The 56,470-nt window shown below is 71.3% G+C and carries 50 protein-coding genes and 1 pseudogene (2 of these 51 cut by a window edge); 24 read left to right on the forward strand and 27 right to left on the reverse strand.

Translation table 11 applies throughout. From position 1 onward, the window contains the following. The 7 genes and pseudogenes from ACFZDJ_RS38510 to ACFZDJ_RS38540 form a co-directional block, all read right to left on the reverse strand. On the reverse strand, positions 1-118 hold the 5' portion of the coding sequence (locus ACFZDJ_RS38510) for an AAA family ATPase (RefSeq protein WP_391066077.1). The gene continues 1,121 nt to the left of window position 1, outside the view; 118 of the gene's 1,239 nt are visible here — the first part of the coding sequence; it begins with the start codon at positions 116-118; the stop codon falls past the left edge of the window. Further along, positions 115-5,016 carry a hypothetical protein gene (locus ACFZDJ_RS38515; protein WP_391066080.1) on the reverse strand — a complete coding sequence of 1,634 codons (4,902 nt, stop codon included), beginning with the start codon at positions 5,014-5,016 and terminating at the stop codon, positions 115-117. Before ACFZDJ_RS38515 ends, ACFZDJ_RS38510 begins: the two co-directional genes overlap by 4 nt. Then, positions 5,013-5,894 (reverse strand): DUF4132 domain-containing protein, encoded by an 882-nt coding sequence (locus tag ACFZDJ_RS38520; RefSeq protein WP_391066083.1) that lies wholly within the window; start codon positions 5,892-5,894, stop codon positions 5,013-5,015. The genes ACFZDJ_RS38515 and ACFZDJ_RS38520 overlap by 4 nt, the downstream gene beginning before the upstream one ends. Before the next feature lie 106 nt (positions 5,895-6,000). Continuing rightward, entirely contained in the window at positions 6,001-8,028 is a 2,028-nt protein-coding gene (locus ACFZDJ_RS38525; RefSeq protein WP_391066086.1) for a HEAT repeat domain-containing protein, read from the reverse strand. 167 nt (positions 8,029-8,195) lie between these two features. After that, positions 8,196-8,771 (reverse strand): TerD family protein, encoded by a 576-nt coding sequence (locus ACFZDJ_RS38530; protein ID WP_075025505.1) that lies wholly within the window; start codon positions 8,769-8,771, stop codon positions 8,196-8,198. Positions 8,772-8,893: 122 nt separating this feature from the next. Next, positions 8,894-9,574, reverse strand: a complete 681-nt coding sequence (locus ACFZDJ_RS38535) for a response regulator (protein ID WP_391066089.1) — start codon at positions 9,572-9,574, stop codon at positions 8,894-8,896. After that, a pseudogene (locus tag ACFZDJ_RS38540) lies at positions 9,574-10,215 on the reverse strand (sensor histidine kinase); the annotation flags it as partial. The pseudogene ACFZDJ_RS38540 and the gene ACFZDJ_RS38535, both read right to left, overlap by 1 nt. A gap of 1 nt (position 10,216) precedes the next feature. On the opposite strand from ACFZDJ_RS38540, the gene ACFZDJ_RS38545 reads away from it, so the two are divergent. Both ACFZDJ_RS38545 and tatA read left to right on the forward strand, forming a co-directional pair. Then, positions 10,217-10,747 carry an FtsX-like permease family protein gene (locus ACFZDJ_RS38545; RefSeq protein WP_391066092.1) on the forward strand — a complete coding sequence of 177 codons (531 nt, stop codon included), beginning with the start codon at positions 10,217-10,219 and terminating at the stop codon, positions 10,745-10,747. Between the two features lie 188 nt (positions 10,748-10,935). Next, positions 10,936-11,214 (forward strand): Sec-independent protein translocase subunit TatA, encoded by a 279-nt coding sequence (gene tatA / locus ACFZDJ_RS38550; RefSeq protein ID WP_168489669.1) that lies wholly within the window; start codon positions 10,936-10,938, stop codon positions 11,212-11,214. A 63-nt stretch (positions 11,215-11,277) separates the two neighbouring features. Here the strand turns inward: tatA and ACFZDJ_RS38555 are convergent, their stop codons facing one another. The 3 genes from ACFZDJ_RS38555 to ACFZDJ_RS38565 all read right to left on the reverse strand — a co-directional run bounded on the left by ACFZDJ_RS38555 (position 11,278) and on the right by ACFZDJ_RS38565 (position 15,821). Then, a complete protein-coding gene (locus tag ACFZDJ_RS38555) occupies positions 11,278-12,312 on the reverse strand; it encodes a sporulation protein (protein WP_391066096.1) in 1,035 nt (344 codons plus the stop codon). A gap of 128 nt (positions 12,313-12,440) precedes the next feature. Next, entirely contained in the window at positions 12,441-13,799 is a 1,359-nt protein-coding gene (locus ACFZDJ_RS38560; RefSeq protein ID WP_391066099.1) for a histidine-type phosphatase, read from the reverse strand. Between the two features lie 138 nt (positions 13,800-13,937). After that, positions 13,938-15,821: a phosphatidylglycerol lysyltransferase domain-containing protein gene (locus ACFZDJ_RS38565; protein WP_391066102.1), complete on the reverse strand. Its 1,884-nt coding sequence runs from the start codon at positions 15,819-15,821 to the stop codon at positions 13,938-13,940. 568 nt (positions 15,822-16,389) lie between these two features. Between ACFZDJ_RS38565 and efeU the strand changes: the two genes are divergently transcribed. After that, a complete protein-coding gene (gene efeU / locus ACFZDJ_RS38570; protein WP_391066105.1) occupies positions 16,390-18,765 on the forward strand; it encodes an iron uptake transporter permease EfeU in 2,376 nt (791 codons plus the stop codon). Positions 18,766-18,925: 160 nt separating this feature from the next. Beyond that, the gene (gene efeB, locus ACFZDJ_RS38575; RefSeq protein ID WP_390931428.1) at positions 18,926-20,209 is read left to right on the forward strand and encodes an iron uptake transporter deferrochelatase/peroxidase subunit; all 1,284 of its coding nucleotides are present in this window, start codon (positions 18,926-18,928) and stop codon (positions 20,207-20,209) included. Here efeB and ACFZDJ_RS38580 read toward each other — a convergent pair. Next, positions 20,140-20,847, reverse strand: coding sequence for a hypothetical protein (locus tag ACFZDJ_RS38580; protein WP_390931430.1), 708 nt, complete (start codon positions 20,845-20,847; stop codon positions 20,140-20,142). The two genes, efeB and ACFZDJ_RS38580, sit on opposite strands and share 70 nt — an antisense overlap. 154 nt (positions 20,848-21,001) lie before the next feature. Continuing rightward, the gene (locus ACFZDJ_RS38585; protein WP_391066108.1) at positions 21,002-21,568 is read right to left on the reverse strand and encodes a methyltransferase domain-containing protein; all 567 of its coding nucleotides are present in this window, start codon (positions 21,566-21,568) and stop codon (positions 21,002-21,004) included. 132 nt (positions 21,569-21,700) lie between these two features. On the opposite strand from ACFZDJ_RS38585, the gene ACFZDJ_RS38590 reads away from it, so the two are divergent. From ACFZDJ_RS38590 to ACFZDJ_RS38605, 4 genes are all read left to right on the forward strand, one after another. Beyond that, a complete protein-coding gene (locus ACFZDJ_RS38590) occupies positions 21,701-23,026 on the forward strand; it encodes a histidine kinase (RefSeq protein WP_391066110.1) in 1,326 nt (441 codons plus the stop codon). After that, on the forward strand, positions 23,023-23,727 hold the full coding sequence (locus tag ACFZDJ_RS38595) for a response regulator (protein WP_384919553.1): 705 nt from the start codon (positions 23,023-23,025) through the stop codon (positions 23,725-23,727). Before ACFZDJ_RS38590 ends, ACFZDJ_RS38595 begins: the two co-directional genes overlap by 4 nt. Positions 23,728-23,904: 177 nt before the next feature. After that, entirely contained in the window at positions 23,905-24,909 is a 1,005-nt protein-coding gene (locus ACFZDJ_RS38600; RefSeq protein WP_391066114.1) for an alpha/beta hydrolase fold domain-containing protein, read from the forward strand. 108 nt (positions 24,910-25,017) lie between these two features. Continuing rightward, positions 25,018-26,073, forward strand: coding sequence for a helix-turn-helix domain-containing protein (locus tag ACFZDJ_RS38605; protein ID WP_390931440.1), 1,056 nt, complete (start codon positions 25,018-25,020; stop codon positions 26,071-26,073). Between the two features lie 21 nt (positions 26,074-26,094). On the opposite strand, the gene ACFZDJ_RS38610 is transcribed toward ACFZDJ_RS38605, so the two are convergent. Continuing rightward, entirely contained in the window at positions 26,095-27,180 is a 1,086-nt protein-coding gene (locus tag ACFZDJ_RS38610) for a tRNA-dihydrouridine synthase (RefSeq protein ID WP_391066117.1), read from the reverse strand. Positions 27,181-27,329: 149 nt separating this feature from the next. Between ACFZDJ_RS38610 and ACFZDJ_RS38615 the strand changes: the two genes are divergently transcribed. Further along, positions 27,330-27,698 carry a helix-turn-helix domain-containing protein gene (locus ACFZDJ_RS38615; protein ID WP_391066120.1) on the forward strand — a complete coding sequence of 123 codons (369 nt, stop codon included), beginning with the start codon at positions 27,330-27,332 and terminating at the stop codon, positions 27,696-27,698. Positions 27,699-27,792: 94 nt separating this feature from the next. Here the strand turns inward: ACFZDJ_RS38615 and ACFZDJ_RS38620 are convergent, their stop codons facing one another. The 3 genes from ACFZDJ_RS38620 to ACFZDJ_RS38630 all read right to left on the reverse strand — a co-directional run bounded on the left by ACFZDJ_RS38620 (position 27,793) and on the right by ACFZDJ_RS38630 (position 31,535). Further along, a complete protein-coding gene (locus ACFZDJ_RS38620; protein ID WP_391066123.1) occupies positions 27,793-29,151 on the reverse strand; it encodes a solute carrier family 23 protein in 1,359 nt (452 codons plus the stop codon). A gap of 162 nt (positions 29,152-29,313) precedes the next feature. Next, the gene (locus ACFZDJ_RS38625; protein WP_391066126.1) at positions 29,314-30,672 is read right to left on the reverse strand and encodes an FAD-dependent oxidoreductase; all 1,359 of its coding nucleotides are present in this window, start codon (positions 30,670-30,672) and stop codon (positions 29,314-29,316) included. A gap of 197 nt (positions 30,673-30,869) precedes the next feature. After that, the gene (locus ACFZDJ_RS38630; protein ID WP_391066465.1) at positions 30,870-31,535 is read right to left on the reverse strand and encodes a DUF305 domain-containing protein; all 666 of its coding nucleotides are present in this window, start codon (positions 31,533-31,535) and stop codon (positions 30,870-30,872) included. A 194-nt stretch (positions 31,536-31,729) separates the two neighbouring features. Here ACFZDJ_RS38630 and ACFZDJ_RS38635 point away from each other — a divergent pair, with 194 nt between their 5' ends. After that, positions 31,730-33,232, forward strand: coding sequence for an LVIVD repeat-containing protein (locus tag ACFZDJ_RS38635; RefSeq protein ID WP_391066129.1), 1,503 nt, complete (start codon positions 31,730-31,732; stop codon positions 33,230-33,232). Here ACFZDJ_RS38635 and ACFZDJ_RS38640 read toward each other — a convergent pair. Continuing rightward, complete coding sequence (locus ACFZDJ_RS38640; protein ID WP_385377988.1) at positions 33,220-33,924, reverse strand: TetR/AcrR family transcriptional regulator; 705 nt, start codon at positions 33,922-33,924, stop codon at positions 33,220-33,222. The genes ACFZDJ_RS38635 and ACFZDJ_RS38640 overlap by 13 nt on opposite strands. A gap of 233 nt (positions 33,925-34,157) precedes the next feature. Here ACFZDJ_RS38640 and ACFZDJ_RS38645 point away from each other — a divergent pair, with 233 nt between their 5' ends. Further along, entirely contained in the window at positions 34,158-34,403 is a 246-nt protein-coding gene (locus tag ACFZDJ_RS38645; RefSeq protein ID WP_391066132.1) for a DUF2630 family protein, read from the forward strand. 70 nt (positions 34,404-34,473) lie between these two features. On the opposite strand, the gene ACFZDJ_RS38650 is transcribed toward ACFZDJ_RS38645, so the two are convergent. The 4 genes from ACFZDJ_RS38650 to ACFZDJ_RS38665 all read right to left on the reverse strand — a co-directional run bounded on the left by ACFZDJ_RS38650 (position 34,474) and on the right by ACFZDJ_RS38665 (position 37,576). Continuing rightward, on the reverse strand, positions 34,474-35,169 hold the full coding sequence (locus ACFZDJ_RS38650; protein ID WP_391066135.1) for an HAD-IA family hydrolase: 696 nt from the start codon (positions 35,167-35,169) through the stop codon (positions 34,474-34,476). A 52-nt stretch (positions 35,170-35,221) separates the two neighbouring features. Continuing rightward, a complete protein-coding gene (locus ACFZDJ_RS38655; RefSeq protein WP_390931449.1) occupies positions 35,222-35,905 on the reverse strand; it encodes a phosphatase PAP2 family protein in 684 nt (227 codons plus the stop codon). Between the two features lie 67 nt (positions 35,906-35,972). Beyond that, positions 35,973-36,908, reverse strand: a complete 936-nt coding sequence (locus ACFZDJ_RS38660; RefSeq protein WP_384919527.1) for a M56 family metallopeptidase — start codon at positions 36,906-36,908, stop codon at positions 35,973-35,975. Positions 36,909-37,006: 98 nt separating this feature from the next. Next, positions 37,007-37,576, reverse strand: a complete 570-nt coding sequence (locus ACFZDJ_RS38665) for a DUF5134 domain-containing protein (protein ID WP_390931451.1) — start codon at positions 37,574-37,576, stop codon at positions 37,007-37,009. 218 nt (positions 37,577-37,794) lie between these two features. Between ACFZDJ_RS38665 and ACFZDJ_RS38670 the strand changes: the two genes are divergently transcribed. From ACFZDJ_RS38670 to ACFZDJ_RS38680, 3 genes are all read left to right on the forward strand, one after another. After that, positions 37,795-39,465, forward strand: a complete 1,671-nt coding sequence (locus ACFZDJ_RS38670; protein WP_391066137.1) for an FUSC family protein — start codon at positions 37,795-37,797, stop codon at positions 39,463-39,465. Between the two features lie 413 nt (positions 39,466-39,878). Further along, positions 39,879-40,370, forward strand: coding sequence for a MarR family winged helix-turn-helix transcriptional regulator (locus ACFZDJ_RS38675; RefSeq protein WP_168506439.1), 492 nt, complete (start codon positions 39,879-39,881; stop codon positions 40,368-40,370). 107 nt (positions 40,371-40,477) lie between these two features. Continuing rightward, positions 40,478-43,075 (forward strand): cellulosome protein, encoded by a 2,598-nt coding sequence (locus tag ACFZDJ_RS38680; protein WP_391066140.1) that lies wholly within the window; start codon positions 40,478-40,480, stop codon positions 43,073-43,075. Positions 43,076-43,101: 26 nt separating this feature from the next. Here the strand turns inward: ACFZDJ_RS38680 and ACFZDJ_RS38685 are convergent, their stop codons facing one another. Together ACFZDJ_RS38685 and ACFZDJ_RS38690 are read right to left on the reverse strand one after the other, a co-directional pair. Next, positions 43,102-43,866: a VOC family protein gene (locus tag ACFZDJ_RS38685; protein WP_385378013.1), complete on the reverse strand. Its 765-nt coding sequence runs from the start codon at positions 43,864-43,866 to the stop codon at positions 43,102-43,104. 89 nt (positions 43,867-43,955) lie between these two features. Then, on the reverse strand, positions 43,956-44,348 hold the full coding sequence (locus tag ACFZDJ_RS38690; RefSeq protein ID WP_390931456.1) for a VOC family protein: 393 nt from the start codon (positions 44,346-44,348) through the stop codon (positions 43,956-43,958). Positions 44,349-44,535: 187 nt separating this feature from the next. Here ACFZDJ_RS38690 and ACFZDJ_RS38695 point away from each other — a divergent pair, with 187 nt between their 5' ends. Continuing rightward, positions 44,536-45,087, forward strand: a complete 552-nt coding sequence (locus tag ACFZDJ_RS38695) for a GNAT family N-acetyltransferase (protein WP_390931457.1) — start codon at positions 44,536-44,538, stop codon at positions 45,085-45,087. A 3-nt stretch (positions 45,088-45,090) separates the two neighbouring features. On the opposite strand, the gene ACFZDJ_RS38700 is transcribed toward ACFZDJ_RS38695, so the two are convergent. After that, entirely contained in the window at positions 45,091-45,774 is a 684-nt protein-coding gene (locus ACFZDJ_RS38700) for a glycerophosphodiester phosphodiesterase family protein (RefSeq protein ID WP_190169282.1), read from the reverse strand. Positions 45,775-46,200: 426 nt separating this feature from the next. Here ACFZDJ_RS38700 and ACFZDJ_RS38705 point away from each other — a divergent pair, with 426 nt between their 5' ends. From ACFZDJ_RS38705 to ACFZDJ_RS38720, 4 genes are all read left to right on the forward strand, one after another. Beyond that, on the forward strand, positions 46,201-47,598 hold the full coding sequence (locus tag ACFZDJ_RS38705) for a DUF6421 family protein (protein WP_168506429.1): 1,398 nt from the start codon (positions 46,201-46,203) through the stop codon (positions 47,596-47,598). Positions 47,599-47,633: 35 nt separating this feature from the next. Continuing rightward, positions 47,634-48,392, forward strand: a complete 759-nt coding sequence (locus tag ACFZDJ_RS38710; protein WP_101407563.1) for an SDR family NAD(P)-dependent oxidoreductase — start codon at positions 47,634-47,636, stop codon at positions 48,390-48,392. Then, positions 48,389-49,462 (forward strand): threonine aldolase family protein, encoded by a 1,074-nt coding sequence (locus ACFZDJ_RS38715; RefSeq protein WP_384919497.1) that lies wholly within the window; start codon positions 48,389-48,391, stop codon positions 49,460-49,462. Before ACFZDJ_RS38710 ends, ACFZDJ_RS38715 begins: the two co-directional genes overlap by 4 nt. An 84-nt stretch (positions 49,463-49,546) precedes the next feature. Further along, on the forward strand, positions 49,547-50,119 hold the full coding sequence (locus ACFZDJ_RS38720) for a transglutaminase domain-containing protein (protein ID WP_391066143.1): 573 nt from the start codon (positions 49,547-49,549) through the stop codon (positions 50,117-50,119). A 123-nt stretch (positions 50,120-50,242) separates the two neighbouring features. Here the strand turns inward: ACFZDJ_RS38720 and ACFZDJ_RS38725 are convergent, their stop codons facing one another. Then, the gene (locus ACFZDJ_RS38725; protein ID WP_075025534.1) at positions 50,243-50,971 is read right to left on the reverse strand and encodes a 1-acyl-sn-glycerol-3-phosphate acyltransferase; all 729 of its coding nucleotides are present in this window, start codon (positions 50,969-50,971) and stop codon (positions 50,243-50,245) included. Positions 50,972-51,156: 185 nt separating this feature from the next. Next, the gene (locus tag ACFZDJ_RS38730) at positions 51,157-51,573 is read right to left on the reverse strand and encodes a DUF4395 family protein (RefSeq protein WP_390931463.1); all 417 of its coding nucleotides are present in this window, start codon (positions 51,571-51,573) and stop codon (positions 51,157-51,159) included. A gap of 75 nt (positions 51,574-51,648) precedes the next feature. Here ACFZDJ_RS38730 and ACFZDJ_RS38735 point away from each other — a divergent pair, with 75 nt between their 5' ends. The 4 genes from ACFZDJ_RS38735 (at position 51,649) to ACFZDJ_RS38750 (ending at position 54,891) form a co-directional block, all read left to right on the forward strand. Next, positions 51,649-52,062 carry a thioredoxin domain-containing protein gene (locus ACFZDJ_RS38735; protein WP_391066468.1) on the forward strand — a complete coding sequence of 138 codons (414 nt, stop codon included), beginning with the start codon at positions 51,649-51,651 and terminating at the stop codon, positions 52,060-52,062. A 242-nt stretch (positions 52,063-52,304) separates the two neighbouring features. After that, on the forward strand, positions 52,305-52,835 hold the full coding sequence (locus ACFZDJ_RS38740) for a flavin reductase family protein (protein WP_384919491.1): 531 nt from the start codon (positions 52,305-52,307) through the stop codon (positions 52,833-52,835). Between the two features lie 219 nt (positions 52,836-53,054). Beyond that, a complete protein-coding gene (locus tag ACFZDJ_RS38745; RefSeq protein ID WP_054228809.1) occupies positions 53,055-53,840 on the forward strand; it encodes an electron transfer flavoprotein subunit beta/FixA family protein in 786 nt (261 codons plus the stop codon). Positions 53,841-53,916: 76 nt separating this feature from the next. After that, the gene (locus tag ACFZDJ_RS38750) at positions 53,917-54,891 is read left to right on the forward strand and encodes an electron transfer flavoprotein subunit alpha/FixB family protein (RefSeq protein ID WP_168506416.1); all 975 of its coding nucleotides are present in this window, start codon (positions 53,917-53,919) and stop codon (positions 54,889-54,891) included. A gap of 62 nt (positions 54,892-54,953) precedes the next feature. Here ACFZDJ_RS38750 and ACFZDJ_RS38755 read toward each other — a convergent pair whose 3' ends face one another. Then, complete coding sequence (locus ACFZDJ_RS38755; protein WP_391066146.1) at positions 54,954-55,844, reverse strand: endonuclease/exonuclease/phosphatase family protein; 891 nt, start codon at positions 55,842-55,844, stop codon at positions 54,954-54,956. Positions 55,845-56,026: 182 nt separating this feature from the next. On the opposite strand from ACFZDJ_RS38755, the gene ACFZDJ_RS38760 reads away from it, so the two are divergent. Continuing rightward, positions 56,027-56,470, forward strand: partial view of a DUF6986 family protein gene (locus tag ACFZDJ_RS38760; RefSeq protein ID WP_391066149.1) — the 5' end (the start) only. It continues 861 nt past the right edge of the window; the window shows 444 of its 1,305 coding nt (coding positions 1-444); the start codon lies at positions 56,027-56,029; the stop codon falls past the right edge of the window.

Consider the following 56,470-nt stretch of genomic DNA (forward strand, 5'->3'; position numbering starts at 1 on the left):
CGCCCGTCCCGCTCGACACGCCCGTTACACCGGTTACGCCCACCGCTTCTGTCACGTCCGTCCTGCTCGTCGCACCCGCTGCCGTCACCCCACTCGCCGTGGTCTGTCCGTCGCTCATGCCCTGCCTCCGCTCCGGCCGCCCCGGCCACCTCTGCCGCCCCGGCCACCGCGCCCGGCGAACTCCTCGAACCCGGGCGCGTCACCCTCGACGACCCTCCGCCAGGCCCGCGCGAACAACTCCGGCACCGGGCGGTCCGGCACCACGAAACCGTGGGTCGTCTCCGGCAGCAGCGGGGTCTTCCAGCTCTCGACGGGCAACCGCGGCGCCTTGTGTTCCAGCCAGCCGCCGGGCAGGAACTGCGCTCGACCGGCCCGGGACCGCTTCGCCTCCACCACCAGCCCGGCGGCGGCCAGTTCGGCTCGGGCCCGCTTCAGCCGCGCGGGCTTCCAGCCGGTCCAGGCCGCCTGGTTGCGGTCCGTAGGGTCCGGGAGCGCGAGCAGCATCAGATAGAGCCCGGCCGCGTCTTCGGAGAGTCCGCACCTCTGCGCCGCCTCGGCCACCAGCTCCGGCACGCTGTGGGCCGGGTGCTGTGCGGCTCCGGGAGGGCCGTCCGCCGTGATCAGGGCGGTGAACTCCTCGCTCAACAGCGCGCGCAGCGACTGCAGTTGCCCGCTGTCCCGGCTCAGCCCCGCGAGCAGTTTCAGGGCCGGGTGATCGGGTCCGCCCTCTTCGCCCGCCTGCGCCAGCACGGCCGACGGCCGCAGCCATACGGTGTCCCACTCCGAGCGGTGCCGCATCGGCGCCAGCACGATCGCCGGGCCCGCCCGCAGCAGGCCATCCTCGTCCCCGCCCCCCTGGGCGGGCAGCCCGAACGTCTCCCGTACCCGGGTCGACACCGTGTAGCCGTCATGCCCCCAGGTCACCCCGAGGTCGAGCAGCAGCCCGGGGTCGGTGAGGCGCTCACGGAGCATGCGCAGGGTCTCGGGCAGCGTCGCGCGCAGCGGATCGCCGTACGGCAGCCGATAGGCGAGCCAGCGCAGCATGCTGACGTACGCGGCAAGGGTGGATCCGGTGAACAGGGCCCCAGCGTCCAGCGGTTCGAGTCCGTTGCCCCGCATCCGCTGCTCGGTGCGACCGGTCAGCTCGGGGCGCGCCTGGGGGTTCAGGACGGCGTCGAGCATCCGGCCCGGACCGATCTCGCTCACCATCCGCGCGATCAGCTCGGGCGGCGCCGCTCGCCGCTGCCCCCGCCGCTCGATCCAGATCCGTACGACGGGCTCCAGGTCGAAGCCGTCGGTCCACAGCCGCTCCATGTGTCCGGGATCCGTGGGGAGCAGCGCGGCGGTGAACAACTGCCGTTCCTGGACGGAGAGTTCACCGAGGGCGCTCCGGGCGGCCTGTGCCTCCGAGCTCTTCGCGCCCAGCGGCTGAAGCTGCTCCGCGGGCAGGAGCCCGTCCTTGCCGTACGAGTTGAGCCCGGGCAGCCCGAGGAGCAGCAGCGCTCCGGCCACCGCGCTCACCCCCACCCGCTCGGCGAACTCCTTTGCCTGCTCCGGCCGGTAGGGCAGCGGTCCCCGCTCCCTCACGAGTGCCACCAACCGCCGTACGGCGGGCGCCAGGGCCTCGTCTTCGGACGTGCCCCGGATCTCGGACTCGACGAGGGCGAAGCCCTCCCAGGGGCCGAACTCGCCCGCAGGGTCGTACTCGACGGCGTTCCAGTACGCGTCGTCCGCGTCGACCTCCTGACAGGACAGGATCAGCAGCCGCCGGTCGCCCGAGGCCAGTACTTCCCCGACGCGCTCCGGCCGCTCCGACCGGGAGGCCTTGAGCTGTACGACCCGCAGTCGTCCGCGGGGATCGACGAGCACGCCGTCGCCGACCGACAGGACGACGTCGAGGAATTCCAGCAGCCCGGCGCGCTGCTCATCCGGCGTGGTGGGCGCGGCGGCGCGCAGGGCGGCCGCCGCCGTGCCGGGACCGGTCAGCGAGAGCCACGCGACTCCGGTGCCGACGAACGGGAACTTCGCGGGCGCTGTGTCCGGGGTCAACAGCTCGCGCAGCGCGGTGAGTTGGTCGACGGCGGTAGTGGCGTGCTGTTCGTTGCCGTAGTAACCGTAGAAGTGTCCGGGAGCGGTGAGCTCCCGCAGCGCCTCGCGCAGGACGTGGTCGTACGCGTGCCGGACTTCCTCCTCCTTGTCCTGGGGCGCGGCGACCGGCCGCTCGGCCCGTTCGGCGAGCGTGGCGATCCGCTTGGCACAGCGGGCCGTCTCCTCGACCAATCCGGCCACCCCGAGCGCGAGCCGCTCGTCGGTGACGGCGGGCAGCAGCCGGGCCACGGCCTCCCGCGGGCTCTCGCCGTTCCGGACGGCGGCCAGCAGGGCGGTGGCGTCCGCGTCGGTCACGGCCCGCAGCGCGGCCGAGCCGTGCTCGTCGCGTGGGCGCAGGGCGTGCCAGTACCACAGCGGCGGCAGGAAGCGGGTGCCCGCCGCGTGTGAGCTGCCGCGGTCGCCCAGTTGGACGCGGGCCACCGACAGACCGTCCCTGTCGCACAGATCGACGATCGTAGGGTTCCAGCCCGCCTGCACGGGGTGCAGAGCGGCTCCGCCCGGCAGGCGCAGGGGCGGGGCCGGAACGCCCTCGGTGGTCGCCGGACTACGGCTTCCGTCGACCGAACAGGCCGTCCAGGCACCGGAGTTCTGGTCGCGCGTCACCCACCAACCGAGGAGCCCGTCCTTGCTGCCGAACGGTGAGCCCTCCAGACCCGGCTGGACCGGCAGCAGCCGGCAGTCCGACTGTGCGAGGACGACGCCCGGGCGGGCGCCGGCGAGCGCCGAGTCGAAGAACGCAGGCACCGACGCCCGGCCGCGCTTGGCGGTGGCGGGGTCGTACTCGTGCCAGTGGTTCTCGTGCAGCACCCAGTACGAGATGCCGTCCGAGGCGATCTCGCGGCGCTGCTCGGCGAACGCGGTGTCCCCGGCGTGCACAGGCCGGCCGCCGAAGCAGCGGCCGCCGTCGGGCAGCGCGAGCGATACCGAGTGGTCGCCGTACCAGCCGCCCGGCAAGCCCGTCGGTTTGAACACGTCGGCGGGGCGTCCGGACCAGACGGCCCGCTGCTCGTTCCCGTACCCGGACGCGATGAGCCACTGGCCGTCCACATGACGCACCGTCGGCTCGCCGTACTGGCGTCCCTGGGACGGCAGGGTGAGCGTGCGCGTGTCGAGCAGGGCGTCGGGGCCGGCCAGTGCGACCTGGGTCCCGACACGGACGATCAGCGCGGGCCAGGCGTCCGCGTACTGGTACGACCCGCCGTGCTGGTGCGGCCACGGGTGTTGTCCGCTCGTCGGCGGGGCGACCTTGCCGAGGGTGTCCAGGGCCTCTTCCAGGGCGGGCCAGCCCAGTTCGTCGAAGAGGCCCGTGCGCAGGGTGCGGCCCAGGACCGGTGCGGGATCGAAGCCGACGATCCGCCGGACGGCCTCCGGTGCCGTCGCCAGTGCGGCGGGTGCCGAGAAGCGGGAGACCTTGGTCAGCAGCTCTTTGAGCCCCGGCAGGCCGACCGGCTCGGCCAGTTCGTCGGCACGGTCCCGGAGCCAGCCCGCCACGGCCGTGCGCAGCGTCGGATGGTCCGCGAGCCGCCGCACACGTGGCGAAGGCCCGGACCCCGGTCCGTCCCCGATCGACAGGCTCTCCACCGCCCTGCGCAACAGGGGAGCGAAGCGCGGGTCGGTGGTGACCGCGGCCAGGTCCCGGCGGCCCGGGCGCTCGTCGTCCGTCCAGTAGCGCAGTTCCAGGCCTTCGGTCCCCGGTGAGGGGTCGGCGACCGGCACACCCGCCGCCAGGGCGGTGTCCAGCAGGTCGAGATCCACATAGGAGTTCCAGCCCCGCTCGCGCAGCAGCCGCACCGGCTTGCCGTCGGCGATCAGCCGGGGCGCCAGTCGCTCCACCAGGGCGAGTTCCTCGACGAGCCGCTTGCGCTGCCGCCAGCCACGCTGACGGTGCCGGTCCCAGGAGCTCAGCCAGTCGGCCGCGTCGACCGTGCCGTCGAGCAGCAGACCGATCGCCCCGCAGGCGTCGAGCAGCGCCAGCCACGCCGCGTCGAACTCCTCACGCTGATCACCGCCCGTGGACGGCATCAGCGTCAACAACCGCTCCCGTACCGCCGGATCCTCGTGCGCCAGCTCCGCCAGAGCGGGCAGCGCGGACTTCCAGAAGCTCCCGGCCGCCCGGTTCATGGCCCCCGAGGGGAGGATCTCGGCGAGCAGCGCACGCTCCTCGGCACGCGGATCGAGCCCCGCCCCCTTCGCCAGCCGCCGCAGATCCTCCAGCATGCCCGCATAGGGAGCGATCCCGGCCGCGCAGCGCTGCGACGACAGTGTCCTGAACTGCTCGTACGCGGCTGCCCCCGACAGTCGTGCCGCCAGCCCCTTGGCGTGGTCGCGCAGCGCCTTGCCGCTCAGCGCGCCCGCCCCGGCGAACTCCAGGAACACCTCCCGCAGCCGGTCCTCGTCCACCTCGAGGGCGTGCCGCTGCTCGGCCGCCCGGGCCTTGCCGAAGAACGACGCGGCGTGCTGGCGCGACTCCGCCGCCAGGAACAACCGGGCCACCTGCTCGTAGTACGTCGGCAGGAAGTGCGGCACCGAGCGGTCCAGCCGGGTGCCGATCTCGTCGAAGCCGTCCTTGGCGTGGCCCGGCTTGCTCGACACCATCCGGGTGAGCCGCTCCATCTCCTTGACCACGGCGAGCGCATGGTGCCCGTTCACCGGGTCGTTGACCAGCGCCCAGGCGGGGAAGCCCAGCGACTGGCGCCTCACCCGGCCCACCGGCGCCGAGTCGGCTGTGCCGAAGCCCAGGTACTCCAGGGCGAGGTCCTCGGCGGGCCCGATGGCCTCGGGCACCAGCCGCACCACCGTGCGCCCCTCCAGTACGGGATGCCCGTACGTCCGCGCCGTCAGCACATCGCCGGCACCCTCGCCCAGCGGCAGTACCGCTCCCGACTCCAGCAGCTGATCCCCGCTCACAGCTCCCCCTCCTCGTCCTCGCCGTTCACCACGCGCCCCGCGTACACCAAAGCCGCCATCCGAACCCCCTCCGACCAGGCCACCTGCCCCACCTCACGCAGTGGCAGCCGGCGCCCGCCCGCGGCCCGCCACTCCAGGCCGCCGGTACGGGTCTCGGACTCCGGGTAGTCGGCGCCGATCCAGTAGGCCGCCTCCACCGCGACCCCGTTCTCGATCAGCGGGCACACCGCGTATCCGCCGCGCACCCGATAGCCGTACGAACCCGCCCGCGCGGTCGCGTGCCGCAGTTCCTCGAACTTCCCGCCCGCGTAGGCGCTCCACTCGAAGGCGGCGCCGTCCCTCTCGTCCGGCCGCGGCCAGACCTCCCGGAACAACTGGCCCGCGCCCTGCTCGACACCGAGCTCCGCCGCGAACTCCCGCAGCTCCTCCAGGTCTTCGAGGAGCACCGGATGCGGTATCACCACCGTCCGCGCGGCGAGCCGGACCGAGTCGCCGTCCAGGTCGACCACGCCGAGGCCCTGCTCCGGATCCGCGTCCCGCAGGAATCCGGCGCGCTCCAGCGCGACCGTGCCGTCCGCGTCCACCGGCGCCACCACCAGATCCCGCAGCGCCCCCTGCCAGGCGGCATCGGGCCACACCCGGGCCAGCAGGTCCGTCGGCACGGGCAGGGAGCGGACGATCCAGGTGTCCACCTGGGAGCGGCACTCCTGCTCATGCCGCTCCAGCCACTCGGCCAACTGCCGCAGCCGGACGACCTCCACGTCGTCCCGCAGCTTCGCGGGCACCTGCTTCAGCGTGCGCCCCGCCGCGTTGCGGCACCGCACCTGTGCGCCGTCCAACGTGACGGCGTACCCACCGGATGTCTCGATCCAACCCATGACAGGACCCCTCCCGAACCCACCTGCAGGCGATGGTGATCACAGTAGGGGAGGGGTCTGACAATGCCCCGATGAGCTGTGCTCAAGCCGCTTTGAGCTGCGGTTTCTACGCGGCGTCCAGGGCGGCGCGGCAGGCACGCAGCAGCTGTTCGTCCTCGCCGATGTTGTCGCTCCCGTATGTGCCGGCCCGCGCCTGGTGCCGCCGTGGCGTGGCGAGTTCCGTACGCAGCAGATCGTGGGTGGGCGTGCCCGCCGGCCCCATCCGGGTCAGACAGTCGGCGAGGAGGGTGCGGGTGTGCGCGTTCTGCTCCCAGGCGGAGCGCAGCGCCGGGAGGACCGGCCCTGGATCCCCGGCGATGTCCCACAGGGCGCCCGCGGCGCTCGCGCGCAGCCACACCTTCCCGGAGTCGGCCATGCCGCGCAGTGCGGGCAGGGCGGGTCGGGCCGCGGGCCCCAGTCGGCCCAGGGCCTCGGCCGCGTTGCGAGCGTGGAGCTGCCCCGCCACCAATTCCCTTCGCAACGTCGGCAGTACGGCCTCCGCGTCGCCCTCCAGGAACCAGAGCGCACCGGCCGCCGCCACCGCGCACTCCCCGTCCAGCAGCTCGCGCAGGGCCGGTATCGCCTCCCGCGCGTCGGGGCCGCATCTGCCCAGCGCGTCGGCGATCGCCCGCACGAGCCACTCCCGGCTCCGCAGCCCCTCCGGCGCTCCGTGCAGCAGCCGCAGCATCTCCGGTACTGCCGGCGCGTGTCCCAGCCTGCCGAGCGCGAACAGCAGCGGCACCGCACGGTCGTAGGTGTCGAGTGCGTCGAGGGGGACCTCGCCGAGCCGCTCGCGCAGCAGTGGAGCGAGCGGGGCCGCTGCCGGGCCCAAATGCTGGACTTCGTAACCGACTTCGGGGGGTACGACCGGGCCGTGCAACACCTCGGCGAGCGCCGCGACCGCGCGCGGATCGCCGGCTCTGGCCAGCGCCTTGAGCGGGGCGCCGAGGGCCGGTGTGCCGTGCTCCCACTGGCGTACTCGGTGCTCGGGGCCGACCGCCACCAGGGCGGCCAGGTGGTCGGCGGCCGGAGCGGCCAGACCGAAGAGGGACTCCAGGACGCAGGACGCGGCATCGCGCAACCGCTGCTCCTCGGTGACGACCTGCTCGCCGATCAACGCGACCAGCTCTTCGTACGAGCCCCGCCATTCGCGGAAGAGCCCTGCCGACAACCACACGGCATTGCACCGGTCGGCAGGTTCATCGCTGCTCAACTGCCCCTTGAGCAGGGCGATCCGGTCGGCGGTCCGGCTGCCGAGAGCGGTGTGCAGGGTCCGCAGGAGATGACCCCCCTCCTCGTCGGCGGGGCGCAGGCGTCGCAGGTGGCCGATGAGGGTGTCGGTGTCGGGCCGCTCGGGCTGGTCCGGTACTCGGGGCCGTCGTGATCTGGCCTGGAGCAGCGCGACGACGGTGGGCACGAGGTCGGCGGGCAGGCGGTCGGGTGCGCAGCCGGCGAGTTGGCCGAGGGCGGCGAGCCGCAGCCCGGGGTCGTGCGGAGCGGCAGCGAGTTCGACCAGGTACTCCACCGCGGGAGCGGCGGACGCGGTGTGCAGGCGTGCGAACAGTCCCAGGCCCTCGGCCAGGGCCGGCCGCACCTGTTCCTCCTCTTCCTCCTCGAGCCGTCCGGCCAACAGCCCCAGGACGCGCTCCGGTTGGTCGAGGAACCGCACGAGCGCCGTCGGTGCCGCCCGGCGCACCTGCGGGTCCCGGTCCGCGAGCAGGCCGACGAAGGCAGTGGCGCCCGACCGTATCGCCGTCCGGGCCATGGCGTGGTTGCCCTCGGCGCCGTCCCCGTCTTCGAGCGGACCGTCGTCGAAGGCGTCCCCACCGCCGATGCTGACGAGCAGTTCCACGACGCCGTCCCGGTCGCGGAGTTCCGAGTGCCCGACGAGTTCGAACAGGAACGGGATGCACGCGAGCGTCGAGTCGTAGACATCGCCCTGGTGGTGCACAGCCCCGTACATCCCGTCGAGCGCTCTCTCACGCTCCTCCGGGCAGGCGGAGGCCAGTCCCCGGAGCAACTCCGGGACGTCCTCGGCGCTTCCGTAGGCATGTTTCATCGAGGCCCAGCCGACCTCGTCCATCCCCGTGAACACGGCATCCTCCCCAGGCGTACGGCAACTCATCGTGAGTGTGCACCAAGGCACTGACAGTCACGTGTGCCTTTGGGGGCGTGTTCCTGCGACGGGGGTGGAACGGGCCCGCCGCCCGCGCCCAGCAGATGCGCATCGAGGCGCGGACGGCGGGGGACCGGTGGGAAGCGTCAGACTCCGACGCCGAAGTCGGAGGCGATCCCGGACAGACCCGAGGCGTACCCCTGGCCCACCGCGCGGAACTTCCACTCCGCGCCGTTGCGGTACAGCTCGCCGAAGATCATCGCGGTTTCGGACGCGGCGTCCTCCGACAGGTCGTAGCGCGCGAGTTCGGTGCCGCCGGCCTGGTTGACGACGCGGATGAACGCGTTGCGGACCTGGCCGAAGCTTTGTCCGCGCGCGTCGGCGTCATGGATCGAGACCGGGAACACGATCTTGGCGACCTCGGCCGGTACGCCGGCCAGGTTCACCTTGATGGACTCGTCGTCGCCCTCGCCCTCACCGGTCAGGTTGTCGCCGGTGTGCTCGACCGAACCGTCCGGGCTCTTCAGGTTGTTGTAGAAGACGAAGTGCTGGTCCGAGAGGACCTTGCCCGACTCGTCGACCAGCAGCGCGGACGCGTCGAGGTCGTAGTCGGTGCCCGTCGTGGTCCGCACGTCCCAGCCCAGACCGACGAGGACCGCGGTCAGGCCCGGCGCCTCCTTGCTGAGCGAGACATTGCCGCCTTTGGACAGGGAAACTCCCACGCTGCTCTCCTCCGTGCTGCCGTCGGCCGGGCGAGTGGACGCCCGGCACTGGATGGATCGACACCAAAAAACTACATCACTGTAGAAATAGAGCGGGAGTTGCCAGCCGAAAGTCGTCGGAGCTAGGTGCTGCTCGCCGCGGTGCCGGGCGTGACCAGGCCCGTTTCGTACGCCGTGACGACCGCCTGGACGCGGTCGCGCAGGCCGAGTTTGGCGAGGATGCGGGCCACATGGGTCTTGACCGTCGCCTCGGCCAGGTGGAGGTGGGCGGCGAGTTCGGTGTTGCTCAGACCCTGTGCGAGCAGACGCAGGACTTCGAGCTCGCGCGGGGTCAACGGGGCCAGGTCACGATGGAGCGTGGCCGTCTCGGGAGACCGGCGGGCATGACGTTCGACCAGGCGGCGGGTGATCGCCGGGGCCAGGAGGGCGTCACCGGAGCGGACCAGGCGGACGGCGGAGACCAGGTGTTCGGGGGTGACGTCCTTGAGGAGGAACCCGCTGGCCCCGGCGGACAGCGCCGCGTACACCAGGTCGTCGAGGTCGAAAGTCGTGAGGATGATCACGCGGGGCGGGTCGGTAGCGCCGGTCAGGATGCGGCGGGTGGCCTCCAGGCCGTCCAGTTCCGGCATCCGGATGTCCATCAGCACCACGTCGGGGTGGGTGCGGCGGACCGCCTCCACGGCTTCGGCACCGTCGGCCGCCTCCGCGACCACGTCGATGCCGTCGGCCATGAGGATCATCCGGAAGCCCGTACGGGCGAGGGTCTGGTCGTCGGCGACCACCACCCGAAGCGGTGACGTCATCACGCCTCCAGGGGGATCAGCGCGATGACACGGTAGCCGCCGGTCGGACGTCGTCCGGTGTCCAAGGTGCCTCCGTACACGGCCAGTCGCTCGCGCAGACCGAGCAGGCCGCGGCCGTTTCCGGAGGTCGTCGCGGACGCGTCCGGCGTGCCCCCGGTGTCCTTGACCTCGACGCGGAGACGGTCGGTGCCGTACTCGACCGTCACTGTCGCCCTGGCGCCGACCGCGTGCTTCACCGTGTTCGTCAACGCCTCCTGCACCACCCTGTACGCCGCCAGATCGACCCCCGACGGCAGCGCACGGGCCGGCCCCGCGATCGTCAGTTCCACGGGTACACCGGATTCGCGCACCCGTCCGACCAGGGACTCCAACCGGTCCAGGCCCGGCTGCGGCGCGAGATCCACCGCGGCGGCCGGTTCCGGGCCCTCGGCCGCCATTGTCAACAGCCCCATGGCGTGCCGCAGTTCGGCCATCGCCGCCCGGCCACCGGCCTCCACCGCGAGCAGGGCCTCGCGGGCCTGGTCGGGCGCGACGTCCATGACCTTGCGGGCGGCGCCGGCCTGGATGACCATCACGCTGACGTTGTGGGTGACGACATCGTGCAACTCGCGGGCGATGCGGGCTCGTTCATGCTCGGCGGCGGTGAAGGCCGGCACGGATGTGAGGGCCTACGCCCACCGACTGAACGCCGTACTGCGGCCGTTGGGCGTCACCGCCGAGACCGGTCGGGTCGGCAACAACAGTGGCACGGTCGCCGTGCTGAACTCCCTGACCGCGGTGCTCACGCTGATGCTCGTCGCGGTCGCCGGACTCGGTGTGCTCAACGGAGTCGTCCTCGACACCCGGGAACGGGTCCGCGACCTGGGCATCCACAAGGCCCTCGGAATGACGCCGCGGCAGACCGTCGTCATGGTCGTCACCTCGGTCGTCATGACCGGACTCGTCGGCGGCGGCGTCGCAGTGCCGCTCGGCGTCGCCCTGCACGGCTGGATCATGCCGGCCATGGGGCACAGCGCGGGGCTGAACCTGCCCGAGTCCGTCATCGCCGTCTACCGCACGCCCGAACTGATCCTGCTCGCCCTCGGTGGGCTGCTGATCGCCGTCCTGGGCGCGCTGCTGCCCGCGGGCTGGGCCGCCCGGACCCGCTGTGCCGTCGCCCTGCGCACGGAATAGCGGCGGAACATGTGCACGGAATAGCGGCGGAACAGGAGTGGAACAGGAACGGAAGGGGGACGGAAGGGAGAGCCGGGAGCCGCCCGATCCGAGCCCATGGTTGTACTGTTGCGCAAAGCGGCAATCTTCAAGTGGGTGACGGCCAGTGGTGCGCGCCCTCGACCGAAGCGAAGAAAGGCGGGCGCACGATGCTCCGCAACGGACTGGAACCCTGGCACCTGCTGATCGTGGCGATCGTGCTCATCGTGCTGTTCGGCTCGAAGAAGCTGCCGGACACCGCCCGTGCGCTGGGCAAGTCGATGCGCATCCTCAAGAGCGAGACCAAGGCGATGAAGGACGAGAACCCCGCGTCCGCCGCCACCGCCGAACAGGGCACCGCTCCGGTGACCCCCACGGCGATCATCAAGAACTCCGCCGAGCAGACCGCCCCACGCGCGACGACCGAGGCTCCGAGCGCCGCGCACTGAGCCCACGGGGTCCGTGTCCGGGGGCGGCGCACACCGCCTCCGGACACGGACACGCCTGAGGACTCAGTCCTCTTCGCCGCCTTCGTCGTCGTCGCCCTCGAAGAAGTCGCCCACCTCGTCGACGACTTCGGCCGCGACCAGCCCGCCGACCACTCCCACCGCGAGTCCCGCCGCGCCGGCCGCGACCGCGGTACCGACGCCGGGCCCGGAGCGGTGGCCCTCATGGCCCGGCTCATGGCCGGACCCATGGGCCGAGTGATGCCCGTACGCGCTTGCGGCGGCATACGGATCGGCGTGGCCGTACGTGGCGTGGGAGCCGTACGACGCCCGGTGTTCGACCAACTGTCTGATCCAGGCGTCGACTTCGCTGTTCCAGTCGCGGGCCCCGACATCGTGATGGCCCACCGTGAAGCGGGTGAGGGCGTCCTGCCCGGACTCGAAGAGCCCGCCGCGCTTGTCGGCCTCCAGGACGATCTCCATCCCGGCCGGGGTGGCGAGGAAGGTCAGCTCGATCTCGTTCACCACGTGCGCGTACTGCGGTGCGGGCGTCAGCTCGATCTCCTGGTAGAAGGGCAACTGCTGCCCCGTGCCCCCGATGTGGCCGTATTCGAGATCGGCGGACTTGAAGCCGAAGCCCAGCTGCCCCAGCGCCTCCAGGACCGCTTCCTGGACCGGCAGCGGACGCACCGCCAGCGGATCCAGATCACCCTTGTCCCTCGCACCGGCCACCGCGAGCTCGGTGCGCACGCCGAGGACGATGCCCAGCGGCTGCCCGTACAGCTCGCTGACCGGTGTCTCCCACGGCAGGGACACCCGGAAGGGAACGCTGTACCGCTCCTCCTCGGCGAGGCGGAAACCGCCGCCGACCGTGAACCGCTCGAAGACGACGGCGCCCTCGCTCTCCCCGTCCTCGTGCTCGGCCTCCACTCGGGCGATCAGATCGAGCCCGATGTGCTCGATCTCCACGTCCGCGCTGCCACCCTGGAGATGGACCTGCCCGGACAGGATCCCGCCGGGCGCCACCGCGCCGCCGTCGAGAACCGTGTCCACCGAGGGGCCGCCCGCACCCATCGCCCCGAGCAGCCGTTTGAACACCATGTCGGTGTGGCTCCTTCACTGATCGCGCTCATCGTTCCGATCCGGCTCGGAGCGAGCCCCGAACCGGTGTGATCAGAACTGACGGCATCGGTAAAGAAGTTCCCAAGTCACCTGGACGGAGGTATCTTTCACGACTTCGTGCGCCCGAAGCAGCGCTCCAGCTCGGCCAGGTCGTAGAACGCGCTGCCCTTCGCCACGGGCGCGCAGCCCGCCTTGAACGCGGTCTCCTTCTCGTTGTAGAGCATCCGCACCAGGTAGGTGTCGCCCTTGCGGAACACGTCCCACTGGATGTTCGCGGCCATCGGAGCCACCGAGCCGCCGCGCCAGGGGTTGTCCGCATAGGTGTACGGCTGAGTCGTCGTCACCGGCTTCGTGCTGCCCGGCAGCCGCATGAGAGCGGCGAGCGGGATGATCTCCTCGGCGTGGGTGAAACGCAGCTCCGCGCCGAGGTCGCTGGTTTTGTCGCGCTTGGCCTCGGCCTTCTTGAAGAAGTCGTCGAGCAGGACGTCCGCCATCTTGTACGTGATGTCGCTGTCCGCGAAGCCCGGCCCCTTCTCGTAGAAGTCCTCGGCGTCGCTGAGACAGGCGAACCAGGCGGCGTCGCGCGGGGCGAGGTAGCGCTCCAGGTGCCAGCTGCCCTCGTCGGCCATGGCCGGGGCGATGCTGTACAGGTTGTAGACCGCCTGGGCCGCGTCCACCTCGTTGCCGAGGGAGGCGAACTCCCCGGCCGAGATCCGCCGGACGAAGGCAGGGGTGAAGATCCTCTTCAGGATGTCGCGGGCCGCGCGGTGGGTGGCAGGCTGCTCGGTGATGCTCTTGAGGGTGGTGGCCAGCCGCTGGTCGTGGGCGATGTAGTCGCGGTAGGCGGCGCCGCCCGCGGACTTGTGGAAGTAGAGCAGGTCGGGGTCGGTGCGCGCCGGGCCGATGAGGGGACCGAGGGCCGGGTCGGCGTCGGCGAGGGCCGAGGCGAAGAGGGCGCCGCTGTCGACGGCGCGGCCCTGACCCGAGCTGACCACGTCGATCGGCTCGGAGTCCTTGGCGATCCGTGTGAACAGTCCGGGCAGCCGCTGAGCCATGCGGGCCGCCGTGCCCTGGATCTCCCGCTTGCCCCGGCCGCTGAGGTTGCCGTATCCGACCTTCTCCATCGCCGCCAGCAGCGAGCGCACCTGCGGGCCGAACTCCGCACCGGCGCGGGTGAGTTCACCTTCGCTCTCGGCCTTGTCCCACAGCTGGAGGATCAGTGCGCCGTCCTCGCCGCTCGTCGCCGCGCGTGAACCGTGCCGGGACACGTTCTCGGTGAACACCGGGACGAACCCCTTCGGTGCCCGCTGGTACGTACGGGCGTCCTGCTGCGGCGTGTACGGCGCCTTCGTCCCGTAACTGCCCGACGCCCCGCCCGCCGCCTGCGCCGGGAGCGGGGACACGAGGAGGACGGAGAGCGCGCAGAGGGTGAGGGCCAGGGCGGGGGCTGCCGCGATGCGTTTCATGAGGGCGTCGATTCGTCCGGGAGCGGGCTCGGTGATCGGCCGCATCGTTTCCGGACGACGTGAACGTCGGGTGGCTGTGACATGGCGGGCGCCGGGTGCGTGTGCCCCGGCGCCCGTACCTCGAACTGGCCCGAAGGGTTACCTGGTTGACGAGGCGTTGGCCGAAGAACCGCTCTGCTGGCCGGGGACCTGCACGCTTCCGTGCGGGGGTTGTGAGCGTTTTCCCGGCCTGCGCAGGAGTGGGCGGCGGCCGAGCGCGGGCAGGGCGGGCGGGGTGAGGAAGCCCTCCGCGCGGGCGGCGGCGATGCCGATGCGGGGGAGGTCGCTGCTCTTCTCGAACAGGAGGTAACGGGGTTCCCAGACGGGCCGGTACTTGGCGTTGGCCCGGTAGAGGGACTCGAGTTGCCACCAGCGGGAGAGGAACGTCAGCACCGCGCACCACAGACGCAGCACGGGTCCGGCCCCCAGCCGGGAGCCGCGCTCGAAGACGGAACGGAACATGGCGAAGTTCAGTGAGACCCGCTGCACCCCGATCTCCTCGGCGCGCAGCAGGAGTTCGATGACCATGAACTCCATGAGGCCGTTCTCGGAGTCGCGGTCCCGGCGCATCAGGTCGAGCGACAGCCCCTTGTCGCCCCACGGTACGAAGCTCAGTACGGCCCGTGGTTCGTCCTGGCTGTCGCGGCACTCCAGCATCACGCACCGGCCGTCGCCCGGGTCGCCGAGCCGGCCGAGCGCCATGGAGAACCCACGCTCGGTCTCGCCGTCCCGCCAGTGGTCCGCCTTGTCGATGAGGGTGGCCATGTCGGCCTCGGGGATGTCGCCGTGGCGGCGGATGTCGACGGTGTACCCGGCCCGGCGGATGCGGTTGTGCGCCTGGCGCACTCCGCGCATCGCGCGCCCTTCGAGAGTGAAGTCGGCGAGATCCACGATGGCTTCGTCGCCGAGTTCGAGGGCGTCGAGGCCGTGCCGGGCGTAGATGGTGCCGGCCTCCTCGCCGGCGCCCGTCACAGCAGGCGTCCAGGCGTGCCGTCGCGCCTCGTGCAGCCATGCCTCGATCGCGCCGGGCCAGGCCTCGGGGTCGCCGATCGGGTCGCCGGAGGCCAGGGTCACTCCGCCGACCACCCGGTAGGTGATCGCCGCCTTGCCGCTCGGGGACCACATGACGGCCTTGTCGCGGCGCAGCGCGAAGTAGCCCAGCGAGTCCCGTTCACCGTGCTTGGCGAGAAGGTCGCGCAGACGTCGCTCGTCGTCCTCGCCGAGGAGTTCCCGCCCGCGCGGCGCACGGAAGCAGGCGTAGAGCACGAGCAGGAAGGACGCCGCGATCAGGATGTTGACGATCACGTCCACCCAGCGGGGCGCGACCACCGTGTCGAGGCGGTCGGCGAGCGGGCCGACGCTGACCCCGCGCAGCAGCGTGTACGCGATCCGGTCGCTCAGCGGCGCCCCGGACACCTTGTTGGTGGCGCTCACCAGCAGTGTTCCGAGGGTGCCACTGACCAGGAAGCCACCGGCGCCGACGGCCAGCGCCAGCCGGGGGTTGGAGCGGTCCCCGACGGCCTGGAACTCCCTTCGCCCCACCAGCAGCGCGACGACGAAGAGCCCGGTGAACAGGGTCGAGAACCAGTTGAAGCCGTGCCGTCGGTACTGCTCCTGCGTGAGGGCCAGGACGTACAGCCCGAAGAGCGGTCCCGCCAGCAGCATGTTGAAGATCCACGCGGCCCGTTTGCGGCGCCGCATCACCAGAGCCAGGAACAGCGCCAGCGCGGCCGAGACCAGCCCGGCCGTGGCCAGGTACGGGGTGAAGAACTCACCTCCGTTGTGCTCGTGCACCTCTTCCCGGAACGGCAGGGACGTGACCGCCACCACGTTGAGCAGCGCGAGCAGCCGCAGGTACCAGACCGTGGCCGCGGCCGCCCGTGGTCGCAGCCGGGCGCCGATGGCCGACCGTCCGCTCGGGTTTGTCCGGCGCGACTTCGAGTTCCTCTGTTCCGGGACGAGTACTGGCTGTTGTGCAGACACCGTGGAGCATCACCTTGGGGAGAGGGCGGTGGGGGGAGAGCTGTGGGAGCGGGGGCGGGGAACTCTGTGTGTTCCCTGAGAAGGGCGGAGCGGGGAAACCCTACATGCTGTAAGGGAAAGGCGAGTTGTGGTCGCGGTGAGGATTGCCGCCGAGAGTCTTAACGAGCGGCGGTCAGCGGTGTTGCGGGGAAAGACTGCCTGGTCCCGGCGGTGTCGCGGGGTAAGGGGCTGGTAAGAATCGAAGCACGGACAGAATGTCCGTGGCGGAGGCGGGGCGCACGCCGACGGGCCGTCGCCGTGCGCCCCGCGAACCGACGCGGACGCCTGGGTTCTTGCCTTCCGCTCTCGCGTCACCGCAGCTCAGGGGTGTGATGCCCGCCTCGCGCGGCCCTCGCGCCGACTGATCGGCCGAACCGCCCTCGATGCGGCCGACCCGGGCCCGGTGTGCGGTCCGCGTCCGCTGTGTCGCGATTTGCGCGCTCTCTTGACCGTTAGTTAGGCATGCCTACACTAAGCCCCGCCCTTGGCCGTCCGGCCTGGTATTTGCTGCATCGGAGAGAGGCCCGAGGTGTGGGACGACGCGTTTCCCAGCTTTCTGATCGGTCTGCGTGAGGGGCTGGAAGCGGGACTGATCGTCTCGGTTCTGGTCGCTACGCTCGTACGGTCCGACCAGCGTGCCCGACTTCCCCATGTGTGGACCGGAGTTGCCGCCGCCATCGGGTTGTCGATGAGCTTCGGTGCGGTGCTGACGTTCACGGCGACGAACCTGCCCGGGAAGTCGCAGGAGGCGTTCGGCGGCACGCTCAGTCTGGTCGCGGTCGTGTTCGTCACCGCCATGGTGTTCTGGATGCGGCGCTCGGCCCGCACGTTCTCCGGCGAGATCAAGCAGAAGGTCACCGCCGCGCTGGGCATGGGCGCGGGCGTACTGATCGCCACGTCCTTCCTCGCCGTCGGCCGCGAGGGCCTGGAGACCGCGCTGTTCCTGTGGACCACCGCGCAGGCCGCGGGCAGTTCCTCGGGTCCGCTGGCCGGAGCGGCGGTCGGGCTGCTGATCGCGGCGGCGCTGTGCTGGGGCCTGTACCGGCGCGTCCTGCACATCAATCTCACGCGGTTCTTCAGCATCACCGGCGCCGTGCTCATCGTCATCGCCGCGGGCGTCCTCGGCTACGGCATGCGCGACCTCCAGGAAGCCACGGTGATCCCGGGCGGCACGTCGTACGCCTTCGATCTGTCGGCGCATCTCGACCCGGCCTCCTGGTACGTCACCGTCGTCCAGGGCACGCTCAACCTCACCCCGCAGATGACCTGGCTCCAGGTCGGCGTCTACGGCGCGTACCTGGCGATCGTGATGACGCTGTTCGTGCGCGGCGTCCGCGGGGCGACCCCGGCGAAGCCGGCGCCGGTGGCGTCCACCGACGCGCAGGCCGGGACGTCCAACGGCGCCGCGCCCGCGGGGGTCGCTGTCGCGACGGCCGAGGAGCCCGCCGGGTCGACGACCTCGGCGTCCGCGCCCGCCGTCGCGCGGGCGGCCGGGACGCCCGCCGACCCCGGCGCCGGGAGTGCCGTCGCGCCGACCGCCGTCGAGGCCGAGCGGTCCACCGCGCCCGCCTGCGCAGGCGAGCCCGTCTGCGACGGTGATGTCCCCTCCGCAGGTGAGGCCGCCTCCGAAGACGAGCCCGCCGCGGCAGGCGAGAAGTCCGACGAGCCTGCGGCCTCCGGCCCCGACCAGCCGTCCGCTCCCGCCGAGGGCGCCGCGGCCGCGCCGTCCACCCCCCGTCGCTTCCCCCGCTGGACGGTCCCCGCCGCTCTCGTCGCCGCGCCCGCGCTCATCGCGGGGATCACCATCGCCGCCAGCAGCGGAAAGCCCGCGTCCGGGACGCCCGTGGTCGAGGTGTCCGCGGCCGAGTGCGGCAAGGGCTTCACCGCGCCCAAGCCGGGTCGGCAGACCTTCCAGGTGCGCAACACCGGCTCCCGTACCTCCGAGATCTATCTGATCGACCCGGTCAGCAACGCCGTCTACGGCGAGGTCGAGGGCATCGCACCCGGCACCACCCGCGCCCTGATAGCCACCGTCGGGACGGGCTCGTACGCCTGGCGCTGTGTGCCCAACGGCGGCAAGGCCGTCACCTCGGCGGCCGTACGCGTCAGCGCGGGCGGCGGCTCGGTCCAGGCCGTACTGCCGGTCTCCGAGAAGGACCTCGCCGCACCGCTGGCCGCCTACCGGACGTACGTCGACCAGGGTCTGGCCGATCTGCAGACCAAGGCGCGCACCCTCCAGAGCGACCTCGACGCCGACAAGCTCGACCAGGCCCGCAAGGACTGGCTGCCCGCGCACACGCAGTACGCCTCGCTCGGCGCCGCCTACGGAACGTTCGCCGACTTCGACGCCAAGATCAACGGCCGTACGGCCGGACTCGCGGGCGGAGTCGAGGACCCGGCCTTCACCGGCTTCCACCGCATCGAGTACGGCCTGTGGCACGGCCAGTCCGCCGCCACCCTCGCGCCGTACGCCAAGCAACTCGCCGCCGATGTGGACGCCCTGCGCAAGGACTTCCCGAAGCAGGACTTCGACTCGGCCGACCTTCCGCTGCGCACCCACGAGATCCTCGAGAACACCCTGCACCGCGAACTGAGCGGCAACGCGGACTACGGCAGCGGCACCGAGCTCGCCACCACCGAGGCCAACCTCGACGGCACCCGCGAACTGCTCACCCTGCTCCGCCCGCTGATCGACAAGCGCAACGCCGAGGTGATCCCGGCCGTCGACACATGGATGCGGCGCACCGAGCAACTGGTGCTCGCCCAGCGGGCCGAGGACGGCACCTGGACGCCGCTGGACAAACTGTCCGACACCGACCGGCAGCGCCTCGACGGCTCGGTCGGCCAGTTGCTGGAGGAGCTCGCCCCGATCCCGGACCTCCTGGAGATCCGCAAGGCCGCCTGAGCGGCCGAAAGTCCGCCTGAGCGGCCGAAAGTCCGCCTGAGCAACCCCAGGGCCGCGTGAGCGGCCCAGCGGCGCCGACCCGAGACCGTCGGCCCACCCGCGCCGAACCACCGCCCCCGCAGTACCGGGACCATGTGCCCGCAGGAGAGGACCTCCCCCGATGACGACCCCGAGCCAGGACGACCAGGCCGCGCCGGGCGGCTGCCCCTTCGGCCGCCGTACGTTCACCAAGACCGCCCTCGGCGTCGGCGCGGCCGGAGCCGCCCTGGCGGGCGCCGGACTCGTCGGGGCCCAGGTGGCCGCGGGCAGTACTCCCGCCGCGGCGGCGGACTCGGGCAGCGGCAAGGTGGCCTTCCACGGCGCCCACCAGGCCGGCATCACCACCCCCGCGCCCACGGCCGCCGTCTTCGTCTCCTTCGACGTCGTCGCCGAGGACCGGACCGAACTGGCCGCCCTGCTGCGCACGATCACCGAACGGGCCCGCTTCCTGACCACCGGTGGCACCCCGGTCGACCTCGGCGTGGGGGCACCGCCCTCCGACAGCGGTCTGCTGGGACCGGACCTGCCGGCGGACGACCTCACCGTCACCGTGGGCGTCGGCGCCTCGCTCTTCGACGACCGCTACGGCCTCGCCGACCGCATGCCGCGCCACCTCAAGCCGATGCGCACCTTTCCCAACGACAACCTCGACGCCGCCGAGTGCCACGGCGACCTGTCGTTGCAGCTGTGCGCCGCCCACTCCGACACGGTGCTGCACGCCCTGCGCGACATCACCCGGCACACGCGCGGCGCGATGCAGATCAAGTGGCGCATCGACGGCTTCCAGAACCCGTCCCGTCCGACCGGCGCGCAGCGCAACTTCCTCGGGTTCAAGGACGGCATCGCCAATCCCGACACGACCTCGTCCCGCGAGATGGACAAGCTGGTCTGGGTCACCGCGGCCGACGGCGAACCGTCCTGGGCGGTCGGCGGCAGCTACCAGGTCATCCGGATCATCCGCATGCTGGTCGAGTTCTGGGACCGGGTCTCGCTCACCGAGCAGGAGAAGATGATCGGCCGCCGCCGTGACACCGGCGCACCGCTGGACGGCGCCCAGGAGACCGACCTCCCGCGCTACGCCAAGGACCCCAAGGGCGAGGCGATCCCGCTGGACGCACACATCCGGCTGGCCAACCCCCGTACGGCGAAGAGCGACACCACCCGGATCCTGCGCCGCGGCTACAACTACGACCGGGGCGTCGACAAGGCGGGCAACCTCGACATGGGCCTGGCCTTCTGCTCCTACCAGCAGGACGTGGTCCGTCAGTTCGAGGCGACCCAGACGCGTCTGATCGACGAGCCGCTCGTCGACTACATCAGCCCCACCGGGGGCGGCTACTTCTTCGCGCTGCCCGGGGTGAAGGACAGGTCCGACTGGCTGGGCCGCTCCCTCGTCGAGGGCTGAAGCGCAGGGTGATGAGGGGGTTGGGCCGGGGCCGGCAGCGGGGCCGGACCCGCGGCGGTCCCGTCCAGCGTGCCGAGCAGAAACGGCATCACTCCCCGCTCCAGCAGGGCCAGTTGCCACTCCTCATGGGCCCGCCTCACCTCGGGATCGCGGTCCTCCGGGGTGGGGCGGTCGCGCGTCGCCAGCGACCAGAGAAGGTCGCCCAGCGCCGCGCCCGCCGTCACCGCGGCCAGGATCACCACCACCATGATCAGCCCGTCGTTCAGATGCGGGCGTACGTCGAGGGCGTGCAGGTCGAAGCCGCTCAGGACGTACACACCCGCGGCGACGACACCAAGACTCGGCACGAGCAGCGCCGAGACGGACACGGAGCCATCTCCCACCCGTACGGAGACCTTTGAGGGGCCGTCATGCCGTCGGGACGCCCGCAGCCGGAGGTACCGGTCGTACTCGACCGTGGCGGTCCGGGAGAGCGAGGGGCACGCCTGAAGGGCTTCGGCGCGCAGACGCTCGCGCGTGTCCGCCACGCCGACGCGTTCCACGGCTGCCATGATCTCGGGGGAGTGGAGAGCCCGGTCCAGGATCCGCTCGAAGGTGCCGTCACTCGGCGCCGCCGGACCGTCGTCACGTTCCTTCATTTGGGGGTCCCCCGAGATGTAAGAGGCTCACGATGAGGCAAACCCTACAGTATGTAGGGTTTCCGATCGTCAACCGCTTCGGTGTCGGGTCTCCATCGCGTCGCGGGATCTTCACAGGCGCCTCGGCACGGAATACGTCGTCCTGCGCCGAGCGTCACGGCCTCCTGGTGGCCCGGTGCACGAAGGCGGGCGGGAGGTTCGGCCACACCACCGGCGAGCGCTCCAACCGGTCGAAGCGGCAGGCCAGTTCGGCGGTGAAGTGACGGGCGGGCGGAGTCCAGGCCGCGTGCAGATACGCGAAGGTGGTGAACCGGCCGCCGGGCGCCAGGACTTCGCTCACGGCGTCCAGGATGTGCCCGCGCCGCTCCCGCGACATGACCGTCCACGGCAGCCCGGAGACCACCGCGTCGACCGGTCCGCTCACCGCGGCGGCCAGCTCGGCGGCCGAACCCCGCACCACGGTCAGCCGTTCGTCGCGCCGTGCGGCCGACAGCCGGGCCGCGAGCACCGGATTGAGCTCGACCGCGACGAGCCGCGCGTCGGGCGCGAGCCGGGCGAGGATCGCTTCGGTGAACACCCCGGTCCCCGGACCCAGTTCGGCAACGAGCCGGGCCCGCTCCAGACCGACGCCCTCGGTCATCGCGTGAGCCAGCTGACGTGAACTGGCCGTCACGGCACCGGTCATGAGGGGCCGCCTGAGGAACTCGCTGGTGATCGACATGGCGGCCATGCTGGAAGTGCGCCGGGTGGCCGCACGTCGTATTGCCGGCCGGTGCGCGTACGACCGCGGGAGGACCCCGTGACGCCCCGCAGGACGATGCGGGGAAGCGGGCCCCGGCCATAGCGTGAGGCGGTGCATCGGCTGATCGAGACCCTGGCCCGTCGGCGGCGCGGCAGCCCGTGGCTGACGGACGTCCTGCTGGTCGTGCTGGTGGCCGTGCCCCCGGTCATCCGCCCGGAGCCGGGCTGGCGGCCGGTCTGGGTACAGGCGGGCGTGTACGTCGCCCTGGTGCTGCCCCTGCTGTGGCGCCGCCGGCGGCCGGTGCTCGTCGCGGCCCTGGTGACGGCGGCGTTCTGGGCGCAGTACCTCGGACAGGTGTGGGGACAGGAACCGGGGCGCGGCGCCGTCGCCCTGGCCGCGGTCCTGGCCACCCTCACCGTGCGCGGGCTGCGCCGCGCCGCCGCGCTGACGGTGGTCTGTGCGGCCGTCTGCGTACTGCTGTGGATTCCCGCGTGGCAGCGGGAGTACGTGGGTCCGGGTGCCCGCGGAGCCTGGCTCACCCCGCTCGCCGTGGGGCTGCTGCTGGCCGGGGCCTGGGTGTTCGGCGAGTACGTCCGTGCCCGGCGCGCCTACCTCGCCGAGTTCGAGCGGCGGGCCGCACTCGTCGAGTCGGAGCGCCTCGCCCTGGCCCGGGTCGCCGTCGCCGAGGAACGGGCGCGCATCGCCCGCGAGATCCACGACGTCCTCGCGCACAGCGTGAGCGTGATGGTGGTGAACGCCGAGGGCGGCAGGCTGATGCGGCATGTCGACCCCGCCGTCGTCGACCGCACCCTCGGCGTCATCAGCGCGACCGGCCGCGAGGCCCTGGGCGAACTGCGCCGGCTGCTGGAGGTGCTGCGTACGCCCGACGCGGACGCCTCGGCCGACCCCGACCCCGACTCCGACTCCGGCCCCGGCTCCGGCCCCGACGCGGCTCCCGAGTCCCTCTCGTCCGATCTGCGCCGGCTGATCGGCCGCCTCAACACGAGCGGCCCGCGCGCCCGGCTGGACCTGCGCGGTGAGCGGGGCGGCCTCCCGGTGGACCTCACCGCGCAGACGTACCGCATCGTGCAGGAAGCGCTCACCAACATCGTCAAGCACGCGCCGCCGGACGCCTCGATCCACGTACGGGTCGACACGGGCACTCCAGGGCCCGGGCGGCTGGTCCGCGTCCGGGTGGAGAACTCAGCCGGAGCCGGAGCCGGAGCCGGAGCCGGAGCCGCAGGAGGAGCCGGAGCCGTGACCGCCGCCGAGCTCCCCGCCCCGCTGCCCTCGTCCGGTCGCGGTCTCATCGGCATGCGCGAGCGCACCGCCCTGTACGGCGGGAGTGTCGACGCCGGGCCCACACCCGACGGCGGCTACCGGGTCGCCGCCACCCTGCGCGTCGCCGAGCCCGAGCCCACCGGGGCGGCCCCATGACCGGTCCGTCCCCAACCCCGCCCCCAACCCCGTCTCCGTCCCGCGTGCTGATCTGTGACGACCAGGAGCTGATCCGGATGGGGCTGCGCATGGTCGTCGACAGCCAGCCGGACCTCACCGTGGTGGGCGAGGCCGCCGACGGCGACGCGGCGATCGCGGGCGTCGCCGCCCTGGAGCCGGACCTCGTCCTGATGGACGTACGCATGCCCGGTCTGGACGGACTCGCCGCCACCGAGCACCTCTGCGCGCAGCCCCACGGGCCCCGGATCCTCGTCGTCACCACCTTCGACCTCGACGAGTACGCCTACGCGGCCCTGCGGGCCGGCGCGAACGGCTTCCTCGTCAAGGACGCCCCGGCCGAGGAGATCCTGGTGACCGTGCGGGCGGTGCTGCGGGGCGAGGTCATGGTGGCGCCCTCGCTCACCAGGCGCCTGGTCGAACGCTTCGTGCTGCACGCGCCCGCGTCCGCTTCCACGCCCGCCCAGCGCAGCCGCCTCGCCGCCCTCACCGAGCGGGAACGGGAAGTCCTCGCCCTGGTCGCCCGGGGGCTGCCCAACGGCGAGATCGCGGGCCGCCTCTTCGTCGGGGAGACGACCGTCAAGACCCACCTCGGCCGCATCCTGACCAAGCTCGGCCTCCGGGACCGTGTCCACGCGGTGATCTTCGCCTACGAGAGCGGGCTGGTACAGGTCGGGGACTGAACGGAGTCGGGAACTGAACGGCTACGGGAATCGAGCGGCGACGGGGATCGGGCGGCGACGCGCATCCCGCCGTTCGGCGGGACTTCTCCGCCGTCCGGCGCTGCCGCGGGACCGCGGGCGCGAGGCACGATGACAGCCAGTGGTCACAGGGACGTGGCCCGGACGCAGGGAGAGCCGATGACCACCAATGCTTCCGCCGAGGCGCAGGGCTCCCGGGTCGGGCCGCCCCCGCCGTTCGACCCGGAGCTCGCCGCCGCCCTCGAAATCATCCGCGAACAGCTGCCGTCCTCGTTCAGCATCGAGATGATCCCGGCGCTGCGCGAGGGCATGGCACTGTCCGAAGGGGCGGACCTCGACCTGACCCGGGACGGCGCCTTCGAGGTGGAGGAGCGCACGGTGCCCGGACCGCAGGGCGCACCGGACATCTCCCTGCTCATCTGTCGGCCGACCCGGGCCGCCGCGGCCGTGCCCGTCGTCTACAACGTGCACGGCGGCGGCATGGTGATCGGGGACAACCGCACCGGCGTCGGGGAGATGCTCGACTGGGCCGAGGAGCTGGGCACGGCCGTGGTGTCGGTGGAGTACCGCCTCGCGCCCGAACACCCGCATCCGGCCCTCGTCGAGGACTGCTACGCCGGACTGAAGTGGACGGCCGAGCATGCCGGGGAACTGGGGTTCGACCCCGAGCGGATCATCATCGCGGGCGCGAGCGCCGGGGGCGGTCTGACCGCGGCGGTCGCCCTGCTCGCCCGGGACCGCGGCGCACCGGCGCTCCTGGGACAGGTGCTGCTGTGCCCGATGCTCGACGACCGCAACGACACCCCCTCCAGCCATCAGATGGCCGGTCTCGGCGTGTGGGACCGCGCGGCGAACCAGATGGGGTGGACGGCCCTGCTCGGTGACGCCCGCGGCGGCCCGGACGTCTCTCCCTACGCCGCCCCGGCCCGCGCCGACGACCTGTCCGGACTGCCCCCGGCCTTCATCGACGTCGGCTCGGCCGAGACCTTCCGGGACGAGGCCGTCGCCTACGCGAGCCGGCTGTGGCAGGCGGGCGGCCGGGCCGAACTCCACGTGTGGCCGGGTGGCTTCCACGGATACGACCTGATGGCGCCGCAGGCGGCCCTGTCCCAGGACACCAAGGCAGCACGTCTGCGCTGGCTGCGTCGGCTCCTGGAGAACTGACCCCGTCCATCAGGCGTTCTTGCCGGTGACGGCTTGGCACCGGGCGCCGGAAGACGGAGCATGAGGGGCGACGCTTTCCGGTGGGTCCGTGCGAGGTGAGTGAGTTCGGTGAAGGAGCTGGCGGGCAGGCTCGCGGCACTCGACCCCGACGCGGGTGCCGCACTCCAGGTGATCTCCTACTTCGACCGGCTGATCGAGGGCCGGGCGGGTCTGGAAGCCCTGGTGCGCGGCGCGGCCGTGCTGTCCGGCTGCCCGGCCCGGCTCGTCGACGAGGAGCGTGGGGTCCGCGTCCGGGTCGAGGCCGACGGGATGCGCCGGGACGACGGCGGCCCCATCGACCCGGCCTGGCCCTCGGCCCCATTGACGCCGGAAGGACCGCCTGCCCTCTGGCTGGAGCGCACGGGAGTCTCCGACGGGGTCCACGCGATGGTCCTCGAGCGCGCCGCGGCCGCCGCCCGGGTGGTGCTCGACCGGACGCGCGGGCGGGCTCCGGCGGAGGCCCGCGAGGCCGACCCCGCCTCGGTCGAGGTGCTCCTGGACGCCTCCGCCACCGAGCATGCCCGGCGTCAGGCGGCCGTCCGGCTCGGCCTGCGGGACGTGGCCGCCGCCCGTGTGGTGGCGACCGCCGAGGGCGGGCCGCTCGTCGAAGCGGTGCCCGCCACCGGCGACAGCACGCCCACCACCGGTGGCCGTCGCGCGGGCATCGGCCCCGCGGTGCCCGTACGGGACCTTCCGGCGTCGTGGGCCGCCGCCCGCACCGCCCTGCGGTTCACCGCTGAGGGCACCGACCAGGACCCCGGCCCCCGGACGGTGTACGCGGACGAGCTGGGCGGTCTCGCACTGCTCGCGGACACGGTCGGCCCGACCACCGAACCCGTCCCCGACGTCCGCGCCCTGGAGCACGCCGTCGCGACGGCCCCCTGGGCGGCGAGCACGCTGAACGCGATCGCCTTCAGCACGAGTCTGCGCGCCGCCGCGGCGGAGCTGAACGTGCACCACTCCACACTCCAGGACCGACTCGCCCAGGCCGAGCACTGGCTCGACTGGCCCGTCCACGACCCGCACGGCCGACTCCGCCTCCAACTGGCGCTGGTCCTGCGACGGTTGCACCGGAACGCGGCACGCCAGCGCGCTCCAGGGACGGTCCACGCGCAGCGGTGGTGAGGAGTGCCACGGAGCGCAGGGTTACACGGAGCGGTGGTACTGGTCGAGGACGTGGACCTGGACCTCCGCGCCCGGTTGACGGGCCGCCAGGCGCGCGAACGAGGGGTTGCGCAGCAGCTCGCGCCCCAGCAGCACGGCGTCGGCCTCGTCGTTGGCGAGGATCTTCGCGGCCTGCTCGGCGTCGGTGATGAGACCGACGGCGGCGACGGGCAGCGAGGTCTCCGCCTTGACCCGGGCGGCGAAGGGGACCTGGTAACCCGGCCCGACCGGGATGCGTACCCCCGAGACGTTGCCGCCGGTGGAGACGTCGAGCAGGTCGATGCCGTGCGCGCGCAGCTCGCCCGCGAAGCGGACGGTGTCGTCGGCGTTCCAGCCGCCCTCTTCCAGCCAGTCGGTGGCGGAGATCCGGAAGAACAGCGGCTTGTCGTCGGGCCAGACCTCCCGCACGGCGTCCACGACCTCAAGGGCGAAGCGGACACGGTTCTCGTACGAGCCGCCGTACTCGTCGGTGCGGCGGTTGGAGTGCGGGGAGAGGAACTCGTTGACGAGGTAGCCGTGGGCACCGTGGATCTCGGCGATCTCGAAACCGGCGTCCAGGGCGCGCCGCGCCGCGTCCGCGAACTGGCCCACGATCTCCCGGATCCCGGCCCCGGTCAGCTCGGTCGGCACCGGGTGCCGCTTGTCGAAGGCCAGCGCGCTCGGGGCGAGCGGCTGCCAGCCGTACGCGTCCTCGCCGACCGGCGCGCCGCCCTTCCAGGGACGGTCGGTGGAGGCCTTGCGGCCGCTGTGCGCGAGCTGGATCGCGGGCACGGTGCCCTGGCTCCTGAGGAAGCGGGTGATCCTGCGGAAGGCCTCGACCTGGGTGTCGTTCCAGATGCCCAGGTCGTAGGGGCTGATCCGGCCCTCGGGGGAGACGGCGGTGGCCTCGACGACGATCAGCCCCGTGCCGCCGGTGGCGCGGGCGGCGTAGTGGGCGAAGTGCCAGTCGTTCGGCGCGCCGGTCGAGGGTCCCTCCGGCGCGGCCGAGTACTGGCACATCGGGGGCATCCACACCCGGTTCGGGACGGTCACCTCGCGCAGGGTGAAGGGCTCGAAGAGCGTGCTCACGGCGGACTCCGTTCGTCGAGGGGCCGAACTGCACCTCGTACGATAAGCGCCGTAGTACGGGATGTGTCAAACTACGAGAGGTGTCGAACAATCCTCGTACACTGAGGTTCCTGGACGACAATGAGGTTCCTGGACGAAGTGGAGCCACCGTGACGACCGCCGACCCCGCCGGCAGCAGCCGTGACCTGCCGCACCCCCTGTGTGAGGAGATCCGCCTGGAGTCGGTGCTGCACGCGCTCTCCGACCCCATGCGGCTGCGGATCGTGCGAGAGCTCGCCGCCGTCGGCGACGAGCTCTCCTGTTCGCATTTCGACCTGCCGGTCACCAAATCCACCACCACGCACCACTTCCGGGTGCTCCGCGAGAGCGGGATGATCCGGCAGGTCTACCGGGGAACGGCCAAGATGAGCGCCTTGCGCACAGCCGACCTGAACGCCCTGTTCCCCGGACTTCTCGACAGCGTCCTCGCCGCGATCGAGCGGCAGGGCGAGCGGCTGGGCGAACGGCTGACCCGCTGAGCGAAGGGCTGACCCGCTGAGCGAAGGGCTGACCGGCTGAGCGACCGGCTGACCGGCTGAGCGACCGGCTGACCGGCTGAGCGCCCGGCGGGGCTCAGGCCGAGGCGGCCTCCCGTTCGGCGGCGACCCCGGCCGAACCCGCCTTCCCCGGCAGGTGGTTGAAAAGCAGGTTCAGGACGATCGCCGTCAGGCACCCGGCGCTGATCCCGCTGTTCATCACCGTCTGGAACCAGTCGGGGAACTTCGCGTAGACCGTCGGCACGCCGACCGGCAGCATGCCCACGGCGAGCGAGACGGCCACCACCGTCAGGTTGTTGTTGCCCTTGAAGTCCACCTCGGCCAGCGTCCGCAGCCCGCTCGCGGCGACCGTCCCGAACATCACCAGACCCGCGCCGCCGAGCACCGGCGCCGGTACCGCCGCGACCACCGCGCCCAGCTTGGGCAGCAGACCGAACAGGACGAGGATGCCGCCCGCGGTCGCCACCACCCATCGGCTGCGCACCCGGGTCATGCCGACCAGACCCACGTTCTGCGCGAACGCTGTGTAGGGGAAGGTGTTGAACACACCGCCGAGCACCGTGGAGAGACCGTCGGCGCGCAGACCGTCGGCCAGCGTGCGCGGCTCGACCTTCCGGTCGGTCATCTCGCCGACCGCGATGAGGTCACCGGTCGTCTCCGTCATCGTCACCAGCGCCACGACCAGCATCGACACGATCGCGGAGGCGTGGAACGTCGGCGTGCCGAAGTGGAACGGCGTGCTGATCCCGACCCAGTCGGCGTCCCCGACCCCGCCGAAGTCCGTGAACCCGAAGGGCACCGCCACGGCGAGGCCCACCGCGATGCCGACCAATACCGCGATCCGGCTCAGGAAGGCCGGCGCGAACCGCTGCACACCCAGCACCACGGCCAGGACGAAGCCCGCCAGCGCCAGGTTCTTCGGTTCCCCGAAGTCCTTCGCTCCTACGCCGCCGGCCGCCCAGTTGCCCGCCACCGGCAGCAGTGAGACCCCGATGATCAGGATGACGGTGCCCGTGACCAGCGGCGGAAAGAAGCGCAGCAGCTTGCCGAAGACCGGCGCCAGCAACACGATCGCGAGCCCCGCGACGATCACCGATCCGTAGATCGCGGGCAGTCCGCCGCCCGTCGTTCCGATCAGGACCATCGGTGAGACCGCCGCGAAGGTGCAGCCCTGCATGATCGGCAGTCGTACACCGAACCGCCAGAAGCCCACGCACTGGATGAGGGTCGCGATACCGCACACCAGCAGGTCCGCGGTGATCAGATACGCGAGATCGGCGGGCGAGAGCTTCATCGCCCCGCCCACGATCAGCGGCACGGCCACCGCGCCCGCGTACATCGCGAGCACGTGCTGGAGTCCGAAGGCGGCCAGGTGGCGTACGGGTGGGACCTCGTCGACGGGATGCACGGGATGCGCGGGTGCGGTGGTCGCCATGGACACTCCAGGAGCGGCGGGTGGGGACGGGGACGGCCGGACGGCGCGAGGAACGTCCGAACAGCACGAGACCGTAAGGGGCTTGAACAGTTTGTTGATTTCCGGCCCGTTGCCGCTATGTGTCATGCCCACCGAGTCGCGCCCGACCCCGCCGGAGAGGCTCTAGTACGAAGTCGCCGTCCGCGCCGCCGCCAGCAGTGACGTCCAGTCGGGCAGCTTGACCACACTCCGTCCGAGCGAGGCCCCGAGCTCCGCCTCCGCCCGCTCGATCGCCTCCCAACCGGCCCACGGAACCGGTGCCGCCCCGGCCGCCCGCAGCGCCGCGAGGGGATCCTCGGCCAGATCCCGCCGTACGAGTTCGGGGGCGTCCTCGACGAGCGAGGTCACCGTCTCCTTGGCGCACGGCCGGTTGGTGCCGATGACACCGGTCGGCCCCCGCTTGATCCAGCCCGCCACATACTCGCCCGGCGCGACCGCGCCGTCCCGCAGCACCCGGCCCGCGCGGTGCGGCACCGTGCCGTGGTCCGTGTCGAAGGGCAGCCCTTCGAGCGGGACGCCCCGATAGCCGACCGAGCGCAGCACCAACTGCGCCTCGATGTCCTCGTACCGTCCCGTGCCCGTCACCCCGCCGTGCCCGTCGGGCGCCGTACGCTCGAAGCGCACCGCACCCACCCGGGTGCCGTCGCCCTCGTCGGGAAGCAGTTCGACCGGGCGCAGGAAGAAGCGCAGCCGGATCCGGCGGGCCCGGTCCTGCGGCGCCGCGGCGGCCCACCCCCGCAGCACCTCCACATTGCGGCGCTGCGTGGCGGGCAGGTCCGAAGGGTCGGCGTACTGCGGATCGAGCGCCAACTCCTCGGGGTCCACCACGACTTCGGTGTCCGGCAGCGAGCCGAGCTCGCGCAGCTCCTTGGTGGTGAACCGGGCCTGCGAGGGACCGCGCCGCCCGATCATGCTGATCTCGGTCACCTTGCTCGCGGCCAGCGCGTTCAGCGCCGCCTGCGGCACGTCCGTGGGGCTCAGCTCGGAGGCGCCGCGGGCCAGCATCCGGGTCACGTCGACGGCGACGTTCCCGACGCCGACGACCACCGCCGAGCGCGCGCCGAGCACGAAGCCGTCGGTGACGGAATCGGGGTGCGCGCTGTACCAGGACACGAACTCGGTCGCCGACCAGCTGCCCGACAGCTCCTCGCCCGGCACCCCGAGGTGACGGTCGGTGGCGGCGCCCACGCAGTAGACCACCGCGTGGTACAGCTCCCGCAGCCGGGTCACGGGCACCCCGCCCGGGCCGACCTGGACGCCGCCCAGGAACCGCACCCGCTCGTCCTCCAGGACCGTCCGCAGATTGTTCTGCAGGGACTTGATCTTCTCGTGGTCCGGTGCCACGCCGTAGCGCACCAGGCCGTACGGGCACGGCAGCCGGTCCAGGACGTCCACCCGGACCTCTGACAGCTCGCTCTGGACGAGGCTCTGGGCGGTGTAGACCCCGCTGGGCCCCGAGCCGACGACGGCGACATACAACACGGCGGAACTCCCAATCCGAAACCCGAACAGCCCGAGGAGATCGCTGATGGCTCCAGCATCGCACCACCGACGCTCCGCTGACAGGGGGCGGCGCGCGGCACAGGTGTGCGTGTTCATCCGTACGGGAAGTCATGGCATGAGCACGTGCCGTGAGCACTCAAGCGGTCGCCGACCGTGTCACCGAGTGTTGTCGAGCGTCACCGCATCTCGCGCATCCTGCTGATCTCGCTCGTCTGCTGGGCGATCACGTCGTCGGCCATCTCCTCGATCTGGATGTTGTTGCCCTGGGCCTTCACCTCCGTGGCCATGGAGATCGCCCCGTCGTGATGTGTGATCATCAGCTTGAGGAAGAGCGCGTCGAAGGCCCTGCCCCGCGCCGCGCGCAACTGCTTCAGCTGTGCCTCGGTCGCCATGCCGGGCATCTCCTCGTGCCGGTGTTCTGTGGGCCGCTTGTCGCCCTCGTGGGTCGTGAGCCAGCCCTTCATCGTGGTGATCTCCGGCCCCTGGGCGGCCGCGATCCGCGCGGCGAGCCGCTTCACCTGGCCCGACACGGCCTGCTTCGGGGCGAGTCCGGCCATCTCCAGGGCCTGGGTGTGATGTGCGATCATCATCCGCGCGTAGGCGAAGTCCGCCGCGTTGGGGGAGTCGTCCTCGCTGCGCTGTTTCGCGGCGTCCGCGGCGGAGAGCGTCTCGGCCGCCTCGCCCGGCTTGCCGGGGGCGATCACCGAAGGCCCGCTCGTCCCGGCGGACTTGGGTGTGGAGGCCGAGCCGGAGTCGCAGCCCCCGAGCGCGAGCACGGCGACCGTCAGCGACGTCGCGCCCAGGAGCGCACGGGACGCGCGGGACGTACGACGGAGCAACACATCGACCTCCAGGGGCACATGAATCGCCGGACACCTCACGGGTGTTTCATGACCGTCCTAGCACGCCGGCGAACGTTACTGATCAAAAACTTTCATTACGAGTGCATTGCCATCTGTTGATCAGCGCATGGGTCGGACGATACTTCTGGGGTCCGTGAACCGTTCAACTGCGAACGGCTACAAGGGAGGACGCAGTGACCCTGTTGATCGATCCCCGAACGCGGCGCAGACGCCTGGGAGTTGCCGCGGCCGCGGCCGGACTACTGGCCGCGCTGCTCACGGCCGGCCCGGCGGCCGCGACCCCTGATCCCGGGGACGGCCCCGCCCCGCCGGAGAAGGTGTCCCGCGGCGACGCCGCCGAGACCAGGACGGCGATCGCGAACGGCGAGATACCCGGACAGGACGAGATCGTCCACTCCGACAACATCGAGCACCTCGCCAACATCCCCAAGGACGCGCTGCCCGGCACCAATTCCGACCTCGCCTTCCAGGGCAAGTACGCCTTCGCCGGCAACTACGACGGCTTCCGCATCCTCGACATCAGCAACCCGAGGGCGCCCAGGACGGTGTCGCAGGTGCTCTGCCCGGGCTCGCAGAACGACGTGTCCGTCTCCGGCAACCTCCTCTTCCTGTCCACCGACTCCTCGCGCAGCGACAACTCCTGCAACAGCACCACGCAGCCCGCGACCGAGAAGTCCTCGTGGGAGGGCATGAAGGTCTTCGACATCACCGACAAGGCGAACCCGAAGTACGTCGCCGCCGTCGAGACCGCCTGTGGCTCGCACACCCACACGCTGGTGCCCGAGCGCAAGGACGTCTACATCTACGTCGCCTCGTACTCGCCGAGCGCCACCTTCCCCGACTGCCAGCCCCCGCACGACGGCATCTCGGTCATCAAGGTGCCTCGCGACGCCCCTGAGAAGGCGGCCGTGGTGAACTTCCCGGTGCTGTTCCCGGGCGAGGGACCGGACGGCGGCGGCAACCCGGGCGCGCCCACCAACCCGGGCGTCTCCAAGACCACCGGCTGCCACGACATCACGGTCCTGCCCTCCAAGGACCTGGCCGCCGGTGCCTGCATGGGCGACGGCATCCTGTTCTCCATCAAGGACCCGGAGCACCCGAAGGTCATCGACCAGGTCGAGGACAACGTCAACTTCGCGTTCTGGCACTCGGCGACCTTCAACCAGAAGGCGAACAAGGTCGTGTTCACCGACGAGTTGGGCGGCGGTGGGGCGGCCACCTGCAACGCGGCCATCGGTCCGAACCGCGGCGCCGACGGCATCTACGACATCGTCGGCAAGGGCGACAAGCGCAAGCTCGTCTTCAGGAACTACTTCAAGATCCCCCGCCACCAGGCCGACACCGAGAACTGCGTGGCCCACAACGGCTCGCTGATCCCCGTCAAGGGCAAGGACCTCATGGTCCAGGCCTGGTATCAGGGCGGCGTCTCCGTCTGGGACTTCACCGACTCCGCGAACCCGAAGGAGATCGCCTACTTCGAGCGCGGACCGCTGACCACCGACAAGCTCACGTTCGGCGGCTCCTGGTCGGCGTACTACTACAACGGCTACATCTACTCGAACGACATCACCAAGGGCTTCGACGTCCTCAAGCTCAGCGACCGGCGCACCGACCCGGCCAAGCGGGTCCACCTGCGCGAGCTCAACGTCCAGACGCAGCCGGACTACTTCGACTGATCGTGGGGCGACTGATCGTCAGGCGGTTGCTCGTCCGGTCGCCCGCCGGTCGTGAAGAACCGTGACAGATCGCTGTCGCACGTCCCGCCGGGCACTTCGGTGTCCGGCGGGACACCCATCTCCCAGTCGAGGTGGTAGCGCTCGAACAGCTCGGCCCGCAGCCTCGGGACCGGCATCGGCACACCCGGCACCAGGGCCGCGTACACGGCACCCATGAGCACCGCCCGCAGCATCGGGTAGTCGGTGTCGGCGTTCTGGGAGCCGTACCCGGCGACGGTCTCCCGCAGCAGCTGCGCGAGGCGCTGCTGCTCCGGACACTGCACGAACCCCTCGCCCTGCAATATCCCCGCCATGTGCTGACGCATCAGCACGGGCCGGTCCCGCGCCAGGCCCAGAATCGCGTCGATGGCCCGCGCCAGCCGCTCCCGGCCGTCCTCGGTGCGCGGCTCGCGCTCCAGCCCTTCCTCCAGAGTGCGGTGCATCATCCGGTGCACGGCGGACTGCAGGAGCTGGCGTTTACCGGGGAAGTAGTACGACACCAGTCCGCGCGCCGATCCCGCGCGATCCGCGATGTCCCCGAGCGTCGTCGCCTCGTAGCCGCGCTCGTTCACCAGCTCCACCGCGGCCTGCAGCAGACGCTCCCGGGAACGCCGCCGCAACTCTTCATTGACCGACGGGCTGCGCGGGGACATGCTGGAACTCCTGTGTTGACTGGCTGCCAGCCAACTATACTCAGACCGTCCGGGCCATGACGCACCGCGGGGGAGGCTTCGGGCTGCCGTCCGCCTGGGGCGACGCGGGGGATCGTCTCAGGCGGACGGGCACAGGGCGAGCGGAATTCCCGGCCGGGCAGGATTCCCGAGCGAGTCGCACAGCAGCCGTGGCCTCCTTACAGTGGGCGGGAGTGCCGAGGAGGCGGGTGGAGATGGATCAAGAGCAGATCCTGGCCAAGATCACGGCGATGGTGGACGACGAGCGACGGCTGCGCGACGCCGTCACATCAGGGCAGATCGACAGCACCACGGAACACGAGCGGCTCGGACAACTGGAGCGCGAGCTCGACCAGTGCTGGGACCTGCTGCGCCAGCGGCGCGCGAAGTCCGAGTTCGGGGAGAACCCGGACGAGGCGCGCGTACGACCGTCTTCGCAGGTCGAGGACTATCAGAGCTGAGAGTGAGGGACCCTCGGGCCCGACATCGACGGCTGTCGGGCCCAAGCGCGCTCCCTGGAAGCGGCGGGGGTCAGCCGACCAGGTCCAGCACCGGCCGCAGTCCCTCCGGGCGCAGCGTCGCGGGCAGGTGGTCCACGAAGAGCACCGCACAGCCCAGCGCCGCCGCACCCCCGTCCGCGCGGCGGTCGTCCCCGACCATCAGCGTGTCCTCGGGGGCGATGCCCAGCGCGTCGCAGGCGGTCGCGAACAGCCGGGTGTCCGGCTTCTGGACGCCGTGCTCGTACGACAGCGCGTACGCGCCCACGTACCGGTCGAGGCCGTGTTCACGGAAGACGGGCCGCAGATCCCAGCCGATGTTGCTGACCACCCCGACCGCGACCCCGCGCCCGCACAAGGCGTCGAGCACCTCGGCCGTGTCGGGGTAGGGCCCCCACGCCGCCGGGAGCATGTGACGCTCGTACAGCGCGTCGTGCAGCCGGGCATCGGGCAGCCGCACCTGGCGGGAGATCGCCGTGTACATGGCCCGGTGCCGCTCGGCGCTCTCGTCCCGCCTGCGCCACAAGTCCTCCGAGCCCTCCGGCAGTCGGGGCGCGACGCCACCGCCGGGCAGCGCGCCCACCGCCTCCAGAGCGTCCGCCGCCTCGGCCAACTCCCGCTCCGGCAGGGTGAGGTCGGCGTCCCTGAGCACCGCGCGCAGCCAGGACTCGGTCGGTTCGGCACGGAACAGTGTTCCGGAGAAGTCGAAGAGCACGCCTTTGATCGTCATGAGGGCATCCTTCGGGGCGCGTTCCGTGCGGGTCAACCACGCTCCGCGCCGGTCAACCACGCTCCGCGCCGAACCGGCGCTCATGGGCCGCCACCGCCAGGGCGACCACCAGCGCGCCGAGCAGCCAGCCGCCCAGGACGTCCGAGGGCCAGTGGACGCCCAGCCAGACTCGGCTCAGCCCGACACCCACGACGGAGATCACGGCCAGCGCCAGTGCCGTGCGCCGCAGCGCGCGCCCGGCGCCGTACAGCCGGAGCAGCCACAGCAGCAGCCCGCACACCACCGTCGCGGTCATGGCGTGGCCCGAGGGGAAGGCCGCGTAGTGCGCGGAGTCCACGGGGTCGGGCCAGACGGGGCGCGCCCGGCCGACCGCCGCCTTCAGCGACTGCTGCACCACCGTGCCCAGCACACAGGCGGCCGCCACCCACTGCGCCGGCCACCACGTCGAGCGCCGCCACACCAGTCGGACCACGACCAGCGCACCCAGCGCGCGCATCGTCCACGGGTCCCACACCCAGTCCGTCAGAACGCGGAACGCATGGGTGACGCCGGGTTCGTCGACCGCCCAGCGGTGCGTGGTGCGCGCGATGGCGCCGTCGAGGGCCAGCAGCGGTCGCCAGGAGAACGCGACCAGCAGGAGGAGCAGCACCGACGGAACGGCGAGCACCGCCGCGGTGAGTGCCGCGGTCCGTGGGGTGGGGGCGCGGAGCGGTGAGTCGACGGGCGGGGAGCGCATACGGTGATCCTCGCCGACGTACGGGGCCGCAGGCCAACCCCGTATCGCCGAACCGCCGCTGTTGCGGCTAGCCGAGCGCCCGCAGGCCCGGTACGAACGCCACCAGCAAAGGGACCACCGGCACCAGCGTGGCCGCCGCCGTCAGTCGCAGCCGCCGCGACGGCGTCAGCCGGTCCGGGGGAGCGAGCAGGCGGTGCACCCGCTGCGGGACGTGGGCCTGCGGAGTCGGACAGGGGCCGAACACGCCCCGGTCCTCGTTCAGTTCCACCAGCGCCAGGGCGATCGTGAGGCGGCCGAAGCGGCGGGAGGCCATGTCGTCGGCGGCGAGTTCGACCAGGCGGTGCATCTCGTCGCGGAACGCGGCGAACACGGGCACCTGCGGAAAACCGACGGCGAGCGCGGCCGAGCAGTGCAGCAGCCAGTCGTGCCGGGCCCGCGCGTGTCCCTGCTCATGGGCGAGCACGGCATCCAGCTGACGCCCTTTGAGACGGCGCAACGCGGCTGTGGTGACGACCAGTTGGGGAGCGGTCCCGGGCAGCCACCAGGCGTCCGGACGCTCGCCCTCCAGCACCACCAGCCGGTCACTGCCCGGCTCCTCACCGGGCAACAGCGGTGCGCGCAGGAGGAGTTCGTCACGGCTCTGGCGACGGTGGGCCCGGGCCCGCAGCACCTCGCGGACCAGCATCGCCGCGGTCCAGGCACCGCCGCACGCGAGCGCCACGGCGGTCGTCGCCGCCCACGGGCTCCCCTTGCCCAACGCGTAGGCGTCCACGACGGAGTGCGGAGCGGGGGCGAAGACATGGCCGCGCACCGCCACCCACGCGGCGGCCGCGCTGAGCGTCATCGACAGGACGCAGCACAGCAGAACCGCCGCCACCACGCACTGCCACGCCCACAGGGCGACCACGGGTTCATGGTCCGGCCAGTTGGCCCGGGCGAGCAGTCGTGGAGCGACCACGGCGGCCAGGGCGCCGAGCAGCAACAGTGCCGCGGGGACCATCATGGGGTGAAGCCTATGAGCGGAGCGTCGCCGGGGGATACGGCCCGCGACGACAAAGTGACGTACGCCACGGTTTCACATGGCCGGGGCCGGAGCGGTTCTCAGAGCGTGACCAGCATGGCCAGCATCGCGATCCCCATGGACAGACGGCACGCCTGTGACAGCTCGGGGCGGTCTCCCCAGCCGAGGGCCCGGGGGGTGCCGCCGAGCGCCCCCGAGTCGCCGGCCACCGCCGCGACCGGCAACAGCCGGGCCCCGGAGCGCAGCACGTACCCGACGAAGTAGACCAGGAGCGCCCCCGTGACCAGCGGGATCCCGGAACCGCCGCCGTGCCCGTGGTGCCCGGGGGAGGCGGCCATCGCGGCGGCCATGTAGACCATGGCGCAGGCCCCGACCAGATGGTGCAGATGGTGCGGGCTGCTGCGGACCGACCACAGCGTGCGCAGGGCGGCGGCACCGAACACCGCGGCGTAGGCGAACCAGGTCCAGCGCGGCGGAGTGGCCGCCGCCGCGGGCACGGCCATCGCGGCCATGCCGAATCCCATGAGCGCCTCGGCGCCCGCGGTGCGGCGCTGCTCCTCGACGGGGCTGCGCATCCGCAACAGGCAATAGGCCCCGCTCGCCGCGCACAGCGCTACGAGCAGCCAGCCGGGTGACGCCGGTCCGTGCACCGCGTACCTCCCCGCTCGACGGAGTCGGACAGTCGTTGATGTCGGACAGTCGGTCAGGGCATGCCCGGGAGGGGCGGTGCGCAAGCGAGCGCAAAGGTGCACACAGGGGAGCGTGCGGGAGTGCGTCGCAGGTGGGCGTGGGTGGGCGTGGGCGCGGGTGGGTGGGTGGTGGCGGGAGAATATATTTTACGAGTAAAACACCTGCTAACCTTAAAGGTATGAGTAGTGCGACCCCGCAGATCCCCCATGTACGCCGGCGCCCCCATGGACCTCGTCTCCCGCTGGCCGGTGCGCTGCGGCTCGGCCGCCCCGCCGACATCTGGTTCAAGCCCGCGCTGAGCGTGGTCGCCTCGGTCGCCCCGCCGAATCTGACGCTTCTCGCGCTCGGCCGGCTGGACCTGGCGATGTACACCATGGCCGGGTCGCTCTGCGCGCTCTATGCCCACAACCGTCCGTACGCCGCCCGCGCCCGCGCGCTCGCCTGGGTCGTCCTCGGCATGCTCGGCGGCCTCGCCGTCGCGCTGACCGCGGCCTCGCTCACGACGAACGCCGTCGTGCTGGTCACCGTCGGCGCGCTGCTGGCCGCCGTGCAGAAGGCGCTGTGCGACGCCACGCGCATCGGGCCGCCCGGTCACGTGGTCCTGGCCTTCATCAGCTCCGCGTCCCTGTTCGTGCCGCAGACGCTCGGCCAGGTTCCCGGCCACCTCGCGCTGGGCGCCGCCGCGGGCGGCTGGGCGTGGATCGTGGGCATGGCACCCGGGCTCGTCCGCCCACACGGGCCCGAGCGCCGCGCGACGGCGCACGCGCTGAACGCCGCGGCCACCTGTGCCGAGACGGCGGGCAGCGGTGACGGGGCCGCACGGGCCCGCGCCGCCGCGGCCGCCGCCGTGCACGGGGCCTGGCAGTCGCTGCTCTCCACCGGCGCCCGCAGCGCGCCCCGGCGCGCCCTGGAACGGCTCGTCGTGCGCGCCGAGGTGGCGATCAGCGCGCCCGCCGACACGGAGCCCGAGCGGCTGCGGGCGTGGGCACGCGAGGTACGGGGCGCCGGGCCCGTACCTCGTCCGGACGGCCTCGGGGAAGCCGCCGAAGAACTCCTGGGCGTGGAAGTCGAACTCGCCGTCCCCCCGAGCCCCTTGTTCCGGCGCCTGGGCCCACTCGCCCCGATCGCCCTGCGCACCGTGCTCGGCTGTGCCCTCGCCGGATACGCCTCGCTCGCCCTCGGTGTCGGCCGTCCCTACTGGGCGCTGGTCACCGCCGCCTCGCTCTACCAGGCCAACGTCACCCTGACCTGGAGCCGGGGAGTGCAGCGCGTCGTCGGCAACCTGATCGGTGTCCTCCTCTTCGCCGTGCTCGCCCCGCTGGCCCATCTCAGCCAGACGGTCCTCGTCCTGCTCTGCCTCGCCCTCAACTTCGGCGCCGAGGCCCTGATCGGCCGCAACTACTGGCTCGGCAGCATCTGCGTGACCCCCATGGCGCTGCTCATCACCGAGTTCGCCCGCGTCCAGCAGCCCGGTGAGCTGATGACCGACCGGGTCGCGGACACCCTGGTGGGTGCGCTGGTCGGTTTCGCCGCGGCGGTCGTGGTCACCAACCGGCGGGCCGGCGACCGTATCGAGGACGCCCTCGACGCCGTCGAGCGGGCCCGCGCACGCGCCGCGGACGCGCTCGACGCCGAGCGTCCCGAACCCGGCGCACTGGAGTCCGCCCGCCGCGCGCTGTCCGGCGCCGTCGTCGAGCTGCGCGCCACCGCCGACGCCGCCGCCGGCGAATGGTGGCAACGCGCCCTGCCGGAGGAGCGGGTGATGCGGGCCGAGCAGTCCGGACACCGTACGCTCGCGGCGACGGTACGACGGCAGGGACTGCACTCCTTGGAGGGCGCACAGGCATGACGGCAGCGGATGGTCGCGCGACGGACGCGGCACTCGGCCGGAGCGGCACTCCGACCCCGGCGACACCTCGGCACGACGCGCCGCACGGGCAGCCGAGTCGGATGAGCGAGCCTGCGGCTGGGCGGTCGGGTTCGGTGGGTGCCGCGGTCGGTGGTGCGGACGGTCCGGCGGCCCGGCGGTCGGCGTCGGCGGATGCGCGCGCCGGTGGGCGCGAACCGTCAGGCGGCTCGGCCGGACGGGGGCCCTCGGCGAGCGCTCCGCTCGGAGGAGTGGCGTCGACGGACAACGGGGCCGGGGAAACGGCCGACGCGGGTACTCCGGCCCACTCGGGCAGCCCAGTCGCCCCAGGTCCCCAGACCCCCTCGGGCACCCCCACCACCGCACCCCCCGGCACCCCGCCCCCGGTCGACACCATGGCCGCCGTGGTGCGGCAGTGGCAGGCCGTGCATCCCGGGATCGACACCGGGCCGATGGAGATCATCGGCCGGATCAACCGCTCGGCCGCGCTGCTCCAGCAGGCCGAGGACGCCCCGTTGCGCCGGGCCGGGCTCACCCGTCCGGAGTTCGACGTCCTCGGGACCCTGCGCCGCACCGGTCACGAGCTGACCCCCAGTGAGATCGCCCGCGAGACGTTCTCCTCCGGTGCAGCCGTCACCAAACGCCTGAAGCAACTGACCGAGCGAGGCCTGGTCGAGCGCCGCGGTGACACCCGTGACCGCCGGGTCGCGCACGTGCGGCTCACCGACGCGGGGCGCGACCTCGTCGACGGCATCCTGCCCCAGCAGCTCGCCTACGAGACGACGGCCCTGTCCGGCATCGACCACGCCCGCCAACGTGAACTCGCGGACCTGCTCGGTGAGTTGCTCGGTCAGCTCGAAGGCCGTCTCGGGGTGCCACGGGTCTGAGCCGGGCCGGAAGCCCACATGCTTCGTGGTCACTCGCCGTTGACACGAGCCGCGCGGCGCTTCTACGTTCAGGCTCGCCCGGTTCGGGGTTCCGGCTGACGTACGGGATGTCGAACAAGCAGCGTGACCGCGGAGGCGCAGTGGCAGCAGACACCGAGACGCTCACCATCGACCTCGGCACCGACACCGGCGCCTTCCACGGCGGGGCGAGCGGCACGCTCTACGGCCTGTACGGCGACGGAGTGCCCAGCCGCAACGTGGTCGAGGGCATGTACGTCCGCACGGTGTCGACCAAGGCCCAGGACGGCCTCCAGCACCCCGGCGCAGACGCCCTCGAAATCCTGCCCTCCTTCGTGGACTGCGGCGGCAGGGACATCTACCTCTACATGACCGACATCTACCGCGGTTTCCCCTACCAGTGGCCCGGCGCCACCGGCGAGGAACGCCTCGCCGACTACCGGGCCAGGGTGGAGAAGCAGGTCGGGCAGGTCCTGACGACGGGTGCCCGCAGGTCCCACATCGTCTACGTACCGTTCAACGAACCCGAAGGCAACATGTTCGGCACGGGGGAGTGGAGCTACGACAAGACCTCCTGGCACACCGACCCGCGGCACTACTTCGCCGCCTGGAAGGACCTCCACCGCCTCATCAAGGGCCTCGACCCCAACGCGCGCATCGCGGGCCCCAACACCTGCGTCCTGTACGAGGAGGTGCGGGGCTTCCTGGAGTTCGCCAAGGCCCACGACGTCCTCCCGGACGTGGTGACCTGGCACGAGCTGTCGACGCCCGCCGCGATCCGTACGAACGTCGCCAAGTACCGCGACATGGAACGGGACTTGGGGATCGGGCCCCTCCCCGTCAACATCAACGAGTACGCGCACAACTACCACCTGTCCGTGCCCGGGCAGATGATCCAGTGGATCTCCGCCATCGAGGAGTCGAAGATCGACGCCGACATGGCGTACTGGAACATCGACGGCAACCTCAACGACTCGGCGGTCGAGGCGAACAAGGGCAACGGCCAGTGGTGGCTGTTCCACACCTACGGCCGGATGACCGGCCGTACGGTCCAGGTGCGGGCACCCCACCCCAACGTCCAGTACACCCTCCAGGGTGTCGCCACGCTCGACCGGGACAAGCGCCAGGCCCGCGCTCTGTTCGGCGGCAGCGGCGGCACCGCGGATCTCGTCTTCGAGAACGTCTCCGCCGAGATCTTCGGCGGCACGGTCCACGCCAGGCTCCACGAGATCCCGTGGACCGGCCAGGTCGGCGCCTCGGCACAGCCGTTGCGCATCAAGGACCTCGAACTGCCGGTCGGCGAAGGCAGGGTGGTCCTTCCCCTCGCCGGCCTCGACGCGATGTCCGCCTACGAGGTCATCCTCTCGCCCGGCGGCGACGGGGTCCTCGCCCCGCCCTCGATCGGCTGGCGCCGGTCGTACCACGCGCAGAACGCGACCTGCACGGGCGAGGGTCATTCGAGGAACGGGCCCGAGGGATCCCCCTCCGACGTCGACAGGTTCGCCACCTCGGGCACCTACCACGTCGGCGGACTACGCACCGGCTCCGACCTCGTCGTCGCCTTCTCCGTCGAGGTCCCACAGGACGGGACGTACGACCTGAGCGTCTTCGCCAACTCCCACAACCTTCACGAACTCGTGCAGGAGCAGGGCCCCACCAACGTCTTCCTGCGTGTCGACGGCGCGGACCCCCAGGAACTGCGCCTCCCCCTCGGCTACAAGCCGGTCGTCTGGGGGCACACCGACATCCGGGTGGAGCTGACGGCGGGCGCGCACACGCTCACCCTGTCCGCGCGGGACCCCGACCTCGGCGCCACCAAGGGCGACGCGATCATCGACCGGATCGACCTCGTCCTGCGGGACGCGCACGTGAGGGCGCCCGCGCTGTACGAGGCCGAGTACGCGGGCCTCGGCGCCGGTGCCCGCGTGACGTACGAGCACCGCGGCGCCTGCGGGCCGGGTGCCGTGCTGCTGCCGCGCGCAGGCACCGCCACGTTCTGGGTGTACGCGGCCGCTGACGGCGAGGCACTGGTGACGGTTGATCAACTCGACTCGGGAGAAGGCCTGTTGACGGTCAACGGGGTGGAGGTGGGGGGTCTCGACCGGGACGGGATCCCGCTGTTCCTGGCCGGCGGCATCAACAAGCTGACGGTGACCGGCACTTCGGAACGCCTCGTCCTCGACCGGCTGCGCGTGGGACCGGGAACCGGACGCCTCAGGACCACCGTGTACCCCGCCGAGGAGGGCACGGTGACGGGCGAGGCCAGGGTGACGGGCGCCCACACCTTCGCCACCGGCGGGAAGGCGGTCGAGGGAATCGGCCGGGGGCCGGACAACGCCCTTGCCCTGACCGTCACGGCGACACGCACCGGACGTCATGCCGTGACCGTCCGCTACTCCAACGGCGAGCAGCCCCCGGCCACCCACTACAACCCCGACCCGGTCTGCCGCCACGCGGACCTGTCCGTGAACGGGGCGCCGGCGCACCGGATTCTCTTCCCCACCACCTTCCACTTCAACAACTTCTGGGACCTCACCGTCCCTGTCACCCTGAACGCGGGCACCAACACCCTCACCTTCACCGCCGACGAACGGCCCGACTTCGACGGTGACACCACCAACGCCCACCGACAGCGCTCCGCGTACGCGCCGGTCATCGACCAGGTGGCGGTGACTCCCCTGGCCTGAGTTCCGGCCGAGCGTCCGGACAGGGCCTAGCCCTCCTCGCCCGCCACATGAACCCCGAAGAACGCCCCCTGCGGGTCCCGCAGGACGGCGATCCGGGGCCCCTCCGGCACGGACGTGGGCTCCATGAGAATGCTGCCGCCCGCCCCGACGGCGGCGTTCGCGGTGGCGTCCACGTCCTCGACCGCGAAGTACGGCAGCCAGTGCGGCGGCAGCGCGTGCGGGAAGTTGTCGTCCATCGCCACCATGCCGCCGAAGTCGGCTCCGTCGATGCCCCACTGCGTGTAGTGCTCGGAGGCGTTCACGGTCCAGCCGAACACCGTGGTGTAGAACTCGACGGCCCGGTCCGGGGCGCGCGTCAGCAGTTCCACCCAGCCGAGCGCGCCCGGCGCGTTGAACAGTCCCGCGCCCGGGAAGGCCCGCGCCTGCCACAGCTGGAAGGCCGCGCCGGTCGGGTCGAACGCCACCGCGAAACGCCCGACGTCGAACACGTCCATCGGGCCGAGGACGACCGTGCCGCCCGCGGCCTGCACGGCGTCCACGGCGGTGTCGGCGTCGGCCACCGCGAACGACACGTTCCAGGCGACGGGCTGCGACTCCTGGTACAGCGGGGAGAGCGCCGCGACCGGCGCGTCGCCGAGGTGCGCGACCGTGTAGCCGCCCGCCTCCTGGCGCGGGTCGGTCTGCGGACGCCAGCCGAACAGATCGGCGTAGAAGCGCTTGGCCGCCTCCAGATCACTGGTCCCGAGCTCGGTCCAGCACGGACCGCCGGTCACCGGCTTGTCGAGCTTCATGACGTTCCTCCACCCTTCCGCCAGAAGGCCCTTCCAGCACGCTATGCCCGTGCCCGGGCCGTGGCCATCCGGCGCAGGGCGCCGTGCGCTCAGATTCCGGGGCGGTGGCGCAGCGGATGATCCGCCGGGATCTCCACGAGCACGATCTCTGCACCGTCCGGATCCGCGATCCACATCTCGATCAGCCCCCACGGCTCCTTCACCGGCGGGCGCAGGATGTCGACCCCGGCCGCCGACAGCTCCTCGTACGCCGCGTCGGCGTCGGCCACCTGGAGCCACAGCCTGAGCGCGGGCGAGGGAGGGGTCTGGGAGCGGCCCGAGACCTCCAGGAAGCCGCCGCCGAGGAAGTAGACCGTGCCGCGCTCGGGGCCCGTCCCGAACTCCCGGTGGACGGCGAGGCCCAGCCGCTCGCCGTAGAAGGCGCGGGAGCGCTCCGGGTCGGTGGGCCGCAGAAGGATCCGACTGCTCAGTACATGCACCATGCCCCGGAGCCTAGGGTCTGTCCGGCGGATCAGGTCGCAGGGAACGGCGGTGCCTCATCGACGCTGATGGGCGTGCCAAGCCCCGCGTCTGCGGCCTGATCCGCCGGACAGGCCTTAGGGCGACGACAACAGGGGCGTTACGCTCAGCGGTGCCCGAGCCGCGCCAGAGATTTCGGAGAACCGTTCCATGGACACCGCCGCCACCGGACTGACCTTCCGCGATGCCACCGACGCCGATGTGGACGCCCTCGTCGTGCTGATCGAGTCGGCCTACCGCGGTGACTCCAGCCGGACCGGTTGGACCACGGAGGCGGACATCCTCGAAGGACAGCGGACCGACCCCGAGGGCGTGCTCGCCGTCATCAAGTCCCCGGACAGCCGCCTCCTGACCGTGGAGCGGGACGGCGCCGTCGTCGCCTGCTGCCAGCTCGAACACCGTGGCGACCACGCCTACTTCGGCATGTTCGCGGTCAGTCCCGCACTCCAGGGCGGCGGCCTGGGCAAGGTGATCATCGCCGAGGCGGAGCGGCACGCCCACGAGACCTGGGGCGTCGCGGAGATGCACATGACCGTGATCTCCGTACGCGAGGACCTCATCGCCTGGTACGAGCGGCGCGGCTACCGCCGTACGGGAAGGATGACCCCCTTCCCGTACGGCGACGAGCGCTTCGGCATTCCGCAGCGCGACGACCTGCAGTTCGAGCTGCTGGTCAAGCCCCTGGCGCAGCCGGCGGAGTGATCGTCAGGCCGTGAAGCGGCCGGTGCGTTTGATCTGGGGGTAGTCGGTGGTCGCACCGTCCAGCTCCAGCGCGCGCACCAGCCGCAGGTGGTCCTGGGTGTTCACCACCCAGCCGATGATCCGCAGATCGGCCTTGCGGGCGTGCTCGACGACCTCCAGGGTCAGCCGGCGGATGTTGAGACAGACGGTGGCGGCGCCGACCTCCACGGCGCGGTCCACGACATCGACGCCGTAGCGGCTCGCGATGAGGGCCGTGCGGACCCCCGGCACGAGCCGGGTGATCTCGGCGATCGCCTCGTCGTGGAACGACGACACCTCGACCCGCCCCACCAGATCGCGCCGGTGCATCACCTCGGCGAGCGCCCGCGCCGCCGCCGTGTCCTTGATCTCGGCCTGCAGTGGCGCCCTGACGGCGTCCAGGACCTCTTCGAAGACGGGCACGCGCTCACCGTGCCCGGCGTCCAGGGCGCGCAGCTCGGCGAGGGTCATCTCGGCGATCGGCCCCGAACCGTCGGTCGTACGGTCCACGTCCGCGTCGTGCATGACGACCAGCGCGCCGTCCTTGCTCAGATGCAGATCGAGTTCGATCAGGTCGAGGCCCGCGTGCTGGGCGGCGATGAAGGAACGGAGGGTGTTCTCGGGTTCGACACCCATCACTCCGCGATGACCGATGGTGAGGAAGTTCAAGATTCGACTCGCTTCCGTCGACGGCGGCTCGGCTCGCGCGTGGTCTCGGCGGCACCCACGCGGCAAGGCCGCAGCCTAATCGTCCCGCCGCGCGATGTACCCGCTCGTACGCCAGGCAGGGCGTGTCTGGCGCAAGGGGAGAGCGGGCCGTTGCCGCCGGGGCGCGTCACCCGGGTGTGGGCGAGTCTTCCGGCGGTTGACCCCGAGCGCCCCCGGGTCGTTGCTCCTGCCACTTCCCGGCGCTTCCCGTGGATGCCCGTGTGTCCGGCGCCGTATAGCGGAAGTAGTCGCCTTCGCGGTATCTGACAGGAAAAAGAGCGGTGAAGTTGTGGTGGTGCAGGATAATCTATCGAGTGTCCCCTTGCGGGAAGGAACCTCATATACATACGGTGTGCATACGCGAGGTTCTCCCGTGGAGGGTGAGAGATGACGGAAATTCTTGTGCCAGTGGGTGTGGAGGAGCGGGTTCCTCCCGTGGGCAGGGTGGTGGAGCACCCGGCTTGGCCCGTGCTCAAGGATGCCGTGGAGGAGATCCGGCCCTGGCAGTCCAAGGACGGGTCGATCGACTTCGAGGCCGAGGGTGCCCCGGACACGGCCGATGCCGATCTGGCCGTACGCCGTGCCATAGACGCCATCGAGCAGCTCGCCCCGCTGCTGCCGCACGACGCCGAGTACCACGAGGCGCTCGTGAAGGACTTGCGGCGCTGGGCCGACGGTGGTTTCCAGGTGCCCGACTTCCTGGACTCACTGCTGGCCTTCCAGCCCGCCGCGCACCGCGAGGACGGCCTCCAGCACCTGGTCGTCTTCCCGATGTACACGCAGAACGGCAACCCGGACCGCAACTTCGAGGCGGTCGTGCTGCGCATGGTCTGGCCGGACTGGCTGGCCGAGCTGGAGCGCACCCGCTACGACAACCCGCTGTTCTGCGGCATCACCTTCGAGGACTTCACGGCGGGCTACGACACCAACTCGGCCGTCCTCTTCCCGGAGACGATCGCCGTGCGCGAGGCGCCGGAACGATTCTCCTGGGGCGGCATCTTCTGCGACCGCGAGGCCGCCCGCTTCCGCGCCGTCACCGACGCCGCCGTGGACGTCCTGGGCCTTCAGCTACCCGAGGACATCGCCGCGATGGTCCACGACCAGGAGCGCTGCGAGCAGGCCTTCGTGCTGTGGGACATGGTCCACGACCGCACCCACAGCCACGGCGACCTGCCGTTCGACCCGTTCATGATCAAGCAGCGCCAGCCGTTCTGGATGTACGGCCTCGAGGAGCTGCGCTGCGACCTCACCGCGTTCAAGGAGGCCGTGAAGCTGGAGGCCGAGGGCCACCAGCACGGCCGTGACGTGCAGTACGCGGTGCTCTTCGACCGGATGTTCCGCTTCCCCGTCACCGGCGACCGCGTCCGCAACTACGACGGTCTCGGCGGCCAGCTCCTCTTCGCCTACCTGCACCAGCACGACGTCGTCCGCTGGACCGACAACAAGCTGCACATCGACTGGCAGCGCGCCCCGCAGATCACCAACCAGCTGTGCGCCGAGATCGAGGACCTGTACCGGGCCGGCATCGACCGCCCCAAGCTCGTCCACTGGTTCAAGGCGTACGAGTTCGTGTCCACCTATCTCGCCCCGCACCCCGGCTCCCGCTGGGCCAAGGGCCCGGACGCCCTCGATCTGGCCCAGCCGCCCCGTAAGCTCGTCGACGACGTGCTTGCGGACGAGTTTCCGCTGAGCATGTTCTATGAGGCGCTCTCCAAGAAGCTGAAGAACGTGATCGCCTCCACCAAGGGCATCACCGCGACGAGCGCCGAGCGGGCCGCCGCGTGAGCGCTCGTACCGGGGATGTTCAGGAGGCGAAGGCGATGTCACACGGAAACGGCAACGGACCTCTCAGCGGCGCGGTGATCGCGGTCGCCGGAGCGGGTGGACCCGCCGGGCGCGCGACGCTGGCACGGCTCGCCGACGCGGGTGCGACCGTCATCGGATCGGACAACGATCCGGAGCGGCTCGCGGAGGCCGTGGACGCGGCCCGCTACGGGCACGGCGGTGCCACCGTCATCGGCGACACGGTCGACCTGCTCGATCTCCAGTCGACCCGCGACTGGGCCATCCGCGTCGAGAAGGACTTCGGCCACGTCGACGGCCTGGTCCACCTGGTCGGCGGCTGGCGGGGCAGCGAGACCTTCACCAGGACGAGCCTCGACGACTGGGACTTCCTGGAGCTGCTGCTCATCCGCACGGTGCAGAACACCTCCCTCGCGTTCCACGAGGCGTTGCAGCGCAGCGACCGTGGCCGCTACCTCCTGATCAGCGCCGCGGGCGCGAGCAAGCCCACCGCGGGCAACGCCGCCTACGCCGCCGCCAAGGCCGCCGCCGAGGCGTGGACGCTGGCCATGGCGGACTACTTCCGCAAGGCCGGGGGCGAGCAGGGTCCGACTTCCGCGGCTGCCATCCTGGTGGTCAAGGCACTGGTGCACGACGCGATGCGCGCCGAGCGCCCGAACGCGAAGTTCGCGGGCTTCACGGACGTCGAGGATCTGGCCGAGGCCATCGCCGGCGTCTGGTCGCAGCCCGCCGGTGAAGTGAACGGAAACCGTCTGTGGCTGACCGAGAAGCCGTGAACCCTGCGAAGACCGACGCCCGGCGTCACCACGACCCGTCCGTCCGCGGCTTCGCCAGCGACAACTACGCGGGGGCTCACCCCGAGGTGCTCGCCGCCGTGGCCCTGGCCAACGGCGGGCACCAGGTCGCGTACGGCGAGGACGACTACACGGCGAACCTCCAGCAGATCATCCGCAGCCACTTCGGCGCCACCGCCGAGGCCTTCCCGGTCTTCAACGGGACCGGCGCGAACGTGGTCGCGCTCCAGGCGGTCACCGACCGCTGGGGCGCGGTGATCTGCGCGGAGAGCGCGCACATCAACGTCGACGAGGGCGGCGCCCCCGAGCGCATGGGCGGCCTCAAGCTGCTCACCGTGCCCACGCCCGACGGCAAGCTCACCCCCGAGCTGATCGACCGTCAGGCCTACGGCTGGGACGACGAGCACCGTGCGATGCCGCAGGTCGTCTCGATCACCCAGAGCACCGAACTGGGCACCCTCTACACGCCCGACGAGATCCGCGCGATCTGCGACCACGCCCACGCGCACGGCATGAAGGTGCACCTGGACGGGTCCCGGATAGCCAACGCGGCCGCCTCCCTGGACGTGCCCATGCGCACGTTCACCAACGCGGTCGGCGTCGACCTCCTGAGTCTCGGCGGGACGAAGAACGGCGCGCTGTACGGCGAGGCCGTCGTCGTCCTCAACCAGGACGCGGTCAGTCACATGAAGCACCTGCGCAAGCTGTCCATGCAGCTCGCCTCCAAGATGCGCTTCGTCTCCGTGCAGTTGGAGGCGCTGCTCGCCAAGGACCTGTGGCTGCGCAACGCCCGTCACTCCAACCAGATGGCCCAGCGGCTGGCCGAGGGCGTGCGCGCGGTGCACGGCGTGGAGATCCTCCACCCGGTCCAGGCCAACGCCGTCTTCGCGCGTCTCCCGCACGACGTGAGCGAGCGGCTCCAGAAGCGCTACCGCTTCTACTTCTGGGACGAGGCGGCGGGCGATGTCCGCTGGATGTGCTCCTTCGACACGACCGAGGACGACGTCGACGGGTTCGTGGCGGCGCTCAAGGAGGAGATGGCTCACTCGTGACCCGAGCGCCAGTGCCTGCATAGATATGCGGTCACCTGAAAAGTCATTGACTCTCGGGTGACCGCATTCCTATGCTCTCCGGGCATGGAGCTGATCCAGAACACTGCCGACCTGTCTGCCTACTTGGCCGCCGACGAGGTCATCGACCATCACCATCCGCTCGTACGGGAGACGGCCGCGCGGCTGGCCGAGGGGGCCGTCGACTCGTATGCCTATGCGCGGGCGGCTTTCGAATTCGTGCGCGACACCATCCCGCACTCGCAGGACTCCGGCGATCTTCGGGTCACCTGGCGTGCCTCCGACGTGCTGGAGCGGCGCACCGGCATCTGCTACGCCAAGGCCCACGCCCTGGCCGCGCTGTTGCGGGCCGAGGACATCCCGACGGCGTTCTGCTACCAGAAGTTCGACGAGGTGCACGGTCTCGTCGCCGTACGGTTCAACGGCGCCTGGCACCGGCAGGACCCCCGCGGCAACAAGCCGGGCGTGGACGCCCGGTTCTCCCTGGACGGCGAGCGGCTGGCCTTCACGCCCGATCCCGAATTCGATGAGTTGGACTATCCGGTCCTGTACGCCGAACCTCATCCGGTCGTGCTGAGCGTCCTCAAGGCCGCCCCCGACCGGCCGTACCTCTGGAAGACGCTCCCCGGCGCACTCTGAGACCGGTCACCCATCACCCGGACGCGGGCGAGGCGGTGCGGTGCGACGGGGCCGAACTCGCCGAACTCCTGGAGAAGTTCAGCCCCGGGGCGCGGAACACCGTCCACGCCCCGGCGTGACGATTCAGCGGGCCTCGGCCGCCTTGACCTCTTCGGGGGTCGGCGCCGTGCCGCCGAGGTGTGCGGGCATCCACCAGGTGTCGTCCGGGCCCTTGGGGCGGACCGGGTAGGCGCGCTGCGCGGCCTCCAGGAGCTCCTGGACACGCTCGCGCAGCCGCCGGGTGATGGCGCCCGCGTACTGGTCCTGCGGCGCCTCCACCGGTTCGCCGACCCGGATGGTGATCGGGGTGTGGCTGCGCTTGAAGTTGCGCGGGTGGCCCTTGGTCCACAGCCGCTGGGTGCCCCACAGGGCCATCGGGATCAGCGGCACGCCGGCCTCCTGGGCCATGCGCGCGGCACCCGACTTGAAGCTCTTCAGGGTGAAGGACTGGGAGATGGTCGCTTCGGGAAAGACGCCGACGATCTCGCCGGACCGCAGTGAATCCAGCGCGTGCTGATACGCCGTCTCGCCCTGCTTGCGGTCCACCGGGATGTGCTTCATGCCCCGCATCAGCGGACCGGAGATCTTGTGCCGGAAGACCGACTCCTTCGCCATGAAACGCACCAGGCGCTTCTGGGGCAAAGTGGCCAGACCGTCGAAGATGAAGTCCAGATAACTGATGTGGTTGCTGACCAGCACGGCGCCGCCCGAGCGCGGAATGTTCTCCGATCCCTTGCAGTCGATCTTGAGGTCCCAGGCCTTGAACAACACTTGGGCGAGACCGACGACGGGACGGTAGACAAGCTCTGCCATGGACGGGGTGGACCCTTTCTCTCTGCTCGGGAAGGGGTCTCCCGGCGGGAAAGTTACGCAGCCGTAGGTTTACGGCATTGCGCAGATCGTGCCCCAAGAACGGACGAGTGGCCAGTCCCAGTGCCGCGATGCGGCGAGATCCTCGTCACGTGTCCCCTGATCGACCTCGCACTTCTAACTCACCGTCACTGGGCGCGTACGGTCAACCGGCGTACGAGCAGGTACATCTCGCAGCCCAGGCAGTATCCGAACGCCGCGTTGAGGAACGCGGCCGCCAGCGCGCAGCCGGTCGCGGCGAACCCCAGCCAGTCGGGCCCCGCCGTGAAACCGATCAGCCCGACCACCGCGAACACGAGCCCGACGGCCTGCGCGAACTGCGGCGGCTGAGGCGACTCGAACTGTGTCGGCGGCCCGAGTCGGGGGCGTAGGACCTTCCGGAACAGCCAGCCGTAAGGAGAGCGCGCCACGCCGCCCGAGGCGCCCAGCGCGAACGCCAGTACCTGCCAGGCCAACAGCCAGGTGCTGCCGGTGATCAGAACGGCCGCCAGTACGACGGTCGTCACGGCCGCACCGAACCGCGGCCCTCTTGCGTCAATGTCCATGAATCAAGCATTCCGTATGAAGGGCGGTTCATGGACCCGGGAATCTTTGCGGTCTCGTGAATGCTTGTGCTGGAGATGAGCGGACTTGTGGTGTGCGTGGTGGTGCTCGCGGCGGCGAGCGCGTTCGGAGTGCTGCAACGGCGGCGGAGCGGGAGGGTGAGAGTGCGCGGGCGTGACGGTGGAAAGCGGCTCGGCGCGGCGGAGTTGGGGGAGGAGCTCGGTGAACGGGCCACGCTCGTCCAGTTCTCCAGCGCTTTCTGCGCTCCCTGCCGGGCCACCCGGCGGGTGCTCACCGAGGTGGCCGGAATGGTCCCGGGTGTGCACCACGTGGAGATCGACGCCGAGGACCGCCTCGAACTCGTCCGCGAACTCGAGATCCTCAAGACCCCCACCGTGCTCGTCCTCGACGCCGACGGACGGATCGTGCGGCGCGCGACCGGACAGCCGCGCAAGGCGGATGTGATCGCGGCGCTGGGAGAGGCCGTCTGACCCGTGGCGATCATGGTGAGGCATCTCGCAGATGACCGGACGTACTTGACTGCACGCACCACCTATCGTCAACCTGACCGTATGCCCCCGGAACTCCTTCTCTTCGAGCGTGTCCACGTGGACCTGGCCCGCACCGCGAGTGCGCGCTGTCCGGTCTGTTGAGCACCGACGGACCTTCCCCCACTCTCGGCTTCGTTCGAGCGGGGGGACCCCCACGTCACCCCTCGCAGAAGGACGACTCCATGACGGCCACGCCCGACCTGGACACTTTTCGGCTCGCTTCTCCCGATGCACAACCCGCCTCACCCGACCTCCTGCGCTCCGTCTTCCGGCAGCACGCGGCCGGTGTCGCCGTGATCACGGCGCAGGGCGGCTCGGGTCCCGTGGGCTTCACCGCCACCTCGCTCAGCTCGGTCTCCGCCGAGCCCCCGATCGTCTCCTTCGGCATCGGCGTCGGCGCCTCCAGCTGGCCCGCGATCTCCGAGTCCGACCACGTCGGCATCCACATACTCGGCGAGCATCAGCAGGAACTCGCCGCCACCTTCGCCCGCAGCGGCGCCGACCGCTTCGGCGCGCCCACCCGTTGGCGTAAGGGCCCGGAAGATGTTCCCGTCCTCGACGACGTACTGGCCTGGCTCGTCTGCCGGGTCGTGACGCGGGTGCCGGCCGGGGACCATCGCATCGTGCTGGCCGAGGTCGTCCTCGGGGATCCGTCGGGCGCGGGCCGCCCGCTGCTGTACCACCAGGGACGCTTCAACGGCCTGCGCGACTGAAGCTACCCGCCGGTCCTACTGGCGAGTCCTACTCGTCGGTTACGCAGCGTTGCCAAGGTCACAGTTCAAAGCGCTTGCTTAGTGGGCAGGAACTGGGTGTACTGGCGAGTAATATTTCGTTCGGAGCGCGGGCCGCCCCGACCGGGATCGGCCGCTTCAGGCGCCTATGCTGCCTGAAAGAAGGCAGCCCAGAAATGACGATGCAGTAGGAGAGCCGGCGTGAGCTTGAGGATCGTTGTCACTGTGAAGTACGTGCCCGACGCCACTGGCGACCGGCACTTCGCCGATGACCTGACCGTGGACCGTGACGACGTGGACGGTCTGCTCTCGGAGCTCGACGAATACGCGGTGGAGCAGGCGCTGCAGATCGCCGACGAAGCGGACGACGCCGAGATCACCGTGCTGACCGTCGGCCCCGAGGACGCCAAGGACGCGCTGCGCAAGGCGCTTTCCATGGGCGCGGACAAGGCCATCCACGTCGAGGACGACGACCTGCACGGCACCGACGCGATCGGTACGTCGCTGGTGCTCGCCAAGGCGATCGAGAAGGCCGGGTACGACCTGGTCATCTCCGGCATGGCCTCGACGGACGGCACCGCCGGTATCGTCCCCGCCCTGCTGGCCGAGCGCCTGGGCGTACCGCAGGTCACGCTGCTCTCCGAGGTCTCCGTCGAGGACGGCGTCGTCAAGGGCCGCCGTGACGGTGACAGCGCGTCCGAGCAGCTGGAGGCCTCCCTCCCGGCGGTCGTGTCGGTGACCGACCAGTCGGGTGAGGCGCGCTACCCCTCCTTCAAGGGCATCATGGCCGCCAAGAAGAAGCCGGTGGAGTCCTGGGACCTGGAGGACCTGGAGATCGAGGCGGACGAGGTCGGTCTTGAGGGCGCCTGGACCAAGGTCGACTCCGCGACCGAGCGCCCGGCGCGCACGGCCGGCACGATCGTCAAGGACGAGGGCGAGGGCGGCAAGCAGCTCGCCGAGTTCCTCGCGGGCCAGAAGTTCATCTAAAGGCCCGTTCGAGGCTCGCTGAACCTCCACTCGCTGACCGCCCCTCATCTTTCGTAAGCAGGAGAGAAGAAGTCCCATGGCTGAAGTTCTCGTCTACGTCGACCACGTGGACGGCGCCGTCCGCAAGCCCACCCTGGAGCTGCTGACGCTGGCCCGCCGCATCGGTGAGCCCGTCGCCGTCGCCCTCGGCTCCGGCGCCGAGGCCACCGCCCCCGCGCTCGCCGAGCACGGCGCGGTCAAGGTCCTCACGCACGACGCCGCCGAGTACGCCGACTACCTGGTCGTCCCGAAGGTGGACGCGCTCCAGGCCGCGTACGAGGTGGTGTCCGCCGGGGGCTCCCTGGCCGCCGTGCTCGTCCCCTCCTCCGCCGAGGGCAAGGAGATCGCGGCGCGCCTCGCGGTCCGCATCGGCTCCGGCATCATCACGGACGCGACCGACCTCGAGGCCGGCGACGAGGGCCCGGTGGCCACGCAGTCCGCGTTCGCCGCCTCCTTCACCACCAAGTCCCGTGTCGCCAAGGGCACCCCGGTCATCACGGTCAAGCCGAACTCGGCCGCCGTGGAGGCCGCCCCGGCCGCGGGCGCCGTCGAGGCCCTCGCGGTCTCCTTCTCCGAGAAGGCCACCGGCACCAAGGTCACCGCGCGTACCCCGCGCGAGTCGACCGGCCGCCCCGAGCTGACCGAGGCCGCGATCGTGGTCTCCGGCGGCCGTGGCGTCAACGGCGCCGAGAACTTCTCGATCATCGAGGCGCTCGCCGACTCCCTCGGCGCGGCCGTGGGTGCCTCGCGTGCCGCGGTGGACGCCGGCTGGTACCCGCACACCAACCAGGTCGGCCAGACCGGCAAGTCCGTCTCGCCGCAGCTGTACATCGCCTCCGGCATCTCCGGCGCGATCCAGCACCGCGCCGGTATGCAGACGTCGAAGACGATCGTGGCGATCAACAAGGACGCCGAGGCCCCGATCTTCGACCTGGTCGACTACGGCGTGGTCGGCGACCTCTTCGAGGTCGTCCCGCAGCTCACCGAGGAGATCAAGACCCGCAAGGGCTGATCGAGTCCGGCTCCGGCCGTACGAGGCCCCCGTGACCGCCCGCGCGGTCACGGGGGCCTCGCTCATGCCAGGCTCAGCCAGGTCTGCATGGGCAGATGGTCACTGGGGAACTGACCGTCCACCGCGAAGGTGTTGACGGCCGCCCGGTGCACGGTCACCCCGGGGCCGACCAGGATCCAGTCGATACGGTCGCCGTCCGGCGTCAACGGCTGGTAGCCGTGGAAGGTCCCGTAGAGCGTGCCGCGTTCGGCCGCCGCGTCCCAGGTGTCGACGAGCCCGGCGCCCAGCATCGCTTCGTACACCGGGTTCTGGTGGGCGACGGCATTGAAGTCGCCGGTCACGACGAGCGGCAGAGCGCGGTCGAAGCGCGCGATGCGTTCGGCAATCAGACTCGCGGCACGCATGCGTGCGTACTGACTCGCGTGGTCCAGATGGGTGTTGAGCACATAGAACTCCCGTGCGTCCCGCAGGTCGCGGAAGCGGACCCAGGTGACGATGCGCGGGAAGGCGGCGCCCCAGGTGTTCGAGCCGATCAGCTCGGGCGCGTCGGAGAGCCAGAAGCTGTCGTGCTCGACCGGGGCCAGCCGGCGGGTGTCGAAGAAGATCGCCACCGCCTCGTCATGGCTGCCGCCCTTGCGGCCCGTGCCGATCCAGTCGTAGTGCGGTCCGAGGTCGGAATCGATGTCACGCAGTTGCTGGTAGATGCCCTCCTGGGTGCCGATGACGTGGGGCGACTCCCGGCGTAACAGCGCGCGCATCACCGGGCGGCGCGCGGCCCAGCTGTTGGGCTCGGCGGTGCTCGCGAAGCGCAGGTTGAACGTCATGACCTCCAGACGGTGGCCGCCGCGCCGGCTGGCGGAGGCGGACGCCGTGGTGAGCAGGGGTACGGCGACCGCGGCGGCCACCACCGTCCGCAGACCCATGCGTCGCGTCACTCTGCGGGTGTTCGACATGTGTGATCCCCTCCCCTCGGGGCCAGCATGAGGGGTGTGCCCCGCGACGCGAAAGAAGGCGTGGGGCAGGAGTGCACATGACGGACCATGCCGTGGACAGGTGTTGACCATCGGTAAGCACCATGGATAACTTCGCTCTACGGATTACTGATTCCGTGGAGCGGAAAACTGGAGGGTGTGGGATGGGTCAGGGCCAGCAGGAGAACGTGGCGACGAGCCTCGCGGGCGCCGTCTGCGAGGAGATCAGCGCCTCCCTCGCCCCCGTCGACGCCGAACTTGCGCGGCGTTACCCCGGAGACCCCGGCACCCGGCAGCCCGTCCACACCGTGTACGTCCCCGGCGACGTGTTCGCCGCCGACACCATCCGCTCCTGGGGCGACCGGGCCCTCGCCGCCCTCGACGAGCACGCCCCCGACGCCGCGTCCTTCGCCGCCGTCCTCGGTCTCACCGACGACCTCGCCGGGCCCGTGTACGACCGCGTACGCGCCAAGCTGGAGCGCGAGCCCGTCGAGGACCTGCGGGTCGACTTCGAGGACGGCTACGGCCCGCGCCCGGACGCCGAGGAGGACGAGGCGGCGGCCCGCGCGGCCCGCCTGATCGCCGAGGCGTACGAGAACGGCACGGCC

The sequence above is a fragment of the Streptomyces sp. NPDC007896 genome (assembly GCF_042959425.1).
GTDB lineage: Bacteria > Actinomycetota > Actinomycetes > Streptomycetales > Streptomycetaceae > Streptomyces.

Excerpts from the sequence above, each read along its gene's own strand:
- ACFZDJ_RS38520 (WP_391066083.1), bottom strand. The coding sequence starts at position 5,894 with ATGGGTTGGATCGAGACATCCGGTGGGTACGCCGTCACGTTGGACGGC.
- ACFZDJ_RS38535 (WP_391066089.1), bottom strand. The coding sequence starts at position 9,574 with ATGACGTCACCGCTTCGGGTGGTGGTCGCCGACGACCAGACCCTCGCC.
- tatA (WP_168489669.1), top strand. The coding sequence starts at position 10,936 with ATGCTCCGCAACGGACTGGAACCCTGGCACCTGCTGATCGTGGCGATC.
- ACFZDJ_RS38555 (WP_391066096.1), bottom strand. The coding sequence starts at position 12,312 with ATGGTGTTCAAACGGCTGCTCGGGGCGATGGGTGCGGGCGGCCCCTCG.
- ACFZDJ_RS38560 (WP_391066099.1), bottom strand. The coding sequence starts at position 13,799 with ATGAAACGCATCGCGGCAGCCCCCGCCCTGGCCCTCACCCTCTGCGCG.
- efeB (WP_390931428.1), top strand. The coding sequence starts at position 18,926 with ATGACGACCCCGAGCCAGGACGACCAGGCCGCGCCGGGCGGCTGCCCC.
- ACFZDJ_RS38580 (WP_390931430.1), bottom strand. The coding sequence starts at position 20,847 with ATGAAGGAACGTGACGACGGTCCGGCGGCGCCGAGTGACGGCACCTTC.
- ACFZDJ_RS38585 (WP_391066108.1), bottom strand. The coding sequence starts at position 21,568 with ATGTCGATCACCAGCGAGTTCCTCAGGCGGCCCCTCATGACCGGTGCC.
- ACFZDJ_RS38595 (WP_384919553.1), top strand. The coding sequence starts at position 23,023 with ATGACCGGTCCGTCCCCAACCCCGCCCCCAACCCCGTCTCCGTCCCGC.
- ACFZDJ_RS38600 (WP_391066114.1), top strand. The coding sequence starts at position 23,905 with ATGACCACCAATGCTTCCGCCGAGGCGCAGGGCTCCCGGGTCGGGCCG.
- ACFZDJ_RS38620 (WP_391066123.1), bottom strand. The coding sequence starts at position 29,151 with ATGGCGACCACCGCACCCGCGCATCCCGTGCATCCCGTCGACGAGGTC.
- ACFZDJ_RS38640 (WP_385377988.1), bottom strand. The coding sequence starts at position 33,924 with ATGTCCCCGCGCAGCCCGTCGGTCAATGAAGAGTTGCGGCGGCGTTCC.
- ACFZDJ_RS38645 (WP_391066132.1), top strand. The coding sequence starts at position 34,158 with ATGGATCAAGAGCAGATCCTGGCCAAGATCACGGCGATGGTGGACGAC.
- ACFZDJ_RS38650 (WP_391066135.1), bottom strand. The coding sequence starts at position 35,169 with ATGACGATCAAAGGCGTGCTCTTCGACTTCTCCGGAACACTGTTCCGT.
- ACFZDJ_RS38655 (WP_390931449.1), bottom strand. The coding sequence starts at position 35,905 with ATGCGCTCCCCGCCCGTCGACTCACCGCTCCGCGCCCCCACCCCACGG.
- ACFZDJ_RS38660 (WP_384919527.1), bottom strand. The coding sequence starts at position 36,908 with ATGATGGTCCCCGCGGCACTGTTGCTGCTCGGCGCCCTGGCCGCCGTG.
- ACFZDJ_RS38670 (WP_391066137.1), top strand. The coding sequence starts at position 37,795 with ATGAGTAGTGCGACCCCGCAGATCCCCCATGTACGCCGGCGCCCCCAT.
- ACFZDJ_RS38675 (WP_168506439.1), top strand. The coding sequence starts at position 39,879 with ATGGCCGCCGTGGTGCGGCAGTGGCAGGCCGTGCATCCCGGGATCGAC.
- ACFZDJ_RS38680 (WP_391066140.1), top strand. The coding sequence starts at position 40,478 with ATGTCGAACAAGCAGCGTGACCGCGGAGGCGCAGTGGCAGCAGACACC.
- ACFZDJ_RS38685 (WP_385378013.1), bottom strand. The coding sequence starts at position 43,866 with ATGAAGCTCGACAAGCCGGTGACCGGCGGTCCGTGCTGGACCGAGCTC.
- ACFZDJ_RS38690 (WP_390931456.1), bottom strand. The coding sequence starts at position 44,348 with ATGGTGCATGTACTGAGCAGTCGGATCCTTCTGCGGCCCACCGACCCG.
- ACFZDJ_RS38695 (WP_390931457.1), top strand. The coding sequence starts at position 44,536 with ATGGACACCGCCGCCACCGGACTGACCTTCCGCGATGCCACCGACGCC.
- ACFZDJ_RS38705 (WP_168506429.1), top strand. The coding sequence starts at position 46,201 with ATGACGGAAATTCTTGTGCCAGTGGGTGTGGAGGAGCGGGTTCCTCCC.
- ACFZDJ_RS38710 (WP_101407563.1), top strand. The coding sequence starts at position 47,634 with ATGTCACACGGAAACGGCAACGGACCTCTCAGCGGCGCGGTGATCGCG.
- ACFZDJ_RS38720 (WP_391066143.1), top strand. The coding sequence starts at position 49,547 with ATGGAGCTGATCCAGAACACTGCCGACCTGTCTGCCTACTTGGCCGCC.
- ACFZDJ_RS38725 (WP_075025534.1), bottom strand. The coding sequence starts at position 50,971 with ATGGCAGAGCTTGTCTACCGTCCCGTCGTCGGTCTCGCCCAAGTGTTG.
- ACFZDJ_RS38730 (WP_390931463.1), bottom strand. The coding sequence starts at position 51,573 with ATGGACATTGACGCAAGAGGGCCGCGGTTCGGTGCGGCCGTGACGACC.
- ACFZDJ_RS38735 (WP_391066468.1), top strand. The coding sequence starts at position 51,649 with ATGAGCGGACTTGTGGTGTGCGTGGTGGTGCTCGCGGCGGCGAGCGCG.
- ACFZDJ_RS38740 (WP_384919491.1), top strand. The coding sequence starts at position 52,305 with ATGACGGCCACGCCCGACCTGGACACTTTTCGGCTCGCTTCTCCCGAT.
- ACFZDJ_RS38750 (WP_168506416.1), top strand. The coding sequence starts at position 53,917 with ATGGCTGAAGTTCTCGTCTACGTCGACCACGTGGACGGCGCCGTCCGC.
- ACFZDJ_RS38755 (WP_391066146.1), bottom strand. The coding sequence starts at position 55,844 with ATGTCGAACACCCGCAGAGTGACGCGACGCATGGGTCTGCGGACGGTG.